Genomic DNA, 57,671 nt, shown 5'->3' with positions numbered 1-57,671 from the left:
ATATGATTAGCTCTCAGTATGACCCGTGCAACATCAATCTTGAAATAAAACACTATAGATGCTAAAATCACGGCTATCGTACAGTCGTCGTTGATTTTAGACATTATCCCCCCCTTGGTACCCGCCGTAGCTTTGCCGTTCACACATTCATTAAATTTCACCTTGGCACGCTCAATACAATTGACAACTTCCTGGGCCGTTCCTGCAATCATTCTGCCTGAACCCATTTTCATTTGTAACCGGTAATAAGCAGTCGTAAGAACCGATGCGGCTTCGTCCTGCGACATGATTTTTAGTTCAGGAAACGTAGCCAGCAGTTTATCTCGTAAGGAAAGTGTCGTTATGAGAGCCTTTTCGTACAGTGCCCAATCGGCATAACCAGCTAACTGGGCCAGTTCGTCTTTTTGAGAAGAAAGCAGATACGCTGGCTGCTCCAGCAGTTTTTTCAGGCGGGTCTGTTTGGCAACCGCTTCTTCACTGGTTAGCGCTCCCCATTGTATGGCTTCCCGCCCGGCCATGATGGTCACGTTCATGGCGTACTTCTCGAAGCTATCGCTGGTGCTCAGCTTTTCAATTAATTGCTCCCGTTCAATTGTCTCCGCCATCACTCCGGCGTTGGCATCAAGGCTAATACCGAAACACAAGCCCACCGTAAGCAGGCCGAGAGAAAGTAAACGTTTCATGGTTTGATTTCTTAGGGTTAGGAAATTAGCAGGGTACGTGCATTCGTTTCATGGCGATTAGAGTCTCTGGTCTTGACCCGCTACTAATAAGTGACAGGTCAACCGCTTTGCCATGAATGCGTCTGTTGATCGAATTCGTGACTACTTACACGAACTTGTATTTCGCTACATACGTGAAACGCTCAACTACGAACCGACCAAGTTGCGCTGGTCTTACCATGGGCGTCACGCCTGACCAGAAATTGATGGCTGGAAATGCCCAGTAATAGTGACCATTTTGACGGCTTCCAAAATTGGCCGACACTGCACCGGTCAGATCCATATATACCCAGTAATTGAATATTTGCCGAGTTTTGACCCGAACGATCTGTACCTGGAGTTTTCTGCGCGCTGCCGCAGTCACAGCCCAATAACTTGCAGCAGGTCTTGTCATTTTTAGGAGAGCATAGTTGTCTTTCTTATTGCCAAAAACACTGAATGGCAACGTCATGCCCAATAAGTTTAAATTGACACTGAGCGGTTGGTTGATCGGACTGGTTGTCGTTGTTGTGTGAAAGATATTATAGCCTGTATCAGCTACATAGTTCACTTTCTGAGTGATTGGTGTAGCCCTGGCAGTATTATCGATAATTTTATTAGCCACCAACTTGTCTTCTACTGACACTGTTGCGGTTAACTTAATCTGTTGGTTATTCGAAATTCGGATTTCTGCAGGCGTGAAAGTATTGTAGAAGTCGCCCCGTCCCGCCCCAATTTTATCGCCGTTGAAAAACACACCATCGGGACGCACATTATTGATTTTGAAGAAGTTAAGTAAATCCTCAACAGTCCTGTAGTTTATTGCCCATTGCTGTAAATGCGACAAACGTAAGGGCATTGGTTTAACCAGCGTAAATTGATTTACAGCCTCTTCAATAGCCGAGTCGCCTGCAGTCTGAACCATTTCCGGTTCGGTCGTTGTCGGTGTAACTTCCTTCTCTTCCTGACAGCTCACCAAGCCTATCGTTGACACAATGAGCATACTCCCAGCAATTAGCTGTTGTGCTTTCATGGGTACTGTGGTTTTGGGTTAGTCATAATGAGATGGGGGACGCTGCCGATTAGTTTCGGCTGTAGCCGGATGCTCCTCCATCCAGAAAATTCTTCTATAGCCCAGAGCGTCTATCCAAAATGTAAAGTATTTATCTTAGGCAAAGTCTCCCCTACCCCCAAAAGCACGGTCAATCGCAGCTGCGCGTTAATCCGTCTTAGAGACTAGGCTTACCTTTCCGATGCGTAAACAGATAGTTTTGGACAGCCGCTCAGGGCTATTCTCAGAGTCAGAGTCTTTTATTCAAGACTTTATCGATGTACTTCTCAATCATTGATCAAATGAATTGACGCTTTATAACGTATTCATACTGCTGAGAAGTTACAGTACCCTTTTGTGAGGGTCTTGCGTTAGGCAGGATACCGGTCCAGAAATTGATTGCAGGCAGACCCAAGTAATTCTTTCCTCGTTGGGGAGTAGAAAAATAAGCAGACACTTGGCCGCCCAGGTCCATAAACACTTGGTATGTATAGTTTCTTGTGACTTTTACTTTGTAGACACTTATTTTCAGCTTTTTGCCCGCCGGCACATTTACTAACCACTGACCATTGACAGGCTTTGTGGCACTTAGCTTTACATTATTATCTTTTCCACCGCCGAAAATTTTCCATTGGATTGATGAGTCATGCAGTTTCAACTTAACATCAAGTGGCTGGGTTATGTAGCTCAACGAAGTCGTTGTGTGATAGATAGCATAGCCCGTTTCTTTTGTGAATGATACGGATGTTGGTAGCGCAGTCGTGCTCTTCGTATTGTCGATAATTTTGTCAAGCAATAGTGTATCAGCTGACCTGGTCATCGAAGATTGAGTGACCCTCTGATTATTGGCAAGTTGTATCTCAGCGGGCTTAAGAGTACTATAAGAATCGCCCCGGCCATCTGCAATTTTATCACCATTGAAAAACAAGCCAGAAGGCTTAGTGCCGTTGACTTTAAAATAGTTAAGCAGATCATCGATCGTTTTGTAGTTCACTGCGGCTTGTTGTAGGTGCGACAAACGCAAAAGCGCAGGTTTAATCAATGTAAATTTAATGGCACCCTCTTCTATCGCCGAGTTATCCGTGGTCTGAATTACTTCCTGTTCGGTTTCCGTTGGCGTAACCTCCTGTTCCTTTTGACAGCTCATCAGCCCCATTGTTGACAAAATGAGCATTGTTCCGGCAATTACGTGTTGCTTTCTCATGGTTACTGTGGTTTTAGGTTAGGTTAGGTTAGATTAATTCAATCAGACAGGTGAAAGTGGATAAGCGGGTATTCTTTATTCATCATTTGTATGTTCTGAAGTCTGCCATTTTCCCTGGCAAACGGCAGACTTCAGAACATACATACTACTTAGAACTTGATGTTCAGGTTGGCATTGAACATGGTTCCCAATTGGCTGAACTGCGAGCCGTTGTAACCCAGAATGCTGTAGCGACCGCTGAAACCCAGGAAGCCCCGCAGCAGCGACTCTTTCTCAGGCGTGTTGATGGCCTGGCTACCCTTTTCGTTCTGAGCAACCAGATCCCATTTAGGCAGTACGTTGAGCAGGTTGTTCACGTTTACGGTAGCGCTTATGTTCTTGCTGAACATATAGCCCAGGCTCAGATCGGTAACCACGGCTGGTTTAAATACGGCTTTGATGTTTTCCATGGCCGATCCGCCGTTGTCCAGATCCTGGAACGAAGTAGACCCGAAGAGCGTGTTGTTCAGGTTCATGTTCCACTTGCCGAGGCTGTAATCTATACCCAGGATGCTCTTGTACCGGGGCCGGCTCTCGGTCAGCAGTGAGCGGATCTGCGTATTCAGGATACTCGAACCGGCTGCTTTGATGGCAGCAGGATCGGCAGGCGCACCGTCGATACGGTTGTCCAGCACGAAGTTACCCGCCAGGTTAAACCCGATACGACCCTGACCAGCCGGCAGGTTCCGGTACGATATTACGTAGTCAAGACCCTGGGTGGTTGTTTCGATACCATTGATGAAGAACTGAATTGTTCTTACGCCAGCCTGTTGCAGAATACCGCCCAGCAGGCTTTTCGGGTCAGACGACGAAATCGACGAGCTATACACAATCCGGTTCTTCACATTGATGCTGTAGTAGTCGAGCGAAATGCTAAGATTCTTAGACGGATTGAGCGCAATACCCGCCGTGATATTGGTCGAGTTTTCGGGCGTCAGGGCCGGAATGCCCAATGCGCGCGCCTGAGCACTGCGGTTGTTGAAAAGGCCCGACAGTTGAATGGTTCCCCCTACGAAAGCGGCCTGGGTAGACTGCGCGTAGATCTGGTGCAGCGTTGGCGCCCGGAAGCCTGTTGATGCCGAAGCTCTCAGCACAATTTTGTCATCAGCTATTTTATACCGTGACGACAACTTCCAGACATTGGCACTCCCGAAGTCGCTATAGTTCTCCGTGCGGAAGGTACCGTTGACGAGGAAATCCTTCGTAATGTCGTAGCTCAGGTCGAAGTAAGCACCGATATTGAAGCGCTGATTCGACCCCGCATTGACAGCCGCCAGACCCGGAAATGAGTTTGAACCCTCACCACTATACGAAGCCGTATCACCAGCTGTTATGGTGTATTTTTCGGAGCGGGCTTCCATACCGAAGGCGATACCCAGCTTCTCATTCACTTGCTTCGATATATCGATGTTACCCACGATATGCCCGAACGAATAGCCGCCGGGTTTGAAGCGAGTGGGGCTGGCTTTGCCGAGGGTCCGGTTCACGGTATTATCGACCGTATAAACCTGCGAGTTATATCCCGTTGTCAGGCTCACGTCATGCTTCCAGCCGTTGGTTTCACCTTTCACACCGAGGGTAGCATTATAATCGATCATGTCCCCCTCGAACGTTGGCACGTAACCGATGTAGCCCCGATACATGTCTACATTATCCTGGGTCGGAAACGCGAGCGTAGCCTGAGTCAGGTAGTTTTTACCACCGTTATCGGTAACGCTGTGGAGCAGGCCCCGATCCTGGCGCCAGTAAGGAGTCCGATAGTTGGCAAAACTTTCTACCCGCTTCGCAATGAAGGCTCCATTTCCGTAGAGTTGCAGGTTATCGTTCAGACTGACGCCCGCATTCAGTGCAAACTTGGCAGCCCGCGTGTCGCCCGTACCGTTGATGTTATTGGCCGTAGGGTAGTCTTTCAGATAGGCTTTGATGAGCTGGTCCTGCGGTCCGCCAGTGCCGTCGCCAAAAGTGGCAATCTCGGTCGGCACATCGACAATACCCGAACGCACTGCGCTGTTCTGTTTCATAAACTCAGCCGTGTAGTTCACAAATCCTTTACTGCTGAGGTTGCTACCGCCGTTAAGGGCTATACTATACATAGCTCCGTCGCCCTGCGAAGTCACACCGGTGTTTACGTCCAGACTGGTGTAATCGAATTTATCTTTCAGTATGATGTTCATAACACCCGCAATAGCATCAGAGCCGTACTGGGCCGAAGCACCATCGCGCAGAATCTCGACCCGTTTGATGGCCTGCTGCGGAATACCCGAAATATCGACCCCGGTTTCGCCCCGACCCGGCGAGAACTGCACATACAGCAGCGAACTGAGGTTTTTACGCTTGCCATTAACCAGAATCAAGGTCCGGCTGGGGCCCATGTTGCGAAGCTCCCAGGGGTCGAGCAGCGTCGTTGCATCGTTTACGGGCGTGTTAACGGTGTTAAACGACGGTACCCGATACTGAAGCGACCGATCGAAAGTAGGTTGACCCGTGGTACGCAACTCACTGGCCGACAATACATCGATGGGTACGGGCGAGTCGGTTACGGTGCGCTGCGAAGCCCGGCTACCAACCACGATTACCTCCGACAGGCTGGCCGTTGAAGGCTGTAACTGCACATCGACTTCAACGTCCCCACCCGATACCGTTACATCTTTAGTAATCGCCGTGAACCCGATAAACGAGTAGCTAACTTTATACGATCCGTTTCCGGCTTTCAATGAATAAGCGCCTTGGGCGTCGGTCGTAGTGCCGGTTGTTGTTTTTGCCAGTACGATCGATACACCTGGCAGTGGGTTGTTCTTATCGTCTCTGACGACTCCCTTAATGGCAAATTGTGCCCAGGCGGTGCTGAGCGTTCCAATGATTGATGAAAGTGCTACGGTAAGCCGAAGTATACGGCCCAGGTTGTAATTGTTTTGCATGAATTGTTTGGGGATTTGTGAAAAATTGTTGTTGATGCGCTGACGAGTTGCTGGTCCGCGAAACCAGCTCTCCGTCAACGTAGACACTATCTATTAAGTCAATCCAGGGATTGAGCGTCTAGCAGGCGACTACCGAAAAGCGTTTCATGCTAACGCTTCGGGTTGCCACAGATACAATAGCCCAGAACCGGGCCGATTTAAAGAGAGACGTAGTAGCTGATTCAGGCATCAGTGCATCGTTGTAGATATAAGCTGGCTTGGTAAAGTCGAAGTCAAAACTGGTCGCTTTCTGCAGGGGCCATAGTATCTCGTTCCGGATAGTGGTCGATTGGATCTGATAGGATATCCAGGTTGTAAAGAACCCCCATCCAGTAAGTGTAATGCCCGACGGATTTTTGCGACTAAGGCGGGTAGGCAGTACCCTGAGGATTCTACTTAAAGCCGAAGACATGGTGGCCAGCATGACTTCAAAAAAAATTTTGTATAATTCTCTCATAGCATACCACATTTTGGGTTGTACTGGTTCTAGCCAAATGACATATTGCCTATCAACCATTATTCAGATGATATGTCACCACTGACTAAGACGGGGGGAGTTGTAGAAAGTTTCGCAAAAAATTGTTAATAAGTAAAAATGCTTAAACTTTTTAGTAATAATTGGCCTATTTATTGCGTATACAACCTTTTGGTTTATGATAAAAATGACAATGATGAGCTTACTCAGTGGTGAAAATTGGGAACAGGCCAGCTTTTTTATCGTATAAAACCGTAGAAGCCGCGTAAATCAGGGGGCGTAACAACTGCACAGGGCGCAAGCCTGCAGGGTGGGCAAAGCCATCAGGAAGAAAGCGCGCCATTCCGGGCCAATCAGCACTTAAAGACTTGGGTATTTTTCAGGAGCGCGTACCGGAACGGCCCTCAACCGCTTATAATCAGGCATACCAAACACAATCCCGCCGTATCAGGTAGAATGATTCTACCTGATACGGCGGGATTGTGTTTGGTACAATATGTATAACAGAAGGTGCGCCTACATATTTGTACTGTCTGGCGCTGTTATTTCGCAACCCTTGCTCCGGAAGTTGGTTTATCGATTACACGGCGGCAGCATGGCGCTATCGATATGATACCCTTACACCTTGCCGCGCAGAAAATCGGCAGTGTAGTTCTCGCCTTCGGGAAGGGCGACCATGGCTTCGGGCGTACCCGTAAACGTTACATAGCCGCCCGTTTCGCCCCCTTCCGGGCCCAGGTCGATGATATGGTCGGCACTCTTGATGACCTCCATATTGTGCTCGATGATCAGGACCGAATCCCCCTGGTCGACGAGGGCGTTGATGGCCGACAGGAGCTTGCGGATGTCGTGGAAGTGCAGCCCCGTCGTTGGCTCATCGAAGATAAACAGCGTACCGCCTTTATTAGGATTGCCTTTACCCAGGAACGACGCCAGCTTCACGCGCTGAGCCTCGCCCCCCGAGAGGGTATTCGACGACTGACCCAGGCCGATGTAGCCCAGCCCGACCTCCTGCAACGGCATGAGTTTATCGGCCATCTTCGGTTCGGCCTCCCGGAAAAACTCAATCGCTTCATCGACGGTCATGTCCAGGATGTCCGACACGTTCTTGTCGCGCAGGGCCACCTCCAGAATTTCCTGCTTGAACCGGCGGCCTCCGCAACCCTCGCACCGGAGGTAGATGTCGGCCATGAACTGCATCTCGATCTTTACTTCGCCCTCGCCCTGGCAAACCTCGCAGCGACCGCCATCGACGTTGAACGAGAAATGGCTCGGCTTGTATCCCCGCGACTTCGACACGGGCTGTTCGGCCATGACCTGCCGGAGGTAGTCGTAGGCTTTGATATAAGTAACCGGGTTAGACCGGCTCGACTTGCCGATGGGGTTCTGGTCGATCATTTCGATGGCCTGCACCCGATCGAGCGAGCCGCTCAGCTCGGCGTATTTGCCGGCTTCTTCGGCCGCATCGCCTTTGTGACGCATCAGCGCCGGGTACAGCACCTTCCGGATGAGTGTACTTTTTCCCGACCCCGACACACCCGTTACAACCGTCAGCGTATTGAGCGGAATCCGCACGTCTACGTCTTTCAGGTTGTTTTCCCGGGCGCCTTTCAGCTCGATGTAGTTCGTTGCCTTACGCCGGAAAGCCGGCACCGGCACCGTTTCGCGACCCGTCAGGAAGTCGAGCGTATGGGACCGCAGGGCCGGGTTGGCCGGGAGCAGGTGGTCAATCCCCGTTTCCAGCAGAGCATCGTTCAGCGTCCCCTGAAATACCAGATGGCCGCCCCCCGTACCGGCGTCGGGACCGATATCGATGAGCTGATCAGCCGCCCGCATGACTTCTTCTTCGTGCTCAACGACGATGACGGTATTGCCCATATCGCGGAGCGATTCGAGTACGCTGACCAGCCGTTTGGTATCGCGGGGGTGCAGCCCAATGCTGGGTTCGTCGAGAATATACATCGACCCGACCAGGGCCGAGCCGAGCGAGGTAGCCAGCTTGATCCGCTGGTATTCGCCCCCCGAGAGCGAGTTGGTCAGGCGGTTGAGCGTCAGGTAGCCCAGCCCAACGCGCTCCATATAATCGAGCCGATTGCGGATTTCGATCAGGATTCGGTTGGCAACCTGCTGCTGGTGAGCGGGCAGGTCCAGCTCGCGGAAGAAAGCCGCCGTTTGGGTAATAGGCATGAGTACGAGATCCGTAATCGATTTGCCCGCCACTTTTACGTAGCTCGCATCCCGGCGCAGGCGCGACCCCCGACATTCGGGACAGGTCGTTTTGCCCCGGTAGCGTGACAGCATCACGCGGTACTGCACCTTGAAGGTCTGGCTTTCAACGTACTGAAAAAAGGCGTTGAGCCCGTCGAAGTATTTGTTACCCGTCCAGAGCAACTCCTGCTCGGCGGGGGTCAGGTCTTTGTAGGGCCGATGGATGGGAAAGTCGAAGCGGATACCGTTCCGCAGCAGCGGCTTCAGAAACTCCTCACTCATCTTTTCGCTCCGCCACGGCATAATGGCCCCTTCGAAGACCGACAGGTTTTTGTCGGGAATGACCAGATCAGGATCGATACCAAGCACTTTTCCGAAACCGTCGCACCGGCGGCAGGCTCCGTAGGGGTTGTTGAACGTAAACAGGTTTACACTCGGCTCCTCGAAGGCGATGCCGTCCAGCTCAAACTTGTCGGAGAAGGTACGCGACTCTTTACCGACCACATCGACCCGGCATACGCCATCGCCTTCGTTGAAAGCCGTTTGTACCGAGTCAGAAAAGCGGTATTGCGTATCTTCGTCGGGCTGGCCCTGTTCATCGAACGTTACGGTGCCCCGGTCGATGAGGATTTCCAGAAAAGGCGGCAGCGCCGATGCGACTGTGCCATCGGCTTCGAGCAGGTCTTCGATCTGCATCACCTGCCGACCCGTCGAATCGCCATCGGCCACAATACGGGTGTAGCCTTTCTGAAGCAGGATTTTCAATTCGTAGTCGAGCGTTCGGCCTTCGTGGATGATCAGGGGCGTCGTAATCATGACGCGCTGAGCAGCGCCATCTGGACCAGCCTCAAAGGAGAAGATGTAGTTGACCACATCGGTAACGCTATCCCGGCGCACCTCCCGGCCCGACACGGGCGAGTAAGTAACACCGGCCCGGGCAAACAGCAGCTTGAGGTAGTCGTAAATCTCGGTCGAAGTGCCCACAGTAGAGCGCGGGTTACGGGTCGAGACTTTCTGTTCGATGGCGATGGCCGGCGACACCCCTTTGATGTACTCGACCTCGGGTTTTTCCATCCGGCCCAGAAACTGCCGGGCGTAGCTGCTCAGGCTTTCGACATACATCCGCTGCCCTTCGGCAAAGAGCGTATCGAACGCCAGCGATGATTTACCGGAACCCGACAGGCCCGTCAGTACCACCAGCTTGTTGCGCGGAATGGCAACGTCAATTCCTTTCAGATTATGTACTTTCGCCCCTTTGATGATAATAAACTGCCGGGGGTCGAGGTGGTCAACGGAACGCAGTGGTTCGGTTTCCGTGGTTGAATTCATTCGGAGTCAGTAGGGTAAACTCTATCTAGGTTTTAACGGTTTTAGGGTCGGTTAGGTTCGGCAAAAACGAGTAATGGATAGGGGATTCTGAATAAGTCGGGGGGCATTTGTCCGGGTCGGCCAATCGTTACTCAGCGTACAGGCGTATTATTACATTTTTCACCTGATCCGATGCTTTTTTCTGAAGAAGACATACTCCGCCTGGTGGCGGCTTTGCTGGTTGGCGGGCTGATCGGGGCCGAGCGCGAATACCGCGGTAAGGCCGCCGGGTTCCGGACCATGATCATGATCTGCGTTGGCTCGGCGCTGTTCACGATGGTGTCGGTACGGATTGGCGGCAACAGCACCGATCGTATTGCGGCCAACATTGTCAATGGCATCGGATTTCTGGGTGCCGGCATCATTTTCCGGGAAGAGAACCGGGTCAAGGGCCTGACCACAGCCGCGGTCGTATGGGTCGTGTCGGCGCTGGGGATGTGTCTGGGCAGCGGTCAGTACGACATTGCGCTGACGGGTTTCGGGTTCGTGCTGGGATCGTTGTTGCTGTTGTCGGGCCTGTCCAGGCGCATCAGCAAGTGGAATCAGCTGCGGGAGTACAAGATTGTGACTCCTTTCCGGAACAAGACACTGGCTCAGTACGAGAAGTTTTTCGAAGAGTGCGGTCTTTCGCCCACGCGCAGTCATCAGCAGCGGATCGGTACGGAGATTATCGGCCACTGGCGGGTGAGCGGCTCGGAGAAAAACCACGAGAAATGCATCAAACGGCTGCTGAACGACCCTGAAGTAAAAGAATTTACGTTCTGACTGAACGGTTAGGCCGACAAACGAGTCATTCTGAGGGAATGCAACAGGGTATGGTCCACCTGCGTACTATTGAACGGGCCGATTTCGTTACTAATCGTGCTGAATAGCACTTTCGCATCATCATGAATCATATCCAGAAAATACTCGTCATCGCGGCTCTGCTCAGCAGCACCGTAAGCTTCGGGCAGCTTACCGAAGATCCCGAAGACCGGCGCGACCAGGGCAAAGACCCGCTCCGCACCCAGACTCCCGAAGGTCGTCCTCTCCCGTTCGGCCAGCGGCTTCGGTTCGGGGGTGGTATCAATGGCTTCCGGTTTGGCAACCCGTTTAGCCTGGGCGCATCGCCCGTTATTGCCTATCAGGCCACCGAGCGACTGCTGGTTGGCGTCGGGGCCAGCTATACGTACACGCGTTACAAAGGCATCACCAACACCGGCTCAACGGTACCCGTCGAAACCTACAACCAGTACGGTGGCCGCGGTTTTGTGATGTACGAAGCCATTCCGTCCATTTTGCCCAATCTGTACCTGCATGGCGAAGTAGAAAATACGACCATCCAGGTGCGGTACGACCAGCTGAACCAGAAAGCCAGCCTTGGGCTTACGTCTCCCCTGCTGGGCCTGACGTATATGCAGCCCATCAGCCGCCGGTTTGGGGTTAACCTGACGGCGCTTTATAACCTGAACGCCAACAGCAGCGTGGCCCGGGCTATTTACGGCAGCAGTCCTTTCATTCTGCGATTGTCGTTCTTCTGATCCGTCTTATCCTATGCGCCAGCAGCCGCTATTGACCCGTCAGTAGCGGCTGCTGGCGTAGTAGCCAGTTCGGTCACTGAATACTGGCCCACAACAGACTGGCGATCTGCTGCATGCCGCGATCGTTAGGGTGCCGGGCCACGTCGGGGTTTTTATACTGGCTGGCCATATACTCCGGTTTATCGACCAGCGCGCTCAGGTCAGCCACCGGGTATCCTTTTTCAGCGGCCACGCTGCGGATGATGGCGTCGGTACGCGGCTGGTTCCAGAAACTCGTTGAGCAGACGATCTTCACTGGCCCGGCGCTGGCCGCGAAGCGGGTTAGCAGGTTGCGGTAATACGTTTCGAAACGGAGCCGGTCTACCTGGTCTTCGGCTACATTCTCGGCAATCCGCACAACAACAAGGTCAGGAGCAAACCGCAGCGATTCATCCCAGTCGGCCAGGTTCATCTGCGCGTAATTTCGTTCAAAGCTGCCCCCGTTCTGTAGCCTGACCACCACAGCTGGCTGTAGGGCTTTGAGCTGCTGCGTCAGCAGATAGACAAAATCGTGCTGCGGAGACGAAGCGGCCATTCCGTTACTATTGAACCAGCCCAACGACGGCACCGGCAGATGCTCCATGATGCTGTTGCCGATTATCAGCACCCGGTTGAAATACACCGAAAACGGTCTGCTGCGACGCTGCGCGGCTTTTGTGCCCACCCGAACCCGGGCCAGCAGTACGCCCCCATCCATCAGCGGAAACCGATCGCCCACTGTCCAGCTCACGCCCTGATCAACCGAATACTCGACAACGGCCTGGGGCGGTAGCGAGTCGGCCACCAGTCGTACGGGCGTACCTGCGTACAGATTGCCCCCGTCAGGCTCGAAACGGGGGGGCGGTAGCGCTGTCAGGGTGTCTACCGACGTTGCTGGGCTAGTCGGCGGGGTCGAGCCGGGCGTAGTCGTTGCCGGAGCGGGCGTAGTCGATACAGGTCCCGTCGATTGTGGCGGCACGGCCGTATTCGTAGCCGGATAATCGGCCGTACAGCGGGCCATACCGACAAGCATCAACACCCCAACCACGTATCGCATCGAGGATATCCGCAGCAGCCGGCACCGGTATGTAGTCGTCACCAGACTCATACAATCAGATCTAATCAACTGAACCACAACGTATACGTCGCCACGGCTAGTTACCGCTTACGAAATTCAATACTGGCCCGCCCAGCCCGAACAGACAAAGTTAATCATACAAAGCACTCTGAATGAACCACTTTCAGCTAACTAAACAAATCTACCCGTTTCGACACAACTCTCTCTACTTTACCGATGTATCAGCAATAAATTAAGTTTGTAATCATCTCTTCTTTAAGGGATAGGCTCCACACTTACTCTTTATCCAGGCCGGTATGAGGCATCCGTTTACGTACAAGTTAACTGCTTTGTTATTTGCCCTGTTGCTCCTGCTGCCCACTGCTGACTGCATGCTGGGGCTGTCGGTTTCGTTCGAGAACACTGAAAACCGACAACGGCTTCGCAGACCCGTTTTTGAGTTTCCGCACGTCATGCGTTACAAGCGCGATTTTGAAGCTTATTACAAACAGACCTTTGGCTGGCGCGATGCCTTGTTTCAGGTGTACAGCCGCTGGAAACTGTTTGTGCTGGGCCAGTCGCCCCTGCCCGAAAAAGTAGTCATCGGCCGACAAGGCTGGTTTTTTCTGGGTAACAGCGAAAACAGAGTCATGGATCAGCACCGGGGCCTGCTTCCCTGGCCCGCCGATTCGCTGACGAACCTCCTGACCCACCTGCACCATCGGCAGGCCGAGCTGGCCCGCTATCACAGCCAGCTGATTGTTGTTGTTCCGCCCGATGCCCAGTCTGTTTACAGCGAGTACCTGCCCGAACAACTGGTCAACCCCCACCGACCGTCCCGTCTGGATGTGCTGCACCGTCACATCAGCCGGTTGCCAGGTATTCACTTCATCGACCTGCGCGATACCCTTCAAGCCGCCAAGCGACGCTATCAGCTCTACTACCAGACCGATACCCACTGGAACAACGTTGGTTCGCTGGTTAGCTGTGCGGCTCTGATGAAACACCTGCACCGGCTGAACGCGCGCCTGCCTGTCGTCGACTCGTCGGCCTATACCATTACGCCATCGCCCGGTTTCGGGGGTGATCTGGTGCGTATGATCGGGTTGCAGCAGCGCATTAAAGATCCGCTGTATTATAACGTGCAGCGCACCGACGGTCGAAGCCTGCCGCCCCCCGATACCTTGTCCCAACGCTACGGATCGCCCTACCCCATTCTGCGGTTTACCGGAACGGACTGTAGCCAGCCGCGGCTACTGTTCGTTGGCGACTCGTTCAGTTTGTTTGTCATGCAATACTTACCCCACTATTTCAGTGAGTCAATTTTTGTACGCGACTGTCGGCTCGACGCCCGTTTGCTCAATGCGGTAAAGCCTGATATTGTGGTATTTGAAGTCGTAGAACGAAACATTAATTTGCTGTCGCAACTCTAGCTACCTACGCCTTTCGGGCCTAGTTTTGGCAAGACGCTACCCAATAGTCTACCTTTGCCACAAATTATATTCGCCTGATGCTGTTCAGTTCCGCGATTTTTCTGTTTCTGTACCTTCCTTTTTTCCTCATCGCCTATTACCTGACGCCCCGCCGTTGGAAAAATGCGTTGTTGTTTGGGGCTAGTCTGCTGTTCTACGCCTGGGGCGAAGGACCGGTGGTGCTGGTGTTGCTGGTGTCGGCGGCTATCAACTTTCTGGCTGGCCGACTCATCGAAGCCGGTAAACGCCGGACGGGGCTGCTGCTCTCCTTGGCAGGAAGCCTGTCGCTGCTGTTTTATTACAAGTACACCAACTTTCTGGTCGATTCGGCCCGGGGCTTTGCCGAAGCGTTGGCCATGCCGGTTTCGGACAGTCTCACCCTGGCTCAGATTGCGCTGCCGATCGGTATCAGCTTTTATACCTTTCAGGGTATTTCCTACACGCTCGATATTTACTGGGGTCGTATTCGGGCCAACCGCAGCTTTCTCGATTACGGCACCTACGTAGCCATGTTCCCGCACCAGATTGCGGGGCCCATCGTTCGCTATGCCGATATAGCCCCCGAGCTGACCGACCGCAGCGTGACGCTCGAAAAGTTCGGCGTCGGTGCCGAACGATTCATTATCGGACTAGCCAAGAAAGTGCTGCTGGCCAACACCTTCGCCAGCCTGGCCGACACCATCTTCAACGCCCCCCCCGACAGTTACCCGGCCGCCACGGCCTGGCTCGGTATCGTGGCCTATTCGCTACAGATTTACTTCGACTTTTCGGGTTATTCGGACATGGCCATCGGGCTCGGCAAGATGGTCGGTTTCGATTTCAAGGAGAACTTCAACTACCCCTACATTGCGCGCTCCATTCAGGATTTCTGGCGTCGCTGGCATATCTCGCTGTCGAGCTGGTTCCGCGATTACCTGTATATTCCGCTGGGCGGGAACCGGGGCAGTAAAGCCCGCACCTACCGCAACCTGCTGATCGTGTTCTTCGTGACGGGTTTGTGGCACGGCGCCAGCCTGAACTTCATTGTCTGGGGTCTGTACCATGGCCTTTTTCTGCTCATCGAGCGGGCCGGTCTGGCCCGGCGACTCGACCGCGCGCCGGCCCTGGTGGGTCATGTCTACACGCTGGCGGTGGTGCTGGTGGGCTGGGTCTTTTTCCGGGCCGCCGATCTGAACTCGGCCATGGCGTATCTGGGCAAGATGCTGGGGCTGGTACCGGCGGGCGAGTCGGTGGCTTATCCGCTCAGCTATTTCATCAACGCCGAGCTGCTGGTGTCGCTGGGGCTGGGGTTCATCCTGGCCACGCCGGTCTATCATAGTTTCCAGAACGTGTGGCGACGGCTGCTGACGCGGCTGGCTACGAACTGGGCGCGCCTGACCCTGGATACGGCCTATGTACTGGGACTGGTCAGTCTGTTCGTTATGGCGGTAGCCTACCTGGCTGCCAACACCTATAATCCATTTATTTATTTCAGGTTCTAGCCCATCTGCCGAGGCTCCAGGAACCGGTATCGCTCGTATGAACGCCCGTTTCAAACTACTTTGTTTTGTTTTTGCCGGCCTGCTGCTGCTCCCCACGCTCGATCAGCTGCTGGGGTTGTCTTCCCGCTTCAGCAGTACCGAAAACCGGGCTATCAGTGGTATCCCCCCGCTCAACTTTCCGCACGTCCGGAGTTTTGTGCGCCAGTTTGACCGCTATTACAAAGAGAATTTCGGCTGGCGGAATGCGCTGTTCTATGGTTACAGCCGCTGGAAACTGAACCTGCTGGGCCAGTCGCCCCTGCCCGAAAAAGTAGTTGTCGGCAAGAATGGCTGGTTTTTTCTCGGCAACAGCTATAACCGCGTGGTTGATCAGCACCGGGGCCTGCAGCCGCTCTCGCCCGACTCGGCCCGCTACATAGCCAGTCACCTCGCGCAGCGCCAGCAGGAACTGGCCCGACAGGGCATCCGGCTGTACGTACTCATCGCGCCCGACTCCCATTCGATTTACCCGGAAAACCTGCCCGATCACCTGCAACCCGCCCCCGGCCCTACCCGCCTGGACGTATTGCGGGAGGCCGTTTCGGCAACCAGCGTCCCCTTTATCGATATTCGCGATACGCTGCGGGCCGAGAAACGTCGGCACGTTGTGTATTACCAGACCGATACGCACTGGAACGACTACGGCACCCTGATTGGCAGCGCGGCTCTGCTCAACCGCATCCGGCAGGATCAGCCTACTCGCCCCCCTATTCTGCTGAGCGATTTTCGCATCGAGAAACAGCGCGGAGGAGGGGGCGATCTGGTAACGATGATGACGGTACAGAACGAGCGGAAAGACGAGGTCTTTTATTACATTCAACCGAACGCCAACCGGGTAGCCCGTCAGACGGCTACCGTACCGAACCCGGCGTCTGGTTTCCCGTCTACGCGCTTCACCGGGCCGGGCGTCGGTCGGTTACTGTTCATTGGCGACTCGTTCAGCCACAGCATGATGCCGTTTATGGCCGCTTATTTTCAGGAATCGTTTTTCGTGCGCGACAAAAAGCTGGACACCAGCCTCGTCAGCGCAGAGCGCCCCGACATCGTAGTCGTCGAAGTCGTGGAGCGCAACATCAGCAACCTGGCCACCCTGTAGAGACGCGATCGCACCGGCGCACCGGCCATCGCGTCTCATACGCACCAGCAGCCCACACGCGCCAGTCCCGCTACAGCCGATCTGTGGGCATCGCGGCCTTGGTATGGATTGCCGACAGCGCGTCGGGCTCGTATCCCAGGATCAGATCAGCCCCTTTCTCGGCAATCATAATCGTGGGTGCATTGGTATTACCCGACACAATAGTTGGCATAACCGACGCATCGATGACGCGCAGCCCGTCGATCCCCCGAACCTGAAGATCGGCGTCAACAACGGCCATCTCGTCGGTTCCCATTCGGCATGTACCCACCGGGTGATATACCGTTTCGAGCTGCTGCAGAATATGCGCCCAGATCACATCGTCTGAGCTGCCGGCCGTCGGATGTACCCGCTGCCGAAAAGGACCGAACGCATCGGCCTGTTTGATCTCCAGCGCCTGCCGAACGCCCTGGATCAGCACACGCCGGTCGTCTTCGTGGGTTAGGTAGTTCGGCTGAATCACGGGCGCGTCGAGCGGGTTAGCCGAACGCAGGCCGATATAGCCCCGGCTTTTGGGCAGCAGCAGCGTTGGCAGAACGATATACCCATCGGTGGTGGGCCAGGTCGACAGATCGTACATATCGGCCGTGTACGAATCGCCCATGTGTACGGGCGCAAAATGAAACTGCATATTAACCCGGTCCAGCGTCGGCTCAGTCCGGACAAACGCCACCGCTTCGAGCGGGCTGATGCTGAGCGGGCCCTTCTTCGACAGGAGCCAGGTTCCCAGCGCCTTGAGCTGGTTGAGCGGCTTGAGGTGAAAATTGGACGAAATGCCCCGCTGCGACGCCAGGCTGCTCACCCCCGTAAACAGGTGGTCCTGCAGGTTCTGCCCAACGCCGGGCAACTCTTTCTTCAGCGCTATACCCGACTGCCGCAGCGCGTCGGCCGGACCGATCCCCGACAGCATCAGTAGCTGGGGCGACTGATAAGCCCCGGCCGACAGAATAACCTCCTGCCGGGCCATTGCGGTCTGTGTCCTGTTTTTTCCCGTAATAAACTCGACACCCGTGGCGCGGTCGTTGGTAATCAACACCTGTTTTGTATGCGCTCTGGTGATAACCGTGAGGTTAGGCCGGCTCATTACAGGTTTCAGAAACGCCGTTGCGGCACTGTGGCGCTTCCCATTTTTGATCGTAAACTGCATCAGGCCCGCTCCTTCCTGCTCAGCCCCATTGCAGTCGGGATTGGCCCGAATGCCGACCTGCCCGCAGGCGTCTACGAATGCCCGGGCCAGCGGGGTCTGAAAGCCGGTCGCAAAGGTGACATTGAGGGGACCATGCGCGCCGTGATACCGCTCGTCGAGCTGATCGATCTGTTCATTGAATTCGGAGCGGATGAAATACGGCAGCACGTTTTCATAGGCCCAGCCCGTATTGCCCAGTGCTGCCCAGTCGTCGTAATCGCGTCGGTTGCCCCGCACGTAGGCCATGGCGTTGGTCGATGAGCAGCCACCCAGGGTTTTCCCGCGAGGCTGGTACATGCGCCGTCCGTTCAGCGCTGGCTGAGGTTCGGTCCAGAAACCCCAGTCAACGTCGGTACCGTGCAGTTTCGAGTACGCGGCCGGTACCTGCAACTCAAATTTAGTATCGGGCCCGCCAGCCTCCAGCAGCAGCACCGATACCGTCGGGTCGGCCGATAGCCGATTAGCCAGCACGCAGCCTGCCGAACCGGCTCCTACAATGATATAGTCGTATGTCATGGCAAGAAATTCTTCGTGATACCATAAAGATACAAGTATTTCAACGAATAATCCAGACAGGATCTGCCCTTATCCGGTGAATACGGTTTGGCGAAGAAGGGTTACTTACTTATTGGTCTATCAAATAAATAGAATATGAAAACAAAATAGCAGCCTGCGTATTATATGAACATTGTCTATACCAGACACCGACGCTATTGGGTCGGTTACACTTTACTCATACTCAACAACCGATGACATGGACAGTGTACGAGTATTAGCAACAGGATTACGGTTTCCGGAAGGGCCCACTTTCGACGATTCGGGATGTCTCTGGTGCGTAGAACAGGAAGGTGAAGGGTTGTTTTGCCGTGATAAAGACGGAAGTACAATGCGTGTTCATACCGGCGGGCGCCCCAACGGCGCCGTTTTCCGGGATGGTTTCATCTGGTTCTGTGATTCCGGTCAGCAGGCCATCCGACGAATGAACGTCGACACCAAAAAAATCGATACCGCCTTGAGCGAGCTTGACGGAAAGCCGCTCAACATGCCCAACGATCTGCTGTTCGACACGCAGGGCAATCTGATTTTCTCCTGCCCGGGTCCGCCAGACGATGAGCAGCTTGGTTATGTGGCGGTGCTGGACCCCAGAGGTCATGCTGAAGTAATAACCGACGGGCTGATGTACCCCAACGGGCTGGCGCTGCTCAACACCAGCGTACCTACCCTGCTCATTGCCGAAACCCACCGCCACCGCATCTGGAGCGGCTTCTGGGACCCTATCGGCCTAAGCTGGGAAACTATCCGGGTGTGGACCGTCGTTACGGAGGCCCCCGCTGGCGAACCGATTCCCGGTCCAGATGGTATGACCCTGGGGCCCGACGGGTTCATCTATACGGCCGTGTTCGGCGCGGGACTTATCCGGGTCTTTTCGTCCGAAGGCGAGTTTGTTCGCGATCTCCATTTGCCCGGCGCTAACCCAACTAACTGCACCTTCGACCCCTCGGGCGAGCTGGGCCTGATCGTGACTGAAAGCGAGCGGGGCGAGTTACTCAGCGTACAGGTCTGATAACACAAAACAGGGTCAGCAGAAAGAGAAACCCGGTATGGCTTTCCCGCTTCTGCTGACCCTGCTTTGCTTACCCTCTGTATTTTTAGTCCTTCAATTCTGCCAGAACGGTAACGCCCCCTTTGGTACGTTCGCCAATGTTGACTTTAATATCAGCATCGAGCGGCAGAAACACATCCACCCGCGATCCGAATTTGATAAAGCCCATCTCCTGGCCCTGCTCAACGGGCTGACCTTCTTTTACGTACCACCGGATACGACGGGCCACCGCACCGGCAATCTGCCGAAACAGCACCTCGACGCCGTTTTTAGCCTGAATGACAATAGTTGTCCGTTCGTTTTCCGTACTGGATTTCGGATGCCAGGCGACCAGGTATTTACCAGGATAGTATTTAAAGTACCGCACAACACCCGACACCGGATTCCGGTTGACGTGTACGTTCAGGGGCGACATAAAAATGGAAATCTGCCGCCGACGCTCCTTGAAATACTCGCTTTCTTCGGTTTCCTCGATAACGACGATTGTCCCATCGGCCGGAGCGATGATCTGGGCGTCGTGCAGCGTCAGCGCGCGGTTAGGTACCCGGAAGAACTGAACAATCAGCCCAAAGAGGATGAGGCTGGCTACCGCCAGCAGCACGATAGCCAGGCTATTGTCAGAAAACAAATAAAAGTAAGCTAGCAAATTCAGAGCCAGCAAAACCAGCCCCGTTGTCAGCATTATGGTGTACCCTTCCCGGTGTAAACGCATCGTTAACGTGTGTAATGTATACTGAATAATGGGTCAGCCCCCTGTGAGAACGGGCAAAATTAGGCATTATGCCGTATACATGCTGTTCCGAATTAATATCCTCCCCGGAACTTGTAGGTGCTCGCCACTTTATCGATGGCTACGATGTAGGCGGCCAGCCGCATAGGCACCTGGTATTTCTGCGACGTTTCGAACACCCGGTCAAAGGCATCTTTCATGACGCGGTCGGCCCGGCGGTTGATGCGGTCGAGGGTCCATTTGTAGCCGATGCGGTTCTGTACCCATTCAAAGTAGGATACCGTTACGCCCCCGGCATTGGCCAGAATATCGGGCACTACCAGAATACCCTTGCTATTGATGATCTCGTCGGCCGAAGCAGAGGTTGGGCCGTTGGCGCCCTCCACGATCATTTTGGCCTGAATCGACCCGGCATTATCGTCGGTGATGACGTCTTCTTTAGCGGCCGGCACCAGGACATCGACAGGCAGTGAGAGCAATTCTTCGTTGGTGATCTTTTCGGCTCCGCTGAATCCGTCGAGCGTACCCTTGTTGGCATTGCGGTACGTCACAGCCGCCGTAATGTCGATACCCGACGCGTTATAATAGCCGCCCGAAATATCGCTGACAGCCACCACCGTAACGCCACGCTCGTGGAGCAGTTCGGCCGCAAACGAGCCTACGTTCCCGAAACCCTGGATGGCGGCCGTTGTCCGGTAGGGATTCATCCGCAGCTTATCCATGGCCGACAGCGCAGCCACGGTAACCCCGCGGCCCGTTGCTTCGGTGCGCCCCAGCGAGCCGCCCAGTACGAGTGGCTTACCCGTTACGACGCTGTTGACGGTCATGCCTTTGGCTTTCGAGTATTCGTCCACAATCCAGGCCATTTCGCGGGGGCCGGTACCCATGTCGGGCGCCGGAATGTCGCGGTCGGGTCCGATTACGTCGAGCATCGCCACGGTATACTGTCGGATCAGGCGTTCGATCTCCCCCGCCGACATCTCGCGGGGGTTGCAGGCGATACCGCCCTTGGCCCCGCCATAAGGAATGTCAACAACGGCGCATTTCCAGGTCATCCAGGCCGCCAGCGCCCGCACCTCATCGAGGTGAACGCCGGGGTCGAGCCGGATCCCACCCTTGGCCGGGCCGAGGATGTTGGAGTGAATAACGCGGTACCCTTCAAACACTTTGATGCTCCCGTTATCCATCGTAACGGGCAGCCCAACAATGACCTGACGGGCAGGTACTTTAAGAATATCGTACATCTCGTCTGATATACCCAGCATTCGCGCGGCAGCGTCGAAGCGGGACATCATGGACTCCAGTGGATTCTCTTTATCTTTTATCGGTGCTGGTTCAATATATGCCATGGCCATGCGGTTCATTCTGTCTTTAAACGAAAAATACAATGAAGTGTCCCGCAAACTTAATAAATAGGCAATTACATTATCAAAAGTATATTTTTTCTCAGATTAATCTAAAAATCGCATTCCACATAAATAGGTTCGTTCTTGAATAGCGACCAAATTCTTTTTTAATGAACGCAAACACCACCAAAGATTCATTTGAATTTTTGTCAATTCTCAGTTTACTAATTTTCCAAAAAAACGACCGTAATCTAAGTCGCATATTGAAAAAACGGCCGTAAACCGTTAATTTTGCAGTCAGTTGCACGTGCCCCATCTAACATAGTCCTTACTATGGTTCAAGAAGAGAAAAAACGATATTCGGAAGAAGACCTGAAAGAGTTTGAGGAACTCATCGGTCAGAAGCTGGACGCCACCCGTAGCGAGTTGAATTACATCAAGGAAACGCTCAGTAAACGGAACGACAGCGGCACCGACAATACATCTGGCAACTCAAAACTGCTTGAAGATGGTGCTGACACCAGCGAACGCGAAAACCTCAGCCAGCTGGCCGCCCGCTTGCAGAAATTCATCCAGCAGCTCGAAGCCGCTATGGTCCGCATCAAAAACGGCACGTATGGTATCTGTAAAGACACGGGCAAGCTGATTCCTAAAGAGCGGCTGCGGGCCGTTCCGCACACACAACAGACGATCGAAGCCAAACTACGGCAATCGAACTAACGGCTTAGTTGCCGATACGACGTTTCCTGTCATTCGCATCAACGATTTTAACGCAAACAGCCCAGGAGGTGAACTTCCTGGGCTGTTTGCGTTTATGGCTGGACGTATGAAGACCAGCCAGAGTGGGTATTTTTCTACAATCCTGTGTCCATTTGGCAACCCCGTCTGCCAGCCCGCAATTTAACCCCGGCCCGCCCAGCATGCAGCGAGCCGGGTTCCTTTAGCACCTGCCTCCGAAAATCACCCCCTCTTCCGGCAAATAAAGCCCCTTCGTAACCACATACACAGTTGAGCGCTCAGACCCTCTGTTTTTTGAACAAAATGGACGCTTTTTTGTAGATACCCCATAGTGAAAACTAATAAACAAGATCATGCTGGAGCGCTTAGAGGAAATTCGGGAGAATATATTCCGCTACCTGGAAGCTCGTATTGAGTTATTTACACTTGAAACGCGCAGTAAAGTAGAGGAGGGAGTTGTAGTGGGTATTCATGGCATCGTACTAGCCCTGCTGGCCACTATGACAACCATCTTTTTGTTCAGTCTGCTGGCGGCTTACCTCAACGAGGTTACCAACAGCCGGTACCTTGGCTTTCTGATCGTTGCCGGCTTCTTTCTGCTGATGACCATCATCTGGCTGGCCGCTAAAGACTTTTTTAAGTCGAAAATCCGGGTGGCTGCCTATAGCGCTATCAAGAAAAGCCAGGAGAAAAAGCAAGAAGAAAAGTCAGAAGCGGTTGAAGAACTGATGGCGCAGACCCGCACGGCGATTGGCGGTGGCGGTAGCCTTGGCGAAAACCAGTCGTCACCACGAGCCTACTGACAGGCAGGCGGTTAGCCTGTTGTTTTTTACAGATCAATACAATAACTCAAGCGTAAACTAATGGAAGATCCCAAAGTACCATTTGCCGACACAACCGCCCGCCGGGCACAACTGATGGCTGCTACCGAGCGGTTCAAAGATTCGATCACCGATAGCGTTGATTCTATCAAAGGCGACGCGACCGAGCTGGGCCGGACAGCTGCATTTGTTGCAGGTGCCGCTTTAGCCGTATATTTGGTTGTTAATGCGGTACTGCCTAAGTCGGATGAATACCGGTATGCCGAGAAATACGGTGAGCCTGAAGATCGCGATTATGACGATGAGGACGATTCATACGACGAGGATTTGGAGGCAGCTGCGCCGTCAACGCGGAAGGCAGTAAAAAAACACGCAAAAGAAACGCAAAAAGCAGCGGCCGCAAGCGGATTGATCGGAGGTCTGGTAACGTCGGTACTGACCAACATTGCCCGCGAGCAGTTAATGGGTTTTTTAGCCCGCATCCGTCAGAATAATGCCATCAACCCCACCGCCGATCCAACGCAGTACCACGAAAAGGCAACCAGTCAGCCTGCTAGATACACTTCGGCGTCATAAAACGTCGGGACAAAAGTCGCTGGCCGTCCTGCTCGACCCCGATAAGGTCGAGCAGGACGCGCTTATAGCCTTGCTCCAGCGCGCGAACACTCATCCTATCGATTTCTTTCTGGTTGGGGGCAGTCTGGTAACCGATTACCGACATGCCGAAGTGATTAGCACCTTGCGGGCTTACTCGCCTGTTCCGGTGGTGCTGTTTCCGGGCAACTCGCTGCATATCGAGCCCACCGCCGACGCCATCCTGTTTCTCTCGCTCATCTCCGGGCGTAATCCCGAATTTCTGATCGGTCAGCACGTCATTGCAGCCCCACTGCTCAAAAAGAGTGGCCTCGAAGTACTGCCAACGGGCTACATGCTGGTCGACAGTGGGGCACAGACCACGGTTTCCTACATCAGCGGTACCATGCCGCTTCCTGCCGATAAACCCAGTGTGGCTGCCTGTACGGCTATGGCCGGCGAGATGCTGGGGCTTCAACTGATGTATCTGGACGCGGGTAGTGGCGCCCGCCGGCCCGTCTCGCCCGATATGATTGCGGCCGTTCGGTCCGTCGTCGACGTGCCGATTATTGTGGGAGGAGGTATCAACTCGGGCGAGAAAGCCTATAACGCTCTCAAAGCCGGGGCTGATCTGATCGTTGTCGGCAACGGCATCGAACAGGACCCCGACCTGTTACCTCAGCTGTCGGCGGTTGTGCGGGAAATTAATCAGTCGGTCTTACAAGCTTAATATATGAGAGCCATTCTGAAAGCTACGCTGTGTCTGCTGGGCACCGTTGTTTTGAGCCAGTCACCCATGTCTATCGTCCGGGCGCAGCAGTCGACCGGGAAGGTGTATACCGTAGCCGAACGCCAGCCCGAATTTCCGGGGGGTAAAGCCGCCCTCAGCCGGTATCTGGCTACGAACATCAAGTTTCCGGGGTCGCTAATGCGGCAAAACGCCAACACGGGGCCGGTAGCCGCCAAATTCATCGTCGACGTTGACGGCTCGGTCCACGACGTACGGATTACGACCAAGCCGCTTACCCGGGAGAACAAGAAAGGCATGCAGGAGTTCATGGCGGCTATCGTTACGGCCGTCGAAAAAATGCCCCGCTGGCGACCCGGCGAAGTGGGCGGCCGACCGGTGGCGGTTTTTTACACCCTGCCCATCGAGGTAAACATGCAATGAAAAAGGCGGGCTTTGCGGCCCGCCTTTTTTGTTATACGTTCATCAGCGACTCCCGACGGCGCATCTTACCGGCCGGAATCCCGAACATCATCTTGAACCGGCGGCAGAAGTAAGCCGTGTCTTTGTAACCGACCTCGGCGCCGATGGCCCGAATGCTCTTCTTGCTGGTCCGGAGCAGGCCTACCGCCGACTCCATGCGCTGGTATTCGATGTAATCCTGCGGGTTGATGCCCGTAAGCATCTTGAAGTATTGACCAACGTAATCTTCTGATACGTTAGCTACGTTAGCGAGGACCTTGTTCGAGAGGTCGCCACCGAGGTTGTCTTTTATGTAGGCAAAGATATCGATCAGGCGGGGGTCCTTGAAGTAGGTGCTGTTGGTAACCAGCTGCTCAACGAACAGGCGGTTTTTGAGGATGTACCGAACCACTTCGATTACGATCTCCTCCGTCTTTATCTTGATGATCCGCCCCTTGCCGGCCAGATCGGTCATGTCTTCGGCCAGAATCTGGTTGATGGTATTGGCCAGATGATCTTCGCGTTTGATGATGAACGGCGGCACGTCGAGCGAGTTGAAGAAGTTGACCGAGTCAAACACTTTTGCTTCAAACGACACGTAACCGAACGAGTTGGGCAGGTGCCCAATCAGCTTGGGATCATGATTTCCTTCGAAATACATCTCCCGGTGGGTCATAAACTCTTCGTTCGATACCGATTTGGGATTCGACGGATCGCCGTAGGTGACGGTGACGTGTTTTCCTCCCGGAATAAACAGCATATCCCCGGCTTCGACCTTTGTCTTCTCATCGCCAATGCATACATCACCATTGTATAAAATCAATAGCGTGTTCTCAACATCGTAAAAATTCTTGATGGTGATGGGCTGTAAAATCCGGATGTTGCGGGCCTTGATAAACTTTACGCCCAACGACTCGATAATTTTATTATAGTCTTCCATAGTTGAAAGGGGGGTGCGTGCCGATTCTTATTTCGCGTAAATTTGCACAAAACTAATAATTTGTACAAAACTAATACAAGTATAAAAGTTTCCGGATGATAAAAAAAAAATGCGTATTCGATATGAACACGCATTTTAAGTACGGAATAATTCTATTTAACCGGCCGAAAAGCTACCGGATGAGCTCCCGGGCAATCACTAATTTTTGGATTTCCGACGTACCCTCGTAGATCTGCGTGATTTTAGCGTCGCGCATGAGCCGCTCAACGTGAAACTCTTTCACGTAGCCGTAGCCCCCGTGAATCTGTACGGCTTCGGTAGTTGCCCACATGGCCACATCAGAGGCAAACAGCTTGGCCATGGCAGCGGCCTGAACGTAATCTTTACGCTCGTCTTTGAGCCGCGCGGCTTTGTAAACCAGCAGCCGGGCCGCTTCGATCTTCGTGGCCATCTCAGCCAGCTTGAACTGAATGGCCTGATGATCAAATATTTGCTTGCCAAATGCCCGGCGCTCCTGGCTGTATTTGAGAGCCAGTTCGTAAGCACCTGCCGCAATACCCAGCGCCTGGGCCGCAATACCGATCCGGCCGCCGTTGAGGGTTGACATAGCAAATTTAAAGCCGAAGCCATCTTCGCCAATCCGATCTTCCTTGGGCACTTTTACGTCGGTGAACAGTAGCGAGTGCGTATCAGACGCGCGGATGCCCATTTTATCTTCCTTTTTGCCGACTACGAAGCCCGGCGCTCCTTTCTCGACGATGAGGCAGTTGATGCCTTTATGTTTCTTTTCGCGGTCGGTCTGGGCAATTACCAGGCAGATACCGGACGAGTTACCGTTGGTGATCCAGTTCTTGGTACCGTTCAGCAAATAATAGTCACCCATATCCTCGGCGGTTGTCTGCTGGGAGGTGGCGTCAGAGCCGGCTTCGGGCTCCGACAGGCAGAACGCGCCAACGGTTTCGCCGGAGGTGAGTCGGGTCAGATACTTCTGTTTCTGCTCTTCGGTACCATAGGCTTCGAGGCCGTAGCAGACCAGTGAGTTGTTGACCGATACGATAACCGAGGCCGATGCATCGACTTTGGACAGTTCTTCCATCGCGATCACGTACGAGACCGTATCCATGCCGCCCCCGCCGTAATCGGGCGAAGCCATCATACCCAGAAAGCCCAGCTCACCCATGCGCCGGATCAGCTCGGTCGGAAATTTCTGCTCGTTATCGCGCTCGATGACGCCCGGCAGCAATTCACTTTGGGCAAAATCGCGGGCGGCTTCCTGTACGGCGAGGTGTTCTTCCGTTAAATTAAAATTCAATCCCTGTAACTCCAGCATTGCCGTTGCCATCTGAATTGTGCGTTTCGTGTTTGTTGATTTTGGTGTAAAGGTATATAATTTGCCGTACAAATAGTATGCTTGCATACTACTCTACAACCTTACTGCTCTATCAGTAACGTAATCAGCTCAGCCACGCAGGCGGGCTTATGTTCTCCTTCTACTTCGAAGACACATTCTACGATGGCCCGAACGGCCGGTACTTCTCCGGGGTCCGAATTCGTTTGCGTGCTTCGCTGATCGGGTTCGGCATGGTGGAGCCAGGCTTTCATACGCAGCCGGCTCCCAACCGGAACGGCATTGGTAAACCGGATCTTGTTAGCCCCGTAGTTGATGCCCATTTTCACCGACTCGACCCGGTAGATTTCGGCCATCAGCTTCGGCGCCAGCGAAAGCGTCAGAAACCCGTGCGCAATGGAGGTTTTGTACGGCGATTCGCGGGCCGCCCGCTCAGGGTCGGTATGAATCCACTGCTGGTCGCCGGTAGCCTGGGCAAACTGGTCGACCATATCCTGGGTAATGGTCATGTACTCGGTTTCGCCGAGCGACTGGCCGGCATGGGCCGAAAATTCAGCTAGGTTGGCAAATAAGCGCATAAGAAATGAGGCTAATGACTGGTTAGTTAGTGAACGGACACCCTTTGTGGCGTCATCAGTTACCTTTGTATGTATGCCCCACGCTACCCGCATCCAGTTTTTCGACGTACAGGACACTCGAATCGCGTTTCGGGTGTTTGGCAGCGGCCCGGCGGTCCTGCTCGCGTTTCACGGGTTTGGGCAAAGTAGTGTCGTTTTTGAGCACCTGCAACGGGCTATTGGCAGCCGCTTCACGGTGTTTGCGATCGATTTGTTCTTACACGGACAAAGCCTGCATACCGGCAACCCACTACTAACCAAAACCAGTTGGCAAAGGTTACTCGACGCGTTTCTGGAAACGCACGGTATCGAGCGGTTTTCGCTGATGGGGTTTAGCCTGGGCGGTCGGTTTGCCCTGGCCACCACCGAAGCCTTTGCCAGCCGGGTCGATGAGCTACTACTGATTGCGCCCGATGGTATTACCCGCAGTTTCTGGTACCAGCTGGCCACCAGCACCCGCGCCGGTCGTGCGCTGTTCCGCTACATGCTTCACCATTTGCCTATCCTGACCGATGTGGGCCATACGCTGGTGCAGCTGGGCCTGCTGAACCGCACGGCCATGCGGTTTGCCGAACTGTCGCTCAGTACGCCCGCGCAGCGCGACCTGGTTTACCGGAGCTGGACCCAGTTTCGGCTCATCAGTCCCCGAATTCCGGCCATAGCGCAGTTGCTTAACACGCATCCGGTGCGGGTTCGGTTGTTTGCGGGGGCGTTTGATCGGATCGTTCCGGGTCGCTATCTGCTCCCGCTCACCGACCGGCTTCACCGGTTTGAACTGACCGTTTTCCGAACCGGCCATAACCATCTCATCGAGCTAACCGCCGAGCGGGTGTAACCAACCGCGTTCCGTTAACGACCCGACTGGTCGTTCAGCCACCTGCTACTGGTTGGGTAAGTTGATTATTGCATCACCGTGGTGCGTGTCCTGGTGCGGACACGCAGTCGGACCATCTGACCGGATGGTATTGCTGACGCAGAGGTGGTCCGTGAGGACACGGACCACGGTGACCGACACCGACCCACCAACCACCATGACAACCACACCATCCGGACGAAACACGGTGAGTGAACGGATGAATGCGGGCTAAGCTTAGGCCAGCGCCCGGCGCAGGACTTGCCAGAGGCCAGCGATGGAGACCAGGATCAGTGCGGCAATGATGACCTCTCCCCACAGGCTTTGATTCGGGTTGTCGAGCAGGGCCCGGATTTCGTGGGCTTCGCGGCCCGACCAGACAGCCAGCAGCGTTCGGGGCGTCATACCCAGAAAACCGCCCAGCAAAATATTCCGGAGCCGGGCACCCGACAAGGCAAAAAGCAGGTTGGTCAGTCCGAACGGAAGAATGGGCGATAACTTGGCGAAGAAAATCACCTCCAGCTCTTTATCCAGAATACGATCCAGCACCGACTGCGCTTTGGGGTTTCGGCGCAGGAACCGGATAAACCGGTCATGATCGATCCAGTGAACGAGCTGGTTGATGAATAGAATACCGCCCAGATTGACTACAAAAATCGGTAATACCGCCTGCCACCCCAGAAAATAACCGAACAGCAGCGCCAGCATGGTTGGTGGCGTAAGGGCAGCCGATGTAAGCGAAAAAAGCAGCGTAAGTCCCGCCCACTGCCAGGCGGTCAGACCGGCGATGTAGGATTCATACACAACGGCATAATAACTGAGCACCGACGTAAACACGATGGGCGTTACCGACATCAGTACCCCTGCCAGCGCAGGACCGGTGATTTTTTGGAGGATGGCTTGCTTCACTATACAGGGTTAACGACCAGGGGGTAGGTTTTGTGTACAATCGACCTAAAGTCTGTATTACCTTCGCCCTATGAACTTCGCAACCAAAGCCATACATGCCGGTATTGAGCCGGACCCGACAACGGGCGCTATCATGACGCCCATCTACCAGACGTCGACCTATGTGCAGGAGTCGCCCGGTAAACACAAAGGCTACGAATACGCCCGGACCCAGAACCCCACCCGAACGGTGCTGCAAAATAACCTCGCAGCCCTCGAAAACGGCAAACATGGCATCTGTTATGCCTCAGGTCTGGGCGCTACCGACGCCATCCTGAAATTATTCCGCCCCGGCGACGAAATCATTGCCAGCAACGACCTCTACGGCGGCACCTACCGCATCATGGTGCGGGTCTACCAGGAGTTTGGGCTAAAATTTTCGTTCGTCAACCTGGCCGACCCCGCAGCCCTCGAAGCGGCTATTACGCCCGCCACCAAAATGGTGTGGATCGAAACGCCAACCAACCCGCTGCTGCGCCTGGTCGATATTGCCGCCGTTGCAACCCTGACCCGGGCCCGCGGCATCCGGCTGGTGGTCGACAATACGTTTGCATCGCCCTATCTGCAAAACCCGCTCGATCTGGGTGCCGATATCGTGGTGCATTCTGTCACCAAATACCTCGGCGGCCACTCCGATACGGTTATGGGGGCTATTGTCCTGAACGATGACGACACAGCTCAGCAACTGGCGTTTATCCAGAATGCCTGCGGAGCGGTGCCGGGCCCGCAGGATTGCTTCCTGGTGCTGCGGGGCATCAAAACCCTGCACGTACGGATGCAGCGCCACTGCGAAAATGCCCAGCGCGTTGCCGAATACCTGCAGCAGCATCCGAAAGTTAGCCGCGTCCACTACCCCGGTCTGCCCGATCACCCCGGCCATGAGCTGGCCAAACGACAGATGCGCGGCTTTGGCGGTATGCTTTCGTTCGAGCTGGCCGGCGACCGGATGGATGAGGCAGTTCACGTCATGGAAAGTTTCGGGGTCTTTTCGCTGGGCGAATCGCTGGGGGGCGTGGAGTCGTTATGTACGCATCCGGCCAGCATGACCCATGCCAGTATCCCGAAAGAAGAGCGCGAAAAAAACGGGCTGAAAGACACGCTTATTCGACTAAGCGTTGGCATCGAAGACGTTGACGATCTGATTCAAGATCTGGCGCAGGCTATTGGATAGCAATTATATAGGCTTAATGCGTACTTTAGATGCCTGATTATGATTCGTTCATTTGATGCTACTCCGTCTACTTGTACTCATTCTGGCCTGCGTTGCTTTCACATCGGCGTCAGCCCAGCTACCAACTGGCTTTGTTCAACGGCAGATCGGTCGTAACCTGAACCCAACCACGCTCACCTTTTCGCCCGACGGGCGACTGTTCGTGGTTGAAAAAGACGGTCGGATTCGGGAAGTCATCGCCGATGCCCTGGCTCCCGATCCGTATATTACCATTCCCAACGTCGACATCACCAACGAGCGCGGCCTGTCGGGCCTGTGCTTTCATCCCGACTTTCCGCGAACGCCGTTTATCTACGTCTACTACACGGTAAAAGACCAGGATCGGAATCGGCTGAGTCGGTTCCGGGCCAACGGGGCCGTGGCCGATCCGAAAAGCGAAACCATACTGCTCGAGTTCGACAAGCTGGCTGGCACCATCCACAACGCGGGCGTACTGCGGTTTGGCCCCGACCGGAAACTGTATGTAGCCACCGGCGAAGGCTCCAACGCACCCATGGCCCAAAGTATGAGCAGCCTGCTGGGCAAGGTGCTCCGGCTGAACGACGACGGCAGCATACCAGCCGACAACCCGTTCGTGGGCCAGACAACCGGCTCTTATCGGGCCATTTATGCCCTCGGCTTACGGAATCCGTTTTCGATGGATATCGATCCTGTATCGGGGCGAATTATCGTGGGCGATGTGGGTGGCGATGCGTTTGAAGAAATTAACGACATCAGAGCAGGACGCAACTATGGCTGGCCCCTGGTCGAAGGGCGCCGGACCAATCAGGAAGCCCCCGCCAACTATAGCGATCCGCTCTATGCCTACGGTCATGATCCAGCCTGCGCGGTAACCGGGGTGACGGTATATAATCCGCCCACGATCCGGTTTCCGGCCGAGTACCGCAGCCGGATCTTCTTTGCCGACTACTGCGCGGGCTCGATCCAGACCTTCGACCCCGAAACAGGCCGGCTGATCGGTACATTTACCACCGGCATTGACCGACCTATCGCGCTGGCAACCAGTCCCGACGGCTATCTGTACTACCTGGCCCGGGCCGGCATCGGCGGAGGTACGCAGCAGGACAACACCGCGACGGGCAATGGCACGCTGCACAAAATTTCGTTTTTCGACTCGGGCCTGCCTTACATCACCCGCCAGTCGGCCAACGCCTTCGTGGCCGTTGGCGAAGCGGTCACGTTTGAGGTCGGTGCCGTTGGGCAGAAGCCTCTCGCCTATCAGTGGTACCGCAACGGCAAGCTCCTGCCCGGTGCTACGCAGGAGAAATACACCATTTCCAGTGCTGCGCTGGCCGACGATGGCGCTACGTTTCACTGCATAGTTACCAACGGACTGGGCACCGACACATCGGAGCAGATGTCGGTACGGGTCGTTCAGGGGCAGCGGCCCGTCGCTCAGATCCGGACCCCCACCACCAACTCCACGTACAAGGCAGGCGATGTGATTGCCTTTGCGGGCAGTGCGCTGACGGCCAGCCAGCAGCCGCTCGCCAACGCGAAACTGACCTGGTGGATCAACTTCCACCATGAAGACCACATTCACCCCGCGCTCGACCCCGTAACCGGCCCCTCCAATGGCATTTACCGCGTACCCCGCGTGGGCGAAACCTCTACCGATGTCTGGTATCGTATCCACCTGCGCGTGACGGACGTATCTGGCCTGACCAGTGAAACATCGGTCGATGTGAAACCCGAACTGGCTACCGTTACCATTGCCAGCAGCCTGAGCGCCGTCCCGTTTTATCTGGATGGGTCGCCCCATGAATCGGGCTACGCCTTTGAGGCTGTAGTGGGTACGCTCCGTAGTCTGGATACCAGACCGTACCGGGCTACCCCGACCGGGTTTTTCCGGTTCACGGGCTGGAGTACCGGGCAGTCGGCCACGGCGATTTCGTACGAGGTTCCCGATGGCAACTCCAGAATTACCATGAACTACCAGGCGCTGGCCGTACCGGGCGGAAACGGGCTGCGGGGCGAATACTTCCGCAACAGTACCGACGTGACGGGCACACCCGCTTTCGTACGCATCGACGATAAGGTCGATTTCGACTGGGGCGACAATCCGGTTTCGCCCACCGTGGGCAACAACAACTTTACCGTTCGCTGGATGGGCAAAGTACTGGCTCCGCTAACCGGCACCTATACTTTTCATACCGAAACCGACGATGGCGTACGGCTCTGGGTGAATAACAAACTACTGATCGACAAGTGGGACGTTCAGCCCAATACCGAATGGACGGGTCAGATTGAGCTGATGGCGGGGCAGCAGTACGACATTCGCATGGACTACCTCGAAAACGAAGGAGTGGCCAACGCCCGGCTGATGTGGAGTTCGGCTCAGTTCGACAAGGCCGTGATTGGAAAACCCTTTCTCTTCAGCGCCCCCATCGTAACCGCCAGCCAGCCCGAAACTGACGGAGCACTGACCGTTTTCCCATCGCCCGCCCGCGAGCAGGTTACGGTCCGGTACGTAGCGCTGAAGTCCGGAACAGCCCAGATCGACGTGGTAGACCTGCTGGGCCGCCGAACCTACACCCGACCCGTTCGCGTTGTGAGCGGTCCGAACGATTACCTGATTCCGGTGGGCGACTGGCCAGCCGGCGTGTACCAGATTGCGGTTCATCCGGCGGGCCAGCCAGCTACGTACCGGCGCTTGCTAATCCGCTAGAAACGGACCCGAATACCTGCCAGGAAATTACGCCCAGCCTGCGGATAGTACCCGTTTTCGGCTACTACGCGCCCTTCCGATACGTAGGCATAGGTATAGCCGTTCGACTCATACAGCTCGTTGAGCACGTTGTTGAGCAGCAGCGTAAACGCAATTTCCTGGGCAAACTTCGGCTTCAGGGTATAGATGAACCGGATGTCGTTCGTGAAGTACGGGTTCAGACTCCGGCTCTCGGTCGAGGTGTTGTCCAGATACTGCTTCCCGACGTATTTCGACAGCAGACTCAGCTCCAGCCGTTTGGCGGGCGTGAATAGCAGCTGCGAGCCGGCAATCACAGCGGGCGAGAACGAAATGTCGGTTTCGCCGTAGCGGTTGGCGACCTGTTCGCCCGTGTCGTAGTTGTCGAGGTATTCGGTAAAGCCTTTCACGCGGTTGCGGCTGAAGGTAGCATTCACGTTCCAGCGCAGGGTTTTGGCCAGTTGCGTACCGGCTTCCAGCTCAATACCGGCGCGGTAGCTTACCGGTATGTTGACCCGGTTGTAGGCACCCACATCGTTCAGCTGCCCCGACAGCACCAGCTGGTCGCGGTAATTCATGTAGTAGGCATTGGCCGTAAACGCCAGCCGCTGCGTTTGCCATTTGTACCCCGCTTCGTAATCGATCAGCCGTTCGGCGCGGGGACGGCTGGCGGGCGTTGACTGGGTGTAGTCGTCGCGGTTGGGTTCGCGGTGGCCCACGCCCACCGATGCGTACAGCGTGCTCCGGTCGTTGATCGTATAGGTCAGTCCGCCTTTGGGGTTGAAGAACGTCAGGCGGTCGTCCTGCTGTACGTTTTCCAGCTGGTTGTTGAAGCCCAGGAACGAGTACGATACCGTACGAACCTGCACGTCGAGGAAACCGTTGAGCCGGTTGCGGACCTGGTAAAACGCTTTTGCATAGAGGTTAAAATCGTTTTTGGTAGCGTCGTTATCGTAATACCGATCGCGGATGTTGGTAGCCCCGGCCACGCGGGCCCAGATGATTTCGCCGAAATGTTTGCCTTCATACTGGTTCCAGCCGCCACCGATGTTGGCTGTCAGCTTCCCGAAACTGTTGTAGTCGAGCGAGAAAACCGTACCGTAAAAGTCGTTGTCGAGCCAGCGCCGGCGAATGAAGTCGGTTTTCGTGATGGTCGAGTCGCCGATAACCACGTTGGGCAGTCCGTAGTCGCTGAAGTCTTCGCCATCGCGGTACTGTTCGTAGTAGCCGCGTCCTTTTGTGTAGAAAAACGACAGGTTGGCGCGCCAGTTGCGGCTCAGCTCGTGCGAGCTGATGAGCTGGTAGTTATCCTGCTGGTAGTTGTCGGTTTCGTTATCGTAGGTGTAGGGATTGTAGGTCCGGTTTGTCTTGAGCAGACTCTCGGGCACCCCGCCCCACGACTGGTAGGTCTGTTCCTGACCCGAGAACACGTTCAGCCGAACAAAGCTTTTCTTCGCGTAATACCCGCCCGACAGGTAAAACGAGCGCAGATCCGAAAACGCCCGATCCACATACCCGTCCGAGTAGATGCGCGACAGCCGGGCATCGAGTACAAAGTGGCCCGGGATCGCGCCCGACTTGAGCAGGCCGGTTCCGGCCAGTACGTTCACTTTTCGCGTACCGAACGAGCCGCCCGAGATATTGGTCTCGGCATACGGATTTTTCTCGAGCGAATTGGTCTGGATGTTCACCGACGCCCCAAACGCCCCCGCCCCGTTGGTCGATGTACCGACCCCGCGCTGGATCTGGATGCTACTCACCGACGAGGCAAAATCGGGCATGTTGACGAAGAAAGTACCCTGCGATTCGGCGTCGTTATACGGTATGCCGTTGAGCGTCACGTTTACCCGCGTTGCATCGGAACCGCGTATCCGGATACCCGTATACCCAACGCCCGCGCCCGCATCGGAAGTCGTAACAATAGATGGCGTAAAGTTGAGCAGCTGCGGAATATCCTGCCCCAGGTTGAGTTTGTTCAGCTCCCGGCGCGTCACGTCCGTATAGGCAATGGCAGACTTCTGATTGGCCCGGGTAGCGCTGACCACGACCTCGTCGACGGCGATGGCTGCTTTCCGGAGCGCGATCGTTACGGTAGCGTTCTGGCTGAGGTCCAGTGCCTGGGTCTGGGTTTCGTAGCCCAGCAGCGAAATCCGTAGGGTGGCCGGGCCGGGTTTGAGATTGGTGAGCCGGAAGGCCCCCGATGCATCGGCAAACGTGCCGGTATAGGTTCCTTCGATGGTCAGAGCCGCACCGGGCAGCGGTCCACCCTCCGCATCGCTGACTGTACCGGAAATAGAATACTGAGCCCAGGCGGGCAGGCTGACCAGCCACAACAGAGTCGCGAGGGTAATGGTGAGATAGGAGGTCGTCTGTTTTTTCATAGCGAAAAAGCGACGATAGGCAAAGGGGCCGAACCTACCTGTATTGAGGTTGTATGTGTTAATTAGAGAATCAGGCCCGACTAGCCAGCCTGGTGTTACCATCCCTTCGCAGCATTACCTGCGCAGGTTCAATGGGTATAATCTCAGCCCGTTGTTTTGGGGCACCCCTTAGAAGATTAGCACTGGCAAAGTTAGCACTATTTCTATAAAACAAGCGGCCATATCTATCGTTTCACTCTCAGAACCATGCCTGTATTGATATGACTGAGTTTGATTTGATCGTTTTACAAGAAGATATACCTGGTAAGCGACTGAAAGCGGGTGACATAGGTACAATTGTAACGGTTTACGGCGAAAGCAAAGCATTCGAGGTTGAATTTGTAACCTTAACCGGCGAATCTGTGGCTGTAGAGACCTTGTTACCGCATCAGATTCGGCCCGTTCGGGCGTCTGAAATCATGAGCGTACGCGACACGGCCGATCAGGTCGCCCTGAATTCGTAAACTTTTGAGCATTATCCTTTTCCGTAACCACAATTACTTCTAATTTTGCAATCCAAATTGCAAAAGCATGAGCAAAAAGAATCCCGGATTGGACTTTTTAGAAGACCCGGACGCATTAGAAGGCAAATTAGAGGAAGTGGGCGACTTCGTTCAGCAGAATCGTACGATCGTGCTGGGCGTGGTTGGGGTGATTGTTGCCTTGATTGTCGGTTTCTTCGGCTATCGGTACTACCAGAGCAGCCAGGACGAAACCGCCCAGGTTGAACTGTTCCCCTCGGTCTACCAGTTTGAAGCCGATTCGCTGAACAAAGCCCTCAATGGCGATGGTAAAACGCCGGGCCTGCTGGCCGTTGCTGACAACTATGGCTCTACCAAAGCTGGTGATCTGGCTAGCTTCTACGCCGGTGTGGCTCTTCTGAAGCAAGGCAAATATGACGCGGCTATCGAACGGCTGAACGAGTTCAGTTCGTCTGACCTGCTGGTTCAGGCCCGCGCTTATGCCCTCATTGGCGACGCCTACATGGAGAAGAAAAGCTATGACGAGGCCGCCGATCATTACCGGAAAGCCGCCGACTACAAGCCGAACAAATTCTTTACGGCGGGTTATCTGTTGAAACTGGCCGTAGCCCACGAGCAGGCCAAACAGAACGATAAAGCCATCGAGGTGTACAACGAAATTATTGACAAGTACGCGCAGTCTGCCGAGGCCGTTAGTGCCAAGAAGTATAAATCCGTGCTCGAAGCAGCGGTCGGCGAGTCGTAAGCGTATCTGAATCAATCAATACTGCCAGGGACAAAGCCGAATCGGGTTTGTCCCTTTTTTATTAGCCCCCATTTCTTCATCCGATTCTCATTCAGCCGTGGCCTGCCGGGCCACATGACCCATGTCTTCAGCCGATAAAAACCTGAGCGTTTTCGCCACTTCTGAACTGCCGGATGTAAGCCACCGGCGGTTTGCTATCCTGGTGGCCGAGTGGAACACCGAGGTGACCGAAGCCCTCTACAAAGGCGCCTACCAAACGCTGCTCCAGTACGGCGCCAAAGCCGAAAACATTGTACGCGGCAACGTGCCCGGTAGCTACGAACTGACGCTGGGCGCGCAGTGGTTCGCCCTGCGCGACGATATCGATGCCGTTATTGCCCTGGGCTGCGTCATTCAGGGCGAAACCAAACACAACGACTACATCAACCACGCCGTTGCCCAGGGTCTCACCACCGTAAGCCTGAAAACGAGCAAGCCGGTCATCTTTGGTGTACTGACGCCTAACGATCAGCAGCAGGCCCTCGACCGGGCGGGTGGTAAACACGGTAACAAAGGCGACGAAGCCGCCATCACCGCCATCAAAATGCTCGGCCTCCAAAAGCAAGTGTATACCAAGTTTTAATTGAGCGATTCATGGTTAAGTAGTTGCGCGATTGCCCTGTCTGAAAATTTAGCCGTAACTCTACTCAATCACTAATTCACTAATCCCTGAATAAGCAAATGCACGTCTGGAAATTTGGCGGAACGTCGGTGGGAAAGCCCGACCGTATGCAATCGATCCGCCACCTGATCACCGCCGACGATACCCGTAAAATCGTCGTTCTGTCGGCTCTGTCCGGTTCTACCAACGCCCTGCTGGCCATCGGCGAATCGCTCAAGGCGAACAACGATACCGAAGCCAACACCCAGATTGACGCGCTCAAACGGCATTACGATGCGTTTGTGGGCGAGTTGTACAAGACCGAAGCCGGCCGGGCAGCCGGGCAGCAGGTGATCGAGACGGAGTTCTCGTTTATCCGGTCGCTGACCCGCATCAAACCGTTCACGCTGAAGCAGGAAAAAGAGCTGGTGGCCGAAGGAGAGTTGCTGAGTACGCAGCTGTTTCAGGCTTATCTGAACGAAGAAGGCGTAGCCTCGACCTTACTGCCCGCCCTCGAATTCATGCGTATCGACGCCGACAACGAGCCCGAAATTCAGTATACCGAGCAGCGCCTGGCCGACATGCTGCCCGCTCATGCCGACAAGCAGATCATCGTTACGCAGGGGTTCATCTGCCGAAACCCACGGGGCGAAGTCGATAACCTCAAACGCGGGGGTTCCGACTATACCGCGTCGCTGATTGGGGGGGCCATCCGTGCCGAAGAAATCCAGATCTGGACCGACATCGACGGGATGCACAACAACGATCCGCGTATCGTCAGGAACACCTTCCCGGTTCGGGAACTGACCTTCGACGAAGCCGCCGAGCTGGCCTATTTCGGGGCTAAAATCCTGCACCCGTCCACCATCACGCCAGCCCGGATGTTCGGCGTTCCGGTCCGGCTGAAGAACACCATGGACCCGGCGGCCCCCGGGACCCTTATTGCCGACCGAACCGACGGGGCGGCTCAGCAGCAGGTCTTCAAGGCTATCGCGGCCAAAGATGGTATCACGGCGCTGTACATCCACTCGACCCGGATGCTCAACGCCTACGGCTTCCTGCGCCGGATTTTCGAGATCTTCGAGAAGTACAAAACGCCCGTCGACATGCTGGCGACTTCCGAAGTGTCGGTATCGGTGACGATCGATAATACGGATCGGATTGATGAGATCAAGGCCGAGCTGAGCACCTTCTGCGACCTGGAAGAACCTGATTACGACCAGACTATTATCTGTATTGTTGGTAACTTCAGCGCCGACAACGAAGGCGTAGCGGTTCGGGTGTTTAACGCGATGCAGAACATTCCTATCCGGATGATCTCCTATGGCGGCACCGAAAGCAATCTATCGCTGCTGGTGCATGGCCGCTACAAAGCCCAGGCCCTCAACGCCCTCAACGAAGGGTTATTTTCAGTATAGTTACCCCCAAACCAGTCGCCCAACGATTGATTGAGGGTACGTACTGACCCGCGATACTATAAAAACTCAACCGGTCGCTGAAAGATCGGCTGGGTTTGCACCAGACCAACACGAACCAATGCTTCAACTCACCTTCATCCGCGAAAACAAGGACCTGACCCTGGCCGGCCTTCGCAAGCGTCATTTTGCCAATGCCGACGCCATCATTGAGCAGGTGCTGAGCCTGGATCAGAAACGGCGGGATACCCAGCGCGATCTCGACGATACGCTGGCCCGGTCGAACGCCAAAGCCAAAGAAATCGGGGCGCTCATGAAAACGGGCGACAAAGCGGCTGCCGACGCGGCCAAAGCCGAAACCGCCGAACTGAAAGTGCGTTCGAAAGACCTGGAAGAGGTTTTGCGCACGACCGAACAGCAGCTAGAGGAGGTGCTGGTTACCATTCCTAATATTCCCCACAGCAGCGTTCCCGAAGGCCGCACTCCCGACGATAACGAGGTCGTGCTCGAACACGGCAACAAACCCGATCTTCCTGCCGATGCGCAACCCCACTGGGAGCTGATCAAAAAGTACGACATCATTGACTTCGAGCTGGGCGTCAAGATTGCCGGAGCGGGTTTCCCGGTATACAAGGGCAAAGGCGCCCGTATTCAGCGGGCGCTGATTAACTTCTTCCTCGACGAAGCGCTGAAAGCAGGCTACGTAGAAGTACAGCCCCCCATTGTGGTGAACGAAGACTCGGGCTTCGGTACGGGTCAGCTTCCCGATAAGGAGGGGCAGATGTATTACGTTACCGAAGATAAGCTGTATCTGATTCCGACGGCCGAAGTGCCGATCACCAACCTCTACCGCGATGTTATTCTGCCCGAAAGCCAGCTGCCGGTTCGGAATGTAGGATATACGCCCTGTTTTCGGCGCGAAGCGGGGTCGTGGGGCGCTCACGTGCGGGGCCTGAACCGCTTGCACCAGTTCGATAAAGTAGAAATTGTCCGGATCGAACGGCCCGACCAGTCGTATGCCGCTCTGGAAGAGATGAGCCTGCACGTACAGTCGCTGCTTCAAAAGCTCGAACTGCCCTACCGCGTTCTCCGGCTCTGCGGGGGCGATATGGGCTTTACCTCGGCGCTCACGTATGATATGGAAGTGTGGTCGGCGGCTCAACAACGGTGGCTGGAGGTCAGTTCGGTCTCTAACTTCGAAACCTACCAGGCTAACCGGCTCAAGCTTCGCTCTAAACTGGATGGCAAGATGCAGCTGATGCACACCCTGAACGGGTCGGCGCTGGCCCTACCCCGTATTCTGGCTTCGATTCTGGAGAACAACCAGACTCCCGACGGCATTCGGATTCCGCAGGCGCTGGTACCGTATTGCGGTTTTGATGTGATCAATTAAATAGCCGCTGTTCCAAACGACTACATACCATCCCCGGCATCGATGTCGGGGATTTTTTATGGGGGAATAATGCCTGGATTGGGAATGATCACCCGGCATTCATGCCGGGTAACCCCCGGAAAGAACACACCGGCATGAATGCCGGCGCTAATCATGAACCTAACCCCATGTAGAAATCTGCCCAACACCACCAATGACTAGCGCTGGCATTTATGCCGGGGCAACCCCGGGAGAATTCAGAACACACCGGCATAAATGCCAGCGCTAGTCATGAACCTAACCCCATGTAGAAATCTGCCCAACACCACTAATGAATAGCCCTAGCATTCATACCGGGGCAAGGCGCGGAGCAACCTATCACATATGGGGGCTCTTAACAACTACACGAGTAATCGTCGTAGCCCGGGTATCTGGGCGAAAGATGGCCGTCGATGCGGATAACGCGACCGAGGGGAATTTGCTCGCCGGTGGCCAGTTCGAGGTGATCGTTGCCATCGATCGACACGATGGCTTTGGTCATGGCATCGGTCCGGATGAATTCGCGGAGGTCGGTGAAATAGTCGAGCCGAACAAATTTGTTGAGCGGGATCAACGCCCGAAACTCGGCGTCGGTCAGCGTAGTGTCGGATTGATTCAATGTCGTTTCCATACCCTTACAACAACGCGCCTAAACGAAACGTGCCCCGTCAGATGGCGGGGCACGTTTCATTCAAACACTTGTCAGCAATCAATAACCGACGGATTCCAGTTGCTTCTGAAACTCCTTCAGAATGGTCTCCTTCATGGCAATCTTGCGTTTCTGGGTATTGATCTTGTTAAGTACCTGCTTGTCGGCGTCGTTATTCGGGTCGAGCCCATCGGCATCCTGAAGCGCGAATTGCAGGTCGCTCTTTTCGCGTTTGATCAGGTATTCCATCTCCCGAATCTTGGTCCGGATCTGTTCGGCCTGGCTCTTGAGTTCAAAAGCCGGGTACTTGCGGGCCAGCACGCGCCCCAGGTAGCTCAGCTCGAAGATTTTGTCGCAGGCCGCCCGGAATCGTTCGTTCAGTACTTTATCCTGCATCTTGAACGGCACCCGAATTTCTTTCCAGCTGTTGAGGAGCACCTTGGCCCGCTCGGCAGCGGCAAAAATATCGCTCTGCTTCGACAGCTTTTCGGCTTCGTCGGCCATTTTCATCTGGGCCTCGATGCGCGGGTCGATCTTCTTCTCAATCACAATGCCCTTCGCGTCGTTGTACTTCGCGTAGAACATGGTCGTTGCCTTCTTGAACTGCTTGTACAGCTTCCCGCTCTTCTTGATCGGCACTTCTCCTACCTGTTTCCAGGCATTGTTGAGCCGTCGTACTTCCTGGAAAGCCGCATCCAGATCGCCCAGGCGGTTGGCCCGGAACGCCAGCCGGATCAGCTCGTCATACTTATCGAGCCGCTCCTGAATGATCTTGTTCTGTTCGTTGAAGAACTCGCGCCGACGCGTGAAGAACCCATCGAGCAGTGCCTGAAACTGGGCCTCGATATCGGCATCGACGGCTTTGTCGACCGGACCAGTTTTGATCCATTTGGTTTTTATTTCCTGCAGGGCATCGGCCGTTGGGCGCCAGTCGGTGCTGTCGACGATGGCTTCAGCTTCGGCAATCAGCGCCCGTTTAATCTCCAGGTTTTTGAGCTGATTAACCGTAATCAATCCGTTCAGAATCTCCTCCTGCGCGTCGAGTCGGTCGAGCAGGGGCGGAAAATCGCCGAGCGCATCGAAATTGATCAGTTTTTTTCGAAGCTGAACCAGTTTAGTCAGGTACGACCCTTTGTTCTGAGCCTCTTCAATGTCTTTCTCTAACTGACTGACTTTGTTCTCGGCAATGATGAAGCGATTCTTGAAATAATCGAGCGCTTCCTGCTCGGTTCGTTTGACTTCGCCGATCTGGCGGTCTTCGTAATTCAGGTAGCCTTTTAAAAATACCTTTCCGTCTTTGACGTAACCGTATTCATCTACCAGTGAAGCGTTTTCCATTCCTATGCTTGGTTAAGGCTGCGCTGTGGGTTAATTTTGAGAGTAATTGCCAACCACAAATCTATTAGAAATTAATGAGTCAGGAAACCATAATATTCTCTATGGCGGGCGTGAGTAAAAATATTCCGCCCAACCGACAAATCCTAAAGAACATATACCTTTCCTTTTTTTACGGCGCTAAAATCGGTGTTTTGGGGCTAAACGGATCGGGTAAATCCACCTTGCTGCGCATCATTGCGGGCATCGATAAGAGCTATACCGGCGAGGTTGTTTTCTCGCCCGGCTACTCGGTTGGCATGCTCGAACAGGAGCCCAAATTCACCCTCGGCAAGACCGTATTGGAGGTCGTTCAGGAAGGCGTTCAGGAAGTCGTAAACCTGCTCAAAGAGTTCGACGAAATCAACGAAGCCTTCGGCGACCCGGATGCCGACTTCGATGTATTGATGGCCCGCCAGGCCGAAGTTCAGGAAAAACTGGACCACCACGAAGCCTGGGAACTGGACCAGCGGCTCGAACGGGCCATGGACGCCCTGCGCTGCCCCCCGCCCGATGCGCTGATCGACAACCTGTCGGGTGGTGAAAAACGGCGGGTAGCGCTTTGCCGCCTGCTGCTGCAACAGCCCGACGTGCTGCTGCTCGACGAGCCGACCAACCACCTCGACGCCGAGTCGGTACTCTGGCTCGAAGAACACCTGCGTCAGTATAAAGGAACGGTTATTGCCGTAACCCACGACCGGTATTTTCTTGATAACGTAGCCGGCTGGATTCTGGAACTCGACCGGGGCGAAGGCATCCCCTGGAAAGGTAACTATTCGTCGTGGCTCGATCAGAAACAACAGCGGTTAGCCAAAGAAGAAAAGTCGGAGTCAAAACGGCAAAAAACGCTGCAACGCGAACTGGAATGGGTACGCATGGCCCCCAAAGCGCGACAGGCCAAGTCGAAAGCGCGACTCGGCGCTTACGAGCGACTGCTGGATGAAGACAACCGCCAGAAAGAAGAACGGCTCGAAATCTTTATTCCATCGGGTCCGCGGCTGGGCGCTAAAGTGATCGAGGCCGAAGAGGTAGCCAAAGCCTACGGCGACCGGCTGCTGTTCGAACACCTCGGCTTCCGGCTTCCCCAGGGCGGTATTGTCGGTATCATCGGGCCCAACGGCGCGGGTAAAACCACCCTGTTCAAACTCATCACGGGCCGCGAAAAACCCGATGCCGGCAGTTTCGATGTGGGCGAAACCGTGAAAGTAGCCTACGTTGATCAGGAGCATGACGGCCTCGACCCCAATAAGACCGTTTATGAAACCATTTCGGGTGGGAACGAATGGATTATGCTGGGTGGTAAACAAAGCAACGCCCGCGCTTACGTGAGCCGCTTCAACTTTGCCGGCGCCGATCAGGAAAAGAAGATTGGTACCCTGTCGGGTGGCGAACGAAACCGCGTTCACCTGGCCATGATTCTGAAAGAAGGCGCGAACCTACTGCTGCTCGATGAGCCAACCAACGACCTCGACGTCAACACGTTGCGGGCGCTGGAAGAAGGCCTCGAAAACTTTGCCGGCTGCGCCGTGGTCATCAGCCACGACCGCTGGTTCCTGGACCGGATTGCCACCCACATTCTGGCCTTCGAGGGCGACTCGCAGGTATACTGGTTTGAGGGTAATTTCTCGGAATACGAAGAAAACCGGCGGAAGCGGCTCGGTACCGAAGCCACACCAACCCGCATCAAGTATAAGAAACTGGCGTAGGTTGGCCAATGGCCATGCACATCATTTCGGTTAGCACCCTAAAGGCGTTCTGGGAGAAACACCCAGACGCCGAAGGGGCGCTTAGGGCCTAGCACATCGAGCTAAAGAAGCAAGCAAACAATGGCCATCAGACCATTACAAACAGAATCTGATTATCAGGATTGATACACTGATTGACTGCCCTGATGACAGCGAACAAGCTGGATGTATTGTCTATTTCGGTGGAAAACTTATTATTCCTATGACAATAAAAGCTGTCATAATGTAGCTCAATCTGTTTTTACACGATTACCCCCTTCGACCGCAGTAAGAGGTTCAATTCAAACGCACAACCCGGCAGTATCTCAACAGCATCGTCCCAGTTGGTTAGTATCCAGCGCTCGTTAGGTTGTGCAATGAGGGTTCGGCGGGTTTTGGTCAATATCCAGATCACTTTCTGCGCGCCAAAATCGAGCAGTTTTTGCGTTTTATCGTATACATATTCGGTTTCGCTGACATTGTTCGGAAGATCAATTTTTACATCAACTTCAATAACAAGGCGGGGCGGCACTGAAAAATATTTATCATCTAAGGGCGTTGGCAAACTGGCCTGGTCGAATACTGCAATATCGTTGGAAAGGTTATTGCCCGGTGCCAGATGAAGCCCCGGTTCATTCGTTGCAATCAGGTATTCGTCGAACGGCAGGTATTTGTACAAAACATGTATCAGCAAAGACACAATCGCCGACTGTAAGGCACTGGCGCCCATAACTTCTTCTGTGGTTTTTTGACGCGACAGTACGGCCCGGTAGCCCCGATAGTAGTAGGGCACACCGTTTATTTCTTCGTAAATCAGCGAAGCAGGGACCTTGCGGTCAGTCAACGAATTACGAGCCGTTGTCCGGGGTGTTACGCTCATTTGCCGTACTTTTGGTTTCTGGTAAAGATAATTGATTTCTTATGCATTACGGCTACTTCAACGGCACCGTTGCCCCCACCGACCAACTCGCCATTGGCGTTACCGACCTTAGCCTGCTACGCGGCTACGGCCTTTTCGACTATTTTCTGACGTATAACGGGCGGCCGTTTCAGTGGGACTGGTACTGGGAGCGTTTTCAGAACTCGGCCAGCCGGATGCACCTGCCGCTACCGCTCTGCAAAGAAGAAACCTATGCCGTCGTGATGAACCTGATCGAGCGTAACGGCGGTGCCGACGTGGCGGTGCGGTTCGTGATGACGGGCGGTTACTCGGCCGACAGCATTTCCATCGAGCAACCCAACCTGCTGATCCTGACGGAGGCCATTCATCCCGTGCCGCCGGTGCAGTATGAGCAGGGGATCAAGGTGATTCTGGACGAGTACGTTCGGGAGATGGCCGAGGTGAAAAGTACCGACTACAAGCGGGTGATCCTGATGGCCGAAGCCATTCGGGCCGCGGGCGCATCGGATCTGCTTTACCAGAAAGGGGGCGAAATCAGCGAACTGAGCCGGAGCAATTTCTTTCTGGTCAAAGGCGAAAAGATTGTTACCCCAAACCGGCATATTCTGCACGGCATCACCCGCCGAACCGTTATCGGCATTGCACAGGCCGATTTCAGGGTCGAAGAACGCCCGGTGCTGCTGTCAGAGCTCTACGATGCCGAAGAAGCCTTTACGACCAGCTCTACCAAAAAAATCCTGCCTATCACCCAGATCGGCGACCTCACCATCGGCGATGGCAAGGTCGGCCCGAAGAGTAAGTTTCTGCTCGAACGCTTCGATGAGTTGATCGCGGGCTGGTAAACACCCCTTGGCTACGCGGTTTCGAGCGCCTGGTTCAGCCTTACAGAAGCCGCATACCGCCTTATTACGTCAGGGGTAATCTCCTCTTCCTGACCGATGCGGCCCAGGCAGGCCAGACCCGTGTAGTTCAGAATAAAGGTTTCGGTAGCGGGGGTTGTCGGCCCGTTAAACAAGATGCCCAGCAGCGGAATATGGCGGCTGCGGCACGCTTCGACCGAGAGCAGGGTATGGTTGATGCTCCCCAGGTAATTCCGCGACACCAGCACCACCGGTAAGCCCGATTGCTGTACCCAGTCGATCGTCAGGTCGCGGTCGTTGAGGGGTACCATCAGACCACCAGCCAGCTCGACAACCAGCGCATTATTGGTTTGCGGCAGCTGAATAGCGGCCAGATCGATTGTTATGCCATCAATGGCCGCAGCGGCATGGGGCGACAGCGGCTCCTTCAGCCGGTAGGCTTCCGGATGAAACCGCGACACCGGATTGCTGATGAGCCGCCGAACGGTTTCGGTATCGGAGTCTTCGAGCGCACCCGATTGTACGGGTTTCCAGTAATCGGCCTGTAAGGCTTCGACCAGTACGGCCGACACTACGGTTTTGCCGATTTCGGTACCGATACCGGCCACGATGAACTGATTGAACTTACTCATAGAGTTGGGTTGATTGAAGTATTCGAATGAGCCGATCTATTTCGGCCGTTGTGTTAAAGGCATGTATACAGATCCGAAGCCGCTCCTGCCCTACCGGAACCGTTGGACTGAGAATGGCCCGCAGGTCGAAACCGGCTTCCTGAGCCGCCTGGGCGGTATGTCGGGCAGCATCGTTGCCGGGAACAATGAGGCACTGGATCGGCGACGTGCTGTTAGTCCAGATCGCCCCCGACAGCGCCGACGCAACGCCCGACCGGAAATGCCGGATCTGGTTATGAAGCAGGTCGCGCTGTTCTGCCGACGCCAGCAGGTGCCGGTGTGCTTGCTGAATAGCCAGCAGACTGGGGGGCGGCAGCGCAGTGGTATAGATAAACGACCGGGCAAAGTTGATCAGGTAGTTGCGCAGCACCAGCGGACCAACCACAGCGGCCCCGTGGACGCCGAGCGCTTTCCCGAACGTATGTACCCGCGCCAGCACCCGATTCTGCAGGTTGAGCGCCACCACCAGCCCTTCCCCGTTGGGTCCGTAAACACCCGTGGCATGAGCTTCGTCGACGAGCAGGGCCGCCCCGTAGCGATCGCAGAGATCGCAGAGGTCGGCCAGTGGCGCCAGATCCCCATCCATCGAATATACCGACTCGACTGCTACGAAAACCTGTCCCGGCCGGCTGCTGGCCAGCTGTAATTTTTCGGCCAGATCGACCAGGTCGTTATGGCGAAACCGGTCGCGGGTGGCGTAGCTCAGCCGCGACCCATCGATCATGCTGGCATGGATCAGCTCGTCGGTCAGGAGGGTATCGCCCCGTTGTGGCAGGCAGGCCATCAGGCCCAGGTTTGCGTCGTATCCCGAGTTAAAGATCAGAGCAGACTCGGTATGATAAAAACTGGCCAGCTCCTGTTCGAGCGCGTCGACCAGCTCCGTTTGTCCGGCCAGGAGCCGGGAGCCGGTGGCGCCGGTACGCAATTCCGGGAGGTTAGCATCGGCCCGTCGGATAGACTCGCGCAGGCTGGGCAGACGCGCAAAGCCCAGGTAATCGTTCGAGCAGAAGTCGATCAGCCCATCGGTAGCACGCACCTGCCGTAGCAGGCCGGCCTGCGTTCGTTCGGCCAGCCGACGACCCAGTAAATCCGGTACGGACGGTGTCAAATCGATCATGGCCACAAAGGTAAAATAGGAAGACGGGTCTTTGCCCGAAACCGATGGACTTTCGCGATAATGTGCATAACTCCCTACTTATCCACAGCAATCGTGTGGATAAGTAGGAAACCTGGATTTTATTTACTGCAGAAAGGGAGTTAACGGACCGTTTTTCCCAAAACAACTCTATAGATCAAGTAGTTACTCGCTCACCTTCAGCACCAGCTTACCGAACTGTTTCCCGTCGTTCATCTTCTGAAATGCGCCCGCAGCATCGGTCAGTGGAAACACCTCATCGACCACCGGCACGATTCCTTTTTCCGATACGAACCGGACCATGGCGCCGAACTCCGCTTCGGTTCCCATCGTAGTTCCGGCGATGTTCAGCTGCTTGAAAAATACTTTAGGCGGCACTACCTCCGTAATCGTTCCGGTAGTGCCGCCGAAGATCGCAATCCGGCCGCCGGGCGCAGCGGCATCGATCAGTTTGGCGAAGCCCGGTCCGCCCGCGCTATCGATGATGACGTTGAAGTAGCCGGCCCGCCCCCCGCCGGTTTGGGTCATGAGCGTTTTGCCCCAGTCGGGTTCGCGGTAGTTGACACCCCCTACCGCCCCCATGGCTTTGGCCCGCTCAATCTTCTCGTCGGCACCCGACGTGACCCACACCTCGGCGCCGGCCGCTACGGCAAACTGTAGCGCAAACAGAGCAGCCCCTCCGCCAATTCCGGTGATTAGTACTTTCTGCGGGCTTTGAGCCCCGCTGGCGTGCAGACCGGCCCGCGACATCAGAGCCCGCCAGGCGGTAAGTCCGGCCAGCGGGAGCGCAGCCGCCTGCTCGAACGACAGATGGGCCGGTTTGTGATGAATGTACCTGACCGGCACGGCAACGTACTCGGCGTAGGTCCCGTTGGTGGGCATACCCAGGATCTGGAAATCGGCTCCGTAATGGGCCGGGTTGGGGCCCCAATGCATCGAACAGTTGATGATCACGTCCTGCCCGCGCCAGACCGGATCGACACCCGCCCCGACTTCGGCAACGACGCCCGCCCCGTCGGAGCCGAGTATGGCCGGCAATTTAATACCAGGGTACAACCCCTGCTGAATAAACACGTCGCGGTGGTTCAGGGCAGCGGCCCGGATCCGGACCAGCACCTCACCAGGCCCGGGGGTTGGGGTTGGTGCATCAACGAGCTGGATGGGTTGGTGAGTAGCGGCTAGCTGAAGAGCTTTCATAGGGGTCGAACGATTAGATCGGGCGTATCTTTGCACCAGAAAGGTATGCTATACGTCCCATACCTTGGATGAGCATGATTCGATTTTTTAACGAAGATGTCGACTATACACTGCCGAAGAAGCAGATAACCCGCCAGTGGCTGAAACGGCAGGCCGAGCAGGAAGGCTACGCGCTCGGCGACCTGAACTACATTTTCTGCTCCGATGAACACGTTCTACAGGTAAACCGCGAGTATCTGCAGCACGACTACTATACCGATATCATTACCTTCGACACGAGCGACTCGGACGACCGAATAGAAGGCGACATCTTTATCAGCGTTGACCGGGTGGCCGATAACGCCCGCCAGCTGGGCGTTCCGACGGAGCACGAGATGCGACGGGTACTGGCCCATGGCCTGCTGCATCTGTGCGGCTATGGCGATAAAACCGACGAAGAAGCCGCGGCCATGCGCGCTAAAGAAGACAGCTGGTTAGAAATGTGGTGACAATTGCTTCTTGAACAAGTCAATAGACCCGTCACCACCCACTAACTTCACAATCAACATGGGCAAATTTGTTATTTCGACCCGCAAGAACGGCGAATTTCAGTTCAACCTGAAAGCCACTAATGGTCAGGTCATTCTATCGAGCGAAGGGTACAGTTCGGCCAGCGCCTGCGAAAACGGCATCGAGTCGGTTAAAAAGAACGCACCCGACGATGACCGGTACGAACGCAAGACATCGACCAACGGCAAGTTCTACTTTACCCTGAAAGCCGGCAATGGCCAGGTCATTGGCTCCAGCGAGCTATACGAGAGCGAAAGCGGTCGGGATAACGGCATCGAATCCGTTAAGAAAAACGCGCCCGATGCTGAAGTAGAGAAGGAAGCGGCCTAACCCGCATCAAGCCCACCCCAAAACCGGCGAAGCACGGTGTCGACCCGACCGGCTGCTTCGCCGGTTTTGCTATAAGCAGGCAGCCTGTCAGCCCGCCGTCAGGCCGCCGTCCATGTGCAGGGCCTGGCCGGTATAAAACGAGTTTTCGTCGGAGCAGAGCCACAAAATAGCCTGCGCGATATCGTCGGGCTGGCCAAACCGCCCCAGCGGAATCATGCGTCGCATACGCTCTTCCATGCCGGGGGCCGTGTTGATCAGGTCATCGACCATAGCCGAGTGGGTATATACCGGACAGATGGCGTTGACGCGGATACGTTGCCGGACGTATTCGAGCGCTGCGGTCTTGGTCAGGCCAATGACAGCATGTTTGGAAGCGCTGTAGGGCGCCCCCATCGGCATACCCCGTATCCCGGCAATGCTCGACACATTAACGATTGCACCGCCGGGCCTGTCCTGGGCCAGCATCTGCCGAATCTGGTGCTGCATGCCATAAAATACCCCACCTACGTTCACGGCCATCATCTGGTTGAAATCGTCGGGCGTCTGGTCGGTAAAGCGGGCAAACGCCCCACCGATACCGGCGTTGTTGATGCCGACATCGAGCCGGCCGTAAGTGGCCACCGTTTGCCGGACAGCCGCTTCGATCTGCACCGGATCAGCCACATTACACGCCACGAAGAGCGCATCGCCCCCCGCCCGCTGAATCAGGTCGACGGTTTCGCGGCCGCTGGTTTCGTTAACGTCGGCGACCGCAACCCGGGCGCCTGCTTTTGTAAACGCCAGGGCCGTAGCCCGGCCAATACCCGAACCGGCACCGGTAATGAAAACAATCTGATCGGTAAACTTCACGGAAGTATGTGGGCAAAGTCCTGAATAGTCAGGGCTAAAGTAAAGTTATTTTATCATTTGGTTGTGGGAAACCCATAAGGAATGACAGCTGCGTGAGCGTTCAGATTACCTTACCGGTTGGGGACACGCCTAAACGCCCGCGGTGGCCCGGCCAAAACCGAGCCACCGCGGGCCTGTCAGTCCACCTGTTCGCTTAGGCCAGCACGGCGGCTACCCGAACGTTTCGAACCACTTCATCGCAACTGGCGCAGGCCGTTGCTCCCTGCTGATGATACCAGCGGCAGCGATCGCGAATGGGGCAGGTTACCAGCGTGGCTTCGGCGTTTCGATTCATGCCATCGACGATCTTGCCTACCAGTCCGCAGCCCGTAGCTTCGCCGGTCCAGTGGCCGCAGCCGGTTTTGATGCAGTTGCTGGCGAATCGAAACCGCTCTTCGGGCGCCCGCCCCTGCCGCGCGGTTTCTACAAACGTCTTATCGACAGTAATTGGCTCGTCAAGGAATTCAACGTGACCCGATGCATTCTGAATACCGAAGAGTTTAGCACCGGGCTTTGCGATTGAGCTGGGGCAGAGAAGAGATGCCATAATCTACGTGAGGGACGACCCAATCAGGCACCAGCGAAATCCGTTCCGGTTGGTGCCTGATTGGGTGTTAGTTATATTGTGGCTGAGCCAGGGAGCGGCTCATTGATCGGCATAAGACCAATGGGCATAATGCCGATAGGCTCGCCAATAATGATCTTGCCATTTCCGACTTTGAAATCACCCAGCGCACCGCCACTTACGGCATCCAGTACGTCGTCGGACAGTTGGCCTTCTTCGTCAATTTGTGCCAGCGACTTCATCAGTTCTTCCTGGTTTGGGGCATCGTTGCGCAGGTCGTTAACCTTGTCGTTGATTGGTTTTTCCATGATTACTATGTAGATTACTAGGTTATAGTTGATTTATTTCGATTCAAATGTCTTCTGACAGCGCCCGAAAAGCTATAATGAGCGGTTGTAGTTCAGTCGTTTTGGTTATACTTCATAACCTCAGCCGATTTCTGATACGTTTGCAACAGGTTGTTTGCGCCCTTCACCGAAGCAATGTCTATCAAATCTGTAGTGCATAGCGCATCCATCCGGCTCATCTGGTCCTGCGCCGATCGGATCGGCCCCAATGCGGTATCAAATCGGGCAATCGACTCGATAGCCTGTTTGATGAGCGTAGTCAACTGGCTGAACCCTTCGGGTGTCAGGTTGGTATCCCCCAGGTAGTTTTCCAGCCGGGCGCCTTTCCGGTAGGCCGGATAGGCCTCCAGGCCCATAAACGCCAGCATCCAGTCTTTGCGGTACGTACCGAGGGTTTTACTGATGCCTATGTAATCGGCAATGAGTTCGTCGTGCAGGTTGTTGGTGGCACAGCCGAACCGGCGGAGGGTATAGAGGTGCGCGCACTCATGCTCAAGCCGTATCGAAAGCGAGTAGGCTGCCCAGGCCGCTTCGGTAAGGCCCAGCCGGTCGGCGGATACGTTGCTGTACGGCTTTGTGCTAAGCAGAATCAGCTTGTCCTTGTACAGGCCGGGATTGGGCAGCACGTTTTTCGAAAACTCCTGATTCCAGGTTTCGGCCGGGTTCGTACGGAGCCAGCTTCTCTTCAATGCATGGATGCGCTCCCAGTTATTGAGGCCATTCAACAGCGAAGCCCCCATTGACGCCGGCACCGGCATTGGGTTGTTTTTATGCAGAAAGCACTGAACAAGCCTGACAAAATCCTCATTGTCCGGAACGATCAGCACCGGCACGGTACCGATAAGGCTGGCGTGCACCTGCAGACGCACGCGTTCGGGCTGGCTCAGTACAGGCGTATACCCGGCGGTACAGGGCTTCCCTTTCAGGACGGCGTCTATATACTCCTGCGTTTTGTTGATGCCGTCCTGTATCGGAAAGTTGAGCTGAGGGTAGCATGCTCGCAGGAGCTGAAATACGTTGCCCTGGCTGGCCAGATGCGCGGCCCAGACAGCTCCGTATGGCTCGTCGACAGCAACCGGTTCGTGACTGATTTCTTTACCGCTAAAGTTGTTCTGGAGATACGCTTCCAGTTCATCCGGTAACGCGATGTGGCTGTTACGCAGGAGCGTGTTCGACGAGGGCGCAGTCATGGATCAGGCGATTTGACGTTTGGCCAGTTGGGCAAACAGCGAGTCCTTCTCCATGAGTTCGTCATAAGTGCCGGATTCAACGATGGTGCCCTTGTCGAGGACGTAAATACGATCGGCATTTTTGATCGTACTCAGCCGGTGGGCAATAATAATCCGGGTAGCCTGGAGTTTATCCAGACTCTGCGATACCAGGCTCTGCGTCCGGTTGTCGAGCGCGCTGGTGGCTTCGTCCATAAAGAGCAGCCGGGGTTTATGAACAATGGCCCGGGCAATCATCAGCCGTTGCCGCTGCCCGCCCGAGAACGTACCGGCGCCTTCGCTCACGACGGTATGCATTTCCATCGGCATGTGCTTGATGTCTTCTTCCATACCCGCCATCCGGGCCGCTTCCCAGGCATCGTCCAGGGTCAACTCCGAGTTGCCGATGATGTTCTGGAAAATACTGCCCGACATCAGCGCGCCGTTTTGCAGCACCACCCCGATCTGCCGACGCACCAGCTCCTTGTTCATCAGCTCAAACGAGTTGCCATCGTAGTAGACAGAGCCCGCTTCGGCCTGTTCGAAGCCCAGCAGCAGCCGCATAATGGTTGACTTACCCGAACCCGAAGCGCCCACAAAAGCGACCATCTCGCCGGGTTTTATCTTGAAGGTAACGTTGTTGAGAACCAGCGGCTGATCCTCGCGGTAACGGAACGAAACCGAGTTCACTTCGATCTCACCTGCCAACTCGCCGGGGTCGACACTCTGATCGACCGATTCCGTTTCTGCCTCTAGAATGGGCTTCACCCGTTCATAAAGCGTAACCACATTCAGCGACGTGATCAACGCCATGCTTAGCCGCAGGCTATCGTTCAGAAACTGGTTGAAGGAGGTGATGAAGGCCATAAACACCCCTACCGATAGCATACCCGTTGCGGCATTGGCATTCGAGACGGTGTAATAGAGAAACGAGAAAAAGAAAATATTGGTCAGCAGCGGGTACGACGCATTGAAGACTTCCACAAAATTCTGGTAGGTGCCCGAGTTGAAGCCGAGCTTCTTCAGGGTCGAAAACTTATCAGCCCACAGCGCAAAGACGCGCCGTTCGCCACCCGTTATCCTGATTTTGGTGATTCCCGACAGAAACTCGAAGAGAAAGCCCTGAATTTCACCCTGATAAGTCGATACCTGCCGGTCATATTTCAGCTTAAGCCAGCCTATAGTCACCATAAACGCCCCCGCCAGCAAGCCTAGCCCAACGCCCACCCAGGCCAGGCTGGCATCGTAATAGAACAGTAGAAACAGGTTAACCGATGAGAAGGCCCCACTCAGCACGGCGGTCATCAGGGTGCTGGAAACAATCTGGCGGATGGTATTGACGCTTAATACCCGGTTGGTCAGATCGCCAGCGGTATATTTCTTATAAAACGTTACCGGCAAGCGAAGCATATGATCCATCATGCCGGCCTGCAGGTTGATGCTCGACTTTGATTCGACCCGCAGCTGCAGCGCCCCCGAAACCAACTGCAGACCAGCCTTTACCAAAGCAATCATAACCAGAATGATAAAGACCTCCAGGTGGAGCGATCGATCCGCCGTCGGCACCACCTCATCATACATGGTACCCGACAGCACCGGCACCAGCAACCCGATTACACTACCCGCCAGAGCCGACAACATCAGCCATTTTGCGTCTTTTTCCACCCCTTTGACCGCAAACGCGAGTACCTTTTTTACAGAACTCATCTTGCCATCGAAGCCCGGAAAAAACATGTAGCTGATGGGTTCCAGCGACTGCGCAATCTCGTGGTTGACAATGGCTACCTGACCCGTCGACAGGTCTCTGATCAGGTAGCTGGTGGGGGTTTTCTGCAGGAGCGCAACGGGGGTTTTGTCTTTTTTGGTAAACGCCAGCAGCGGCCCGCATTCTTCCTTCCACCACGTATCCCGGAGAATAATTTTACGGATGCGCAGCTTCGAGCTTTTGGCAATCAGGTGAAGCTGGTTCGTGACGTTATTCTGATGCGACTCAACGTATTTGGGGGCTTCCAGCGAAAAGCCAATCTGGTTCCCGATGAGCTGACATGTTTGAAAAAGAAGGTTCTGCTGGTTTCGTTTGCCCGTCACCTCCGGTCCCTGCCCGCTGCCGTTACCCGCCACGACCGACTTAATTTTGCCCAGTGTCGTTTCCAGGGCCAACTGGTCAGTAACCCGTTTTTCGGACAGGTACGTAATTTCTTCGACCTGCTGCGCGTCGATGATCTGGTTGATCTGCGCGTAGAAATAGGCTTCGAGTTTGCTCAGGGCCAGCAGAAAATAAACCTCTTCCTGCAGGAGCATCTCGCGGGTGCTCAGTACGCGCACGGCGGTATTGTCCGTCAGTGATTTGATCCACAGCTTGTTGGAGGTCGGCGCCAGAAAATCAGGGTACTGCGCATAACTCACCTCCGTAGTCTGGGCAAACAGACTGACCTCGCCCCGCAGCAACTGAATCCAGCTGATGCCCGTAGACGGAAACGCCATGGTGTTGGCTTCCAGCGCTACTTCCTGATACTCGTCCAGCGGTTTGTATACTCGGGGTGCGTTGACGGTACTGACCTCGGAGGAGGTTTTTATGATCCATTTATCGATCATGTTCTTCAGGAAGAAATGATCGACGTTGAGCAGGTCGGCTTTGTCAATGGCCAGTAAGGTAGCCTCGGCGGAGAACGCAATAAGTCGGGTGGTATCGGGGGCTTCGGGGGCTAACAGGCTGAATAATACTTCGCCTTTTTTGGCCGAATACAGAAATTTCAGTCGATTCGTATAGTTTCCCTGTTCATCGATTCTCGTATAGAAAACGTTTACCTCCCCGGACAGCACCAGCCAGAACCGGTCTGAGCTATCGAGCACCAGCGGGTTCTCGGCACAGATATATAGTTTTTCTTTTATAGCTGACATAGATATAGATGTAGTATCGTTTATTTCGTTTCGATCAGGTGGGCGTATACTCCATTTTTCTTGATCAGCTCCTGGTGGGTGCCCCGCTCTACTACTTTACCATATTCCATCACAATAATTTCATCGCAGTCGATGATGGTGCTGAGCCGGTGCGCCACGATCAGGCAGGTACAGCCCCGCTTTTTAATATTATCCATGACAATCTTTTCGGCCGTAGGGTCCAGCGCGCTGGTGGCTTCGTCCATGATCAGGATAGAGGGGTTGGTAGCCAGGGCCCGCGCTATTTCGAGCCGTTGCCGCTGCCCCCCGCTGAAGTTGGTTCCGCCTTCCGAAACGGCACTGTCGTAGCCATCTTTCCGAACCGATATGATGTCGTGAATCGCTGCGTCGCGGGCCGACTGTATGATGTGTCTGTCGGCAATGGTGGAATCCCAAAAGCTGATATTTTCTTTCACGGTTCCGTTAAAGACCAGCACCTCCTGATCGATGACGGCCAGTGAATTGGTGATGATGTGCCGTGGAATAGCACTCTTCGGTTTGCCATCGAAGAGCACCTCCCCGCTCCAGATCGGGTATAAACCGGACGCGATTTTGGCCACGGTCGATTTGCCACTCCCCGATCCGCCGACGAGCGCCACCCGGCTGCCGGGCTTCACTTTCAGGCTGAAATTTTCGATGAGCGGGGCCATGGTTGTGTTATACCCGAACGTGACGTTTTTCAACTCGAAATAACCGGTCAGCTTGGTATGGATGCCATCTGGCTGGGTCTCGGCCGCACCAGCGCCCGGCCTGAACTGCTCGTCCAGCTCGTAGTTCAACACGTCGTCGATACGGCCCATGTCGCTTTCCGTTTCGTGCAGCATCGTTCCGACAGCAATCAGCTGGTTTACGGGCCCAATAAAGTTGCCCATCAGGTAGGTGAACGATACCAGCGCGCCGAGCGTCATTTCGCCGTCCATAATCCGCAGCGCCCCCAGTCCCAGAATGAATGTGGTCGTCAGGGACGTAATCAGCGGGGGCAGTACGTTGAGCCGGGTGGTGAGCCAGCCCAGTTGCTGCTGCGAATTCATTACCTTGGCCAGGTAGCCAATCCAGTTCGTGAAGAAGTCGTTTTCGCGACCCGATGCCTTCAGCGTTTCGATCATGCTGATACCCGAGGTGGTGGTTCCGAGCAGTTTGCCCGTTTCGTTGCTCAACGTACGACTTCCGTCTTTCCGGGCTCTGGACACGTATCGAAGCGCCACCACATTCAGCCCCGCCATGAAAATACCGATCAGGGTCAGCGGTACGTCATACGAAAACATCAGAAAGGCGTAGAAAATCACGATAATGACGTTCAGTGCTGCGTTGGCCAGATCGCCACTGAGTAGCCGGGCCACTTTGTCGTTGAGCGACACCCGGTTGCCGATCTCCCCACTGTATCGCTGCGTGAAAAACGAAATGGGCAGGTGAAAGACGTGCCAGAGGAATTTGCTGGAGGTGGTCAGGGCGAGTTTGGTTTCCAGCTTCAAGAGGTAGTACTGCTGCAGGTATACCAGCACTGCGTTAATCGTTAATACCCCGCCCATGATCAGCAGCAGGGGCATCACAAAGTCGGCATGGCCGTTGACCAGGTACTTGTCGATAAATACTTTGATGAACGACGGAATCACCAGGCCGGGAATGACCAGAAACAGACTCGCCAGCAGAATATAGGTGATGCTCAGCTTTGAGTTGGAGATTCGG

The 57,671-nt window shown here is 54.9% G+C and carries 49 protein-coding genes (2 of these 49 cut by a window edge); 23 read left to right on the top strand and 26 right to left on the bottom strand.

The window, feature by feature from the left end; all coding sequences use genetic code 11:
* The 5 genes from EQG79_RS27150 to uvrA form a co-directional block, all read right to left on the bottom strand.
* On the bottom strand, positions 1-683 hold the 5' portion of the coding sequence (locus EQG79_RS27150) for a hypothetical protein (protein WP_129605879.1). The gene continues 184 nt to the left of window position 1, outside the view; the window shows 683 of its 867 coding nt (coding positions 1-683); it begins with the start codon at positions 681-683; the stop codon falls past the left edge of the window.
* A gap of 145 nt (positions 684-828) precedes the next feature.
* Entirely contained in the window at positions 829-1,734 is a 906-nt protein-coding gene (locus EQG79_RS27145) for a hypothetical protein (protein ID WP_077922377.1), read from the bottom strand.
* A 316-nt stretch (positions 1,735-2,050) separates the two neighbouring features.
* The gene (locus EQG79_RS27140; RefSeq protein ID WP_129605877.1) at positions 2,051-2,956 is read right to left on the bottom strand and encodes a hypothetical protein; all 906 of its coding nucleotides are present in this window, start codon (positions 2,954-2,956) and stop codon (positions 2,051-2,053) included.
* 149 nt (positions 2,957-3,105) lie between these two features.
* On the bottom strand, positions 3,106-5,913 hold the full coding sequence (locus EQG79_RS27135; RefSeq protein WP_077922379.1) for a TonB-dependent receptor: 2,808 nt from the start codon (positions 5,911-5,913) through the stop codon (positions 3,106-3,108).
* A 1,132-nt stretch (positions 5,914-7,045) separates the two neighbouring features.
* Positions 7,046-9,964, bottom strand: coding sequence for an excinuclease ABC subunit UvrA (uvrA, locus tag EQG79_RS27130; RefSeq protein ID WP_077922381.1), 2,919 nt, complete (start codon positions 9,962-9,964; stop codon positions 7,046-7,048).
* Between the two features lie 171 nt (positions 9,965-10,135).
* On the opposite strand from uvrA, the gene EQG79_RS27125 reads away from it, so the two are divergent.
* Positions 10,136-10,768 carry an MgtC/SapB family protein gene (locus tag EQG79_RS27125; RefSeq protein WP_077922382.1) on the top strand — a complete coding sequence of 211 codons (633 nt, stop codon included), beginning with the start codon at positions 10,136-10,138 and terminating at the stop codon, positions 10,766-10,768.
* A gap of 122 nt (positions 10,769-10,890) precedes the next feature.
* Positions 10,891-11,523: a hypothetical protein gene (locus tag EQG79_RS27120; protein WP_077922383.1), complete on the top strand. Its 633-nt coding sequence runs from the start codon at positions 10,891-10,893 to the stop codon at positions 11,521-11,523.
* 73 nt (positions 11,524-11,596) lie between these two features.
* Here the strand turns inward: EQG79_RS27120 and EQG79_RS27115 are convergent, their stop codons facing one another.
* Positions 11,597-12,649 carry an SGNH/GDSL hydrolase family protein gene (locus tag EQG79_RS27115; protein ID WP_236648815.1) on the bottom strand — a complete coding sequence of 351 codons (1,053 nt, stop codon included), beginning with the start codon at positions 12,647-12,649 and terminating at the stop codon, positions 11,597-11,599.
* 266 nt (positions 12,650-12,915) lie between these two features.
* Between EQG79_RS27115 and EQG79_RS27110 the strand changes: the two genes are divergently transcribed.
* From EQG79_RS27110 to EQG79_RS27100, 3 genes are all read left to right on the top strand, one after another.
* Positions 12,916-14,031: an alginate O-acetyltransferase AlgX-related protein gene (locus EQG79_RS27110; RefSeq protein WP_129605875.1), complete on the top strand. Its 1,116-nt coding sequence runs from the start codon at positions 12,916-12,918 to the stop codon at positions 14,029-14,031.
* A gap of 77 nt (positions 14,032-14,108) precedes the next feature.
* A complete protein-coding gene (locus EQG79_RS27105; protein WP_129605873.1) occupies positions 14,109-15,551 on the top strand; it encodes an MBOAT family O-acyltransferase in 1,443 nt (480 codons plus the stop codon).
* Positions 15,552-15,588: 37 nt separating this feature from the next.
* Complete coding sequence (locus tag EQG79_RS27100) at positions 15,589-16,686, top strand: alginate O-acetyltransferase AlgX-related protein (RefSeq protein ID WP_077922387.1); 1,098 nt, start codon at positions 15,589-15,591, stop codon at positions 16,684-16,686.
* Between the two features lie 70 nt (positions 16,687-16,756).
* Here EQG79_RS27100 and EQG79_RS27095 read toward each other — a convergent pair whose 3' ends face one another.
* Positions 16,757-18,427, bottom strand: coding sequence for a GMC family oxidoreductase (locus EQG79_RS27095; RefSeq protein ID WP_129605871.1), 1,671 nt, complete (start codon positions 18,425-18,427; stop codon positions 16,757-16,759).
* A gap of 238 nt (positions 18,428-18,665) precedes the next feature.
* On the opposite strand from EQG79_RS27095, the gene EQG79_RS27090 reads away from it, so the two are divergent.
* A complete protein-coding gene (locus EQG79_RS27090; protein ID WP_129605868.1) occupies positions 18,666-19,475 on the top strand; it encodes an SMP-30/gluconolactonase/LRE family protein in 810 nt (269 codons plus the stop codon).
* Positions 19,476-19,560: 85 nt separating this feature from the next.
* On the opposite strand, the gene EQG79_RS27085 is transcribed toward EQG79_RS27090, so the two are convergent.
* Together EQG79_RS27085 and EQG79_RS27080 are read right to left on the bottom strand one after the other, a co-directional pair.
* Positions 19,561-20,226 (bottom strand): phosphatidylserine decarboxylase family protein, encoded by a 666-nt coding sequence (locus tag EQG79_RS27085; RefSeq protein ID WP_129605865.1) that lies wholly within the window; start codon positions 20,224-20,226, stop codon positions 19,561-19,563.
* Positions 20,227-20,318: 92 nt separating this feature from the next.
* Entirely contained in the window at positions 20,319-21,593 is a 1,275-nt protein-coding gene (locus tag EQG79_RS27080) for a Glu/Leu/Phe/Val family dehydrogenase (RefSeq protein ID WP_170315670.1), read from the bottom strand.
* 330 nt (positions 21,594-21,923) lie between these two features.
* Between EQG79_RS27080 and EQG79_RS27075 the strand changes: the two genes are divergently transcribed.
* The 5 genes from EQG79_RS27075 (at position 21,924) to EQG79_RS27055 (ending at position 24,893) form a co-directional block, all read left to right on the top strand.
* Positions 21,924-22,310: a TraR/DksA family transcriptional regulator gene (locus tag EQG79_RS27075; protein ID WP_077922391.1), complete on the top strand. Its 387-nt coding sequence runs from the start codon at positions 21,924-21,926 to the stop codon at positions 22,308-22,310.
* A gap of 371 nt (positions 22,311-22,681) precedes the next feature.
* Entirely contained in the window at positions 22,682-23,131 is a 450-nt protein-coding gene (locus EQG79_RS27070; protein WP_077922392.1) for a phage holin family protein, read from the top strand.
* A gap of 60 nt (positions 23,132-23,191) precedes the next feature.
* A complete protein-coding gene (locus tag EQG79_RS27065) occupies positions 23,192-23,725 on the top strand; it encodes a hypothetical protein (RefSeq protein ID WP_129605859.1) in 534 nt (177 codons plus the stop codon).
* Positions 23,643-24,452 (top strand): geranylgeranylglyceryl/heptaprenylglyceryl phosphate synthase, encoded by an 810-nt coding sequence (locus tag EQG79_RS27060; protein ID WP_077922394.1) that lies wholly within the window; start codon positions 23,643-23,645, stop codon positions 24,450-24,452. Before EQG79_RS27065 ends, EQG79_RS27060 begins: the two co-directional genes overlap by 83 nt.
* 3 nt (positions 24,453-24,455) lie before the next feature.
* Positions 24,456-24,893 (top strand): energy transducer TonB, encoded by a 438-nt coding sequence (locus EQG79_RS27055; RefSeq protein WP_129605855.1) that lies wholly within the window; start codon positions 24,456-24,458, stop codon positions 24,891-24,893.
* A gap of 31 nt (positions 24,894-24,924) precedes the next feature.
* On the opposite strand, the gene EQG79_RS27050 is transcribed toward EQG79_RS27055, so the two are convergent.
* The 3 genes from EQG79_RS27050 to EQG79_RS27040 all read right to left on the bottom strand — a co-directional run bounded on the left by EQG79_RS27050 (position 24,925) and on the right by EQG79_RS27040 (position 27,777).
* Entirely contained in the window at positions 24,925-25,851 is a 927-nt protein-coding gene (locus EQG79_RS27050; protein WP_077922396.1) for an AraC family transcriptional regulator, read from the bottom strand.
* Between the two features lie 172 nt (positions 25,852-26,023).
* Entirely contained in the window at positions 26,024-27,193 is a 1,170-nt protein-coding gene (locus EQG79_RS27045; RefSeq protein WP_129605852.1) for an acyl-CoA dehydrogenase, read from the bottom strand.
* Between the two features lie 89 nt (positions 27,194-27,282).
* Complete coding sequence (locus EQG79_RS27040; RefSeq protein WP_077922398.1) at positions 27,283-27,777, bottom strand: MaoC family dehydratase; 495 nt, start codon at positions 27,775-27,777, stop codon at positions 27,283-27,285.
* 73 nt (positions 27,778-27,850) lie between these two features.
* Here EQG79_RS27040 and EQG79_RS27035 point away from each other — a divergent pair, with 73 nt between their 5' ends.
* Positions 27,851-28,651, top strand: a complete 801-nt coding sequence (locus tag EQG79_RS27035; protein WP_129605848.1) for an alpha/beta hydrolase — start codon at positions 27,851-27,853, stop codon at positions 28,649-28,651.
* A 255-nt stretch (positions 28,652-28,906) separates the two neighbouring features.
* On the opposite strand, the gene EQG79_RS27030 is transcribed toward EQG79_RS27035, so the two are convergent.
* A complete protein-coding gene (locus EQG79_RS27030) occupies positions 28,907-29,578 on the bottom strand; it encodes a TVP38/TMEM64 family protein (RefSeq protein WP_129605844.1) in 672 nt (223 codons plus the stop codon).
* Positions 29,579-29,648: 70 nt separating this feature from the next.
* Here EQG79_RS27030 and EQG79_RS27025 point away from each other — a divergent pair, with 70 nt between their 5' ends.
* Positions 29,649-30,788 carry a cystathionine gamma-synthase gene (locus EQG79_RS27025; RefSeq protein ID WP_129605842.1) on the top strand — a complete coding sequence of 380 codons (1,140 nt, stop codon included), beginning with the start codon at positions 29,649-29,651 and terminating at the stop codon, positions 30,786-30,788.
* Positions 30,789-30,843: 55 nt separating this feature from the next.
* Entirely contained in the window at positions 30,844-33,516 is a 2,673-nt protein-coding gene (locus EQG79_RS27020; RefSeq protein ID WP_129605840.1) for a PQQ-dependent sugar dehydrogenase, read from the top strand.
* Here the strand turns inward: EQG79_RS27020 and EQG79_RS27015 are convergent.
* Positions 33,513-35,915: a TonB-dependent receptor gene (locus EQG79_RS27015; protein WP_129605838.1), complete on the bottom strand. Its 2,403-nt coding sequence runs from the start codon at positions 35,913-35,915 to the stop codon at positions 33,513-33,515. The two genes, EQG79_RS27020 and EQG79_RS27015, sit on opposite strands and share 4 nt — an antisense overlap.
* A 260-nt stretch (positions 35,916-36,175) precedes the next feature.
* Here EQG79_RS27015 and EQG79_RS27010 point away from each other — a divergent pair, with 260 nt between their 5' ends.
* The 5 genes from EQG79_RS27010 to serS all read left to right on the top strand — a co-directional run bounded on the left by EQG79_RS27010 (position 36,176) and on the right by serS (position 40,629).
* Entirely contained in the window at positions 36,176-36,418 is a 243-nt protein-coding gene (locus EQG79_RS27010) for a DUF4926 domain-containing protein (protein ID WP_129605836.1), read from the top strand.
* 67 nt (positions 36,419-36,485) lie between these two features.
* Positions 36,486-37,181: a tetratricopeptide repeat protein gene (locus EQG79_RS27005; protein ID WP_077922405.1), complete on the top strand. Its 696-nt coding sequence runs from the start codon at positions 36,486-36,488 to the stop codon at positions 37,179-37,181.
* A gap of 121 nt (positions 37,182-37,302) precedes the next feature.
* Positions 37,303-37,803, top strand: coding sequence for a 6,7-dimethyl-8-ribityllumazine synthase (ribH, locus tag EQG79_RS27000; protein ID WP_077922406.1), 501 nt, complete (start codon positions 37,303-37,305; stop codon positions 37,801-37,803).
* 98 nt (positions 37,804-37,901) lie between these two features.
* Positions 37,902-39,239: an aspartate kinase gene (locus tag EQG79_RS26995; RefSeq protein WP_129605834.1), complete on the top strand. Its 1,338-nt coding sequence runs from the start codon at positions 37,902-37,904 to the stop codon at positions 39,237-39,239.
* A gap of 118 nt (positions 39,240-39,357) precedes the next feature.
* Positions 39,358-40,629 (top strand): serine--tRNA ligase, encoded by a 1,272-nt coding sequence (serS, locus tag EQG79_RS26990; RefSeq protein WP_129605832.1) that lies wholly within the window; start codon positions 39,358-39,360, stop codon positions 40,627-40,629.
* Between the two features lie 373 nt (positions 40,630-41,002).
* Here the strand turns inward: serS and EQG79_RS26985 are convergent, their stop codons facing one another.
* Both EQG79_RS26985 and EQG79_RS26980 read right to left on the bottom strand, forming a co-directional pair.
* Positions 41,003-41,278, bottom strand: a complete 276-nt coding sequence (locus EQG79_RS26985) for a hypothetical protein (protein ID WP_129605830.1) — start codon at positions 41,276-41,278, stop codon at positions 41,003-41,005.
* Positions 41,279-41,356: 78 nt separating this feature from the next.
* Complete coding sequence (locus EQG79_RS26980) at positions 41,357-42,634, bottom strand: DUF349 domain-containing protein (protein WP_077922410.1); 1,278 nt, start codon at positions 42,632-42,634, stop codon at positions 41,357-41,359.
* A 74-nt stretch (positions 42,635-42,708) separates the two neighbouring features.
* Here EQG79_RS26980 and ettA point away from each other — a divergent pair, with 74 nt between their 5' ends.
* Entirely contained in the window at positions 42,709-44,376 is a 1,668-nt protein-coding gene (ettA, locus tag EQG79_RS26975; RefSeq protein ID WP_129605828.1) for an energy-dependent translational throttle protein EttA, read from the top strand.
* A 280-nt stretch (positions 44,377-44,656) separates the two neighbouring features.
* On the opposite strand, the gene EQG79_RS26965 is transcribed toward ettA, so the two are convergent.
* A complete protein-coding gene (locus EQG79_RS26965; RefSeq protein ID WP_240699469.1) occupies positions 44,657-45,124 on the bottom strand; it encodes a Uma2 family endonuclease in 468 nt (155 codons plus the stop codon).
* Between the two features lie 191 nt (positions 45,125-45,315).
* On the opposite strand from EQG79_RS26965, the gene EQG79_RS26960 reads away from it, so the two are divergent.
* Positions 45,316-46,137, top strand: a complete 822-nt coding sequence (locus EQG79_RS26960) for an aminotransferase class IV (RefSeq protein ID WP_129605826.1) — start codon at positions 45,316-45,318, stop codon at positions 46,135-46,137.
* Positions 46,138-46,148: 11 nt separating this feature from the next.
* Here EQG79_RS26960 and bioD read toward each other — a convergent pair whose 3' ends face one another.
* The 3 genes from bioD to EQG79_RS26945 all read right to left on the bottom strand — a co-directional run bounded on the left by bioD (position 46,149) and on the right by EQG79_RS26945 (position 49,158).
* Positions 46,149-46,787 carry a dethiobiotin synthase gene (gene bioD, locus EQG79_RS26955; protein ID WP_129605824.1) on the bottom strand — a complete coding sequence of 213 codons (639 nt, stop codon included), beginning with the start codon at positions 46,785-46,787 and terminating at the stop codon, positions 46,149-46,151.
* Positions 46,780-47,943, bottom strand: a complete 1,164-nt coding sequence (locus EQG79_RS26950; protein ID WP_129605822.1) for an aminotransferase class I/II-fold pyridoxal phosphate-dependent enzyme — start codon at positions 47,941-47,943, stop codon at positions 46,780-46,782. The genes bioD and EQG79_RS26950 overlap by 8 nt, the downstream gene beginning before the upstream one ends.
* A gap of 183 nt (positions 47,944-48,126) precedes the next feature.
* Entirely contained in the window at positions 48,127-49,158 is a 1,032-nt protein-coding gene (locus tag EQG79_RS26945) for a zinc-binding dehydrogenase (RefSeq protein ID WP_129605820.1), read from the bottom strand.
* Between the two features lie 74 nt (positions 49,159-49,232).
* Here EQG79_RS26945 and ybeY point away from each other — a divergent pair, with 74 nt between their 5' ends.
* Complete coding sequence (gene ybeY, locus EQG79_RS26940) at positions 49,233-49,646, top strand: rRNA maturation RNase YbeY (protein ID WP_077922493.1); 414 nt, start codon at positions 49,233-49,235, stop codon at positions 49,644-49,646.
* A gap of 58 nt (positions 49,647-49,704) precedes the next feature.
* Positions 49,705-50,037, top strand: a complete 333-nt coding sequence (locus tag EQG79_RS26935; RefSeq protein ID WP_077922417.1) for a YegP family protein — start codon at positions 49,705-49,707, stop codon at positions 50,035-50,037.
* Positions 50,038-50,124: 87 nt separating this feature from the next.
* On the opposite strand, the gene EQG79_RS26930 is transcribed toward EQG79_RS26935, so the two are convergent.
* The 6 genes from EQG79_RS26930 to EQG79_RS26905 all read right to left on the bottom strand — a co-directional run.
* Positions 50,125-50,886 carry an SDR family NAD(P)-dependent oxidoreductase gene (locus EQG79_RS26930; RefSeq protein WP_129605818.1) on the bottom strand — a complete coding sequence of 254 codons (762 nt, stop codon included), beginning with the start codon at positions 50,884-50,886 and terminating at the stop codon, positions 50,125-50,127.
* Between the two features lie 193 nt (positions 50,887-51,079).
* Positions 51,080-51,472 carry a hypothetical protein gene (locus EQG79_RS26925; protein ID WP_129605816.1) on the bottom strand — a complete coding sequence of 131 codons (393 nt, stop codon included), beginning with the start codon at positions 51,470-51,472 and terminating at the stop codon, positions 51,080-51,082.
* 71 nt (positions 51,473-51,543) lie between these two features.
* Positions 51,544-51,798: a hypothetical protein gene (locus tag EQG79_RS26920; protein ID WP_129605814.1), complete on the bottom strand. Its 255-nt coding sequence runs from the start codon at positions 51,796-51,798 to the stop codon at positions 51,544-51,546.
* Positions 51,799-51,890: 92 nt separating this feature from the next.
* The gene (locus EQG79_RS26915; protein WP_129605812.1) at positions 51,891-53,027 is read right to left on the bottom strand and encodes a DUF7005 family protein; all 1,137 of its coding nucleotides are present in this window, start codon (positions 53,025-53,027) and stop codon (positions 51,891-51,893) included.
* Positions 53,028-53,030: 3 nt separating this feature from the next.
* Positions 53,031-55,946 (bottom strand): NHLP bacteriocin export ABC transporter permease/ATPase subunit, encoded by a 2,916-nt coding sequence (locus tag EQG79_RS26910; protein ID WP_077922422.1) that lies wholly within the window; start codon positions 55,944-55,946, stop codon positions 53,031-53,033.
* Between the two features lie 20 nt (positions 55,947-55,966).
* Positions 55,967-57,671, bottom strand: partial view of an NHLP family bacteriocin export ABC transporter peptidase/permease/ATPase subunit gene (locus EQG79_RS26905; RefSeq protein ID WP_129605810.1) — the 3' portion only. The gene runs 488 nt beyond the window's last position; the window shows 1,705 of its 2,193 coding nt (coding positions 489-2,193); the start codon falls outside the window, past its right edge; the stop codon is at positions 55,967-55,969.

Origin of the sequence: Spirosoma sordidisoli (assembly GCF_004138325.1) — a bacterium.
Classification (GTDB): Bacteria; Bacteroidota; Bacteroidia; order Cytophagales; family Spirosomataceae; genus Spirosoma; species Spirosoma sordidisoli.
This window is presented reverse-complemented; position numbering and strand designations above follow the sequence as displayed.

Excerpts from the sequence above, each read along its gene's own strand:
- EQG79_RS27110 (WP_129605875.1), top strand. The coding sequence starts at position 12,916 with ATGAGGCATCCGTTTACGTACAAGTTAACTGCTTTGTTATTTGCCCTG.
- EQG79_RS26945 (WP_129605820.1), bottom strand. The coding sequence starts at position 49,158 with ATGAAAGCTCTTCAGCTAGCCGCTACTCACCAACCCATCCAGCTCGTT.
- ybeY (WP_077922493.1), top strand. The coding sequence starts at position 49,233 with ATGATTCGATTTTTTAACGAAGATGTCGACTATACACTGCCGAAGAAG.
- EQG79_RS27060 (WP_077922394.1), top strand. The coding sequence starts at position 23,643 with ATGCCATCAACCCCACCGCCGATCCAACGCAGTACCACGAAAAGGCAA.
- EQG79_RS27085 (WP_129605865.1), bottom strand. The coding sequence starts at position 20,226 with ATGCGTTTACACCGGGAAGGGTACACCATAATGCTGACAACGGGGCTG.
- ettA (WP_129605828.1), top strand. The coding sequence starts at position 42,709 with ATGAGTCAGGAAACCATAATATTCTCTATGGCGGGCGTGAGTAAAAAT.
- ribH (WP_077922406.1), top strand. The coding sequence starts at position 37,303 with ATGTCTTCAGCCGATAAAAACCTGAGCGTTTTCGCCACTTCTGAACTG.
- EQG79_RS26910 (WP_077922422.1), bottom strand. The coding sequence starts at position 55,946 with ATGTCAGCTATAAAAGAAAAACTATATATCTGTGCCGAGAACCCGCTG.
- EQG79_RS27040 (WP_077922398.1), bottom strand. The coding sequence starts at position 27,777 with ATGCGCTTATTTGCCAACCTAGCTGAATTTTCGGCCCATGCCGGCCAG.
- EQG79_RS26960 (WP_129605826.1), top strand. The coding sequence starts at position 45,316 with ATGCATTACGGCTACTTCAACGGCACCGTTGCCCCCACCGACCAACTC.
- EQG79_RS26915 (WP_129605812.1), bottom strand. The coding sequence starts at position 53,027 with ATGACTGCGCCCTCGTCGAACACGCTCCTGCGTAACAGCCACATCGCG.
- EQG79_RS27070 (WP_077922392.1), top strand. The coding sequence starts at position 22,682 with ATGCTGGAGCGCTTAGAGGAAATTCGGGAGAATATATTCCGCTACCTG.
- EQG79_RS26925 (WP_129605816.1), bottom strand. The coding sequence starts at position 51,472 with ATGGCATCTCTTCTCTGCCCCAGCTCAATCGCAAAGCCCGGTGCTAAA.
- EQG79_RS27115 (WP_236648815.1), bottom strand. The coding sequence starts at position 12,649 with ATGAGTCTGGTGACGACTACATACCGGTGCCGGCTGCTGCGGATATCC.
- EQG79_RS27135 (WP_077922379.1), bottom strand. The coding sequence starts at position 5,913 with ATGCAAAACAATTACAACCTGGGCCGTATACTTCGGCTTACCGTAGCA.
- EQG79_RS27100 (WP_077922387.1), top strand. The coding sequence starts at position 15,589 with ATGAACGCCCGTTTCAAACTACTTTGTTTTGTTTTTGCCGGCCTGCTG.
- EQG79_RS26965 (WP_240699469.1), bottom strand. The coding sequence starts at position 45,124 with ATGGGCGCCAGTGCCTTACAGTCGGCGATTGTGTCTTTGCTGATACAT.
- EQG79_RS27140 (WP_129605877.1), bottom strand. The coding sequence starts at position 2,956 with ATGAGAAAGCAACACGTAATTGCCGGAACAATGCTCATTTTGTCAACA.
- EQG79_RS27035 (WP_129605848.1), top strand. The coding sequence starts at position 27,851 with ATGCCCCACGCTACCCGCATCCAGTTTTTCGACGTACAGGACACTCGA.
- EQG79_RS27015 (WP_129605838.1), bottom strand. The coding sequence starts at position 35,915 with ATGAAAAAACAGACGACCTCCTATCTCACCATTACCCTCGCGACTCTG.
- EQG79_RS26950 (WP_129605822.1), bottom strand. The coding sequence starts at position 47,943 with ATGATCGATTTGACACCGTCCGTACCGGATTTACTGGGTCGTCGGCTG.
- EQG79_RS26995 (WP_129605834.1), top strand. The coding sequence starts at position 37,902 with ATGCACGTCTGGAAATTTGGCGGAACGTCGGTGGGAAAGCCCGACCGT.
- EQG79_RS27145 (WP_077922377.1), bottom strand. The coding sequence starts at position 1,734 with ATGAAAGCACAACAGCTAATTGCTGGGAGTATGCTCATTGTGTCAACG.
- EQG79_RS27045 (WP_129605852.1), bottom strand. The coding sequence starts at position 27,193 with ATGGCAACGGCAATGCTGGAGTTACAGGGATTGAATTTTAATTTAACG.
- EQG79_RS26920 (WP_129605814.1), bottom strand. The coding sequence starts at position 51,798 with ATGGAAAAACCAATCAACGACAAGGTTAACGACCTGCGCAACGATGCC.
- EQG79_RS27020 (WP_129605840.1), top strand. The coding sequence starts at position 30,844 with ATGCTACTCCGTCTACTTGTACTCATTCTGGCCTGCGTTGCTTTCACA.
- EQG79_RS27010 (WP_129605836.1), top strand. The coding sequence starts at position 36,176 with ATGACTGAGTTTGATTTGATCGTTTTACAAGAAGATATACCTGGTAAG.
- EQG79_RS27065 (WP_129605859.1), top strand. The coding sequence starts at position 23,192 with ATGGAAGATCCCAAAGTACCATTTGCCGACACAACCGCCCGCCGGGCA.
- EQG79_RS27075 (WP_077922391.1), top strand. The coding sequence starts at position 21,924 with ATGGTTCAAGAAGAGAAAAAACGATATTCGGAAGAAGACCTGAAAGAG.
- EQG79_RS26985 (WP_129605830.1), bottom strand. The coding sequence starts at position 41,278 with ATGGAAACGACATTGAATCAATCCGACACTACGCTGACCGACGCCGAG.
- EQG79_RS27050 (WP_077922396.1), bottom strand. The coding sequence starts at position 25,851 with ATGGAAGACTATAATAAAATTATCGAGTCGTTGGGCGTAAAGTTTATC.
- EQG79_RS27120 (WP_077922383.1), top strand. The coding sequence starts at position 10,891 with ATGAATCATATCCAGAAAATACTCGTCATCGCGGCTCTGCTCAGCAGC.
- EQG79_RS26935 (WP_077922417.1), top strand. The coding sequence starts at position 49,705 with ATGGGCAAATTTGTTATTTCGACCCGCAAGAACGGCGAATTTCAGTTC.
- EQG79_RS27095 (WP_129605871.1), bottom strand. The coding sequence starts at position 18,427 with ATGACATACGACTATATCATTGTAGGAGCCGGTTCGGCAGGCTGCGTG.
- EQG79_RS27105 (WP_129605873.1), top strand. The coding sequence starts at position 14,109 with ATGCTGTTCAGTTCCGCGATTTTTCTGTTTCTGTACCTTCCTTTTTTC.
- EQG79_RS27080 (WP_170315670.1), bottom strand. The coding sequence starts at position 21,593 with ATGGCATATATTGAACCAGCACCGATAAAAGATAAAGAGAATCCACTG.
- EQG79_RS27025 (WP_129605842.1), top strand. The coding sequence starts at position 29,649 with ATGAACTTCGCAACCAAAGCCATACATGCCGGTATTGAGCCGGACCCG.
- EQG79_RS26980 (WP_077922410.1), bottom strand. The coding sequence starts at position 42,634 with ATGGAAAACGCTTCACTGGTAGATGAATACGGTTACGTCAAAGACGGA.
- serS (WP_129605832.1), top strand. The coding sequence starts at position 39,358 with ATGCTTCAACTCACCTTCATCCGCGAAAACAAGGACCTGACCCTGGCC.
- uvrA (WP_077922381.1), bottom strand. The coding sequence starts at position 9,964 with ATGAATTCAACCACGGAAACCGAACCACTGCGTTCCGTTGACCACCTC.
- bioD (WP_129605824.1), bottom strand. The coding sequence starts at position 46,787 with ATGAGTAAGTTCAATCAGTTCATCGTGGCCGGTATCGGTACCGAAATC.
- EQG79_RS27005 (WP_077922405.1), top strand. The coding sequence starts at position 36,486 with ATGAGCAAAAAGAATCCCGGATTGGACTTTTTAGAAGACCCGGACGCA.
- EQG79_RS27125 (WP_077922382.1), top strand. The coding sequence starts at position 10,136 with ATGCTTTTTTCTGAAGAAGACATACTCCGCCTGGTGGCGGCTTTGCTG.
- EQG79_RS27090 (WP_129605868.1), top strand. The coding sequence starts at position 18,666 with ATGGACAGTGTACGAGTATTAGCAACAGGATTACGGTTTCCGGAAGGG.
- EQG79_RS27055 (WP_129605855.1), top strand. The coding sequence starts at position 24,456 with ATGAGAGCCATTCTGAAAGCTACGCTGTGTCTGCTGGGCACCGTTGTT.